A 55371-nucleotide genomic window follows, 5' to 3' on the forward strand; every position below is an offset into this window, starting at 1 on the left:
GAATACATCCCGGGCCAGCGGCGGCGTGATCTCTTCCGCCGATGTGCCCAGCTCCAGCGAAGTCTGATTGGCAGGCTCAGACGATCGCTTGCCGGGCCGCGTCGGCTCGGCGCGGTTGGTCGAGAATGTGGCCAATGCACTTTCGGTTTTCTTGGCGGTCTCGGCAATTTCGTCCAGTTTTTTGCCAACCGTCGGCTCATAGGTGCTGGCCGCGCGCTGTTGCTGCGTGACATAGCTGTTGCGGATGGCATCGATCGCAGTCTGAAGCCGGGCGCTTTCCTCGCGCATGATCCGGCTGGCACGCATCGCCAGCGCCGCGACCCAGATCATCGCGACCGGCAGGAACACGGCCAGAGCCGTAACGATAAATCCGCCCTGTCCGGCGCCGGGCAGCACCAGAAACACCACGGCCACGACCAGCCACAACAGGCTGAGCGCACCTGCCGCGATTTCGATCCCGGTCACCGAAGGGGAACCGGGTCGGTCATAGATGCCCAGAGAGGTCGGTTTCTTATCTTCCGGATCAGGGTCGGTGTCGGACATGACGTGACGCTCCGGATCAGGCGTATTCGATGCTCAGAATTTCGTATGAGCGCACACCGCCGGGGGTGCGGACCTCGACGCTGTCGCCTTCATCCTTGCCGATCAGGGCGCGGGCGATAGGGGATTTGATATTCAGAAGGCCCGCTTCGATATTGGCCTCATATTCACCCACGATTTGCCAGGTCTTTTCCTCGTCGGTGTCTTCATCGACCAAAGTGACCTTGGCCCCGAACTTCACCGCGCCGGACAGCTTGGTCGGATCGATCACATCAACCAGCGACAGCACGCCCTCAAGTTCTTTGATGCGACCTTCGATAAAGCCCTGCTTTTCACGGGCCGAATGGTATTCGGCGTTTTCCTTCAGGTCGCCGAGTTCGCGCGCCGAGGCAATCGCCTCGATGATCGCCGGTCGCTCGACCGATTTGAGGTTCTTCAACTCTGCCTCGAGCGCGGCATTGCCCGCAGGCGTCATGGGGATTTTTTCCATAGTCTTGTCGTCCACGCAGAAATTGTGACGCCCCGCCGCAGGGTGATAGCGTCGGGGCGAAAGATGGGTCAGCAATTACCTGACCCAAATGAGGCGTGAATTGCAAGAGGGCAGGCGCGCCTTCTGGCGCAACCTGCAACTTAGCGCCGTTTTGGCGGCGGCATAGCTCGCCTATGACGGTGTCTCAGAAGGTCACCGCGCCGCCAGCGATGGGCGTCGGTTCCGAGCCAGAGCAGCTCAATCATACTGGACCACTTCGAATTCGATGCCATTGTCGTCGCGGAAATAGAACCTGCGGCCTGGCTCGTAATCGGCGTGATTGTGCGGCTCGAACCCGGCCTTTTTGACCTTCGCCTCGGTGGCATCCAGATCTTCGACCAGCACCCCCACATGGTTCAGGCCACCAACGATGTCATAGCTGCTGTTGTTCAGTGGCTTTGGATTGCCCGGGTTATAAAGCGCAAGGTAGGTGTGGGGCCCGCCCACATGCACGGTATAGCCGCCGGCAATGGCCGGACCCTCCCACCGCGTTTTCCAGTCAAAGACGTCCTGCATCCACGCCGCCGACGCCTTGGGGTCGCGGACCGTGAAGTTGGTGTGTTCAAGCGTTGCAATCATGGGAGCTCCTTTACGATTTGGCTTGTCCCGACTCACCGTAATTTCTAAACCTAACTTTAGGTCAAGGATTATTTATGAGGATGAGATGGCGGTTTCCGAGGGGCTTGCAATTGGCGCATTGGCCCGGCGCACTGGGCTGGCTGTTTCAGCTATCCGGTACTATGAGGCGCAAGGTCTGATCGCGCCCTGGCGCAATGCCGGAGGGCAACGCCGATACCAGCGGGCTGATATCCGGCGGCTGAGCTTCATTATGATTGCGCAACAGTTCGGCCTGACCCTGCCTGAGATACGTGAAGTGCTATCAGGCCTGCCGGGCAATCGAACACCCACACCACAGGATTGGAAAGACATCAGTCAGGGATTGCGCGCTCATCTCGACGCGCGAATCGATATTTTGATAAGGTTGCGCGACAATCTGGACGGATGCATCGGCTGCGGGTGTCTCAGCTTGCCCAAATGCAGGCTTTACAACCCCGATGACCGGGCCAAAACCCATGGCAGCGGCCCCAGATACCTGATGGGTGATGCGCCAGAGGCGTGAAGTGTCGAATAGAGGCATTGTTACGCCGTGTTTCGATTGACCTATGTCTTTCTCAGCATGTAATCAGCCGTGAAACAATATTGCGCCGACCACGCAGTGAAAGCGCCAATTCGGAAAGTTAGCTAGGGAGCCCGCGATGGCCGAGATTGAACGCGAAGCGATGGAATATGACGTAGTGATCGTGGGTGCAGGCCCCGCGGGCCTGTCAGCGGCCATCCGTCTGAAACAGCTGGATGCCGACTTGAATGTCGTGGTGCTGGAAAAAGGCTCGGAAGTGGGGGCGCATATCCTGTCGGGTGCGGTGCTGGACCCTTGCGGTCTGGACGCGCTGATCCCGGATTGGAAGGAAAAGGGCGCGCCGCTGAACGTGCCGGTGCATGAAGATAACTTCTACATGCTGGGTGAGGCCGGTAAGCTGCGCATCCCCAATTTCCCGATGCCGCCGCTGATGAACAACCACGGTAACTACATCGTGTCGATGGGCAATGTCTGCCGCTGGATGGCTGAACAGGCCGAAGAGCTGGGTGTTGAGATTTTCCCCGGCATGGCTTGCTCTGAAATGGTGTATGGCGAAAACGGCGAAGTCAAAGGCGTCGTGGCTGGTGTGTTTGGTCTGGAGCCCGATGGCTCCTACGGTCCCAACACCGAGCCGGGCATGGAGTTGCACGGCAAATACGTTTTCCTGTCGGAGGGCGTCCGGGGCTCTCTATCCAAGGAGGTTATCGCCAAATACGACCTGTCTGCGGGCAAAGAGCCGCAGAAATACGGCGTCGGCATGAAAGAGATCTGGGAGATCGACCCGGCCAAGCACAAAGAAGGCAGCGTCACGCACACCATGGGTTGGCCGCTGGGCAGCAATGCAGGCGGCGGGTCGTTCATCTATCATCTTGAAAACAATCAGGTCTATGTCGGTTTCGTGGTTCACCTGAACTACAAAAATCCGCATCTGTACCCTTACATGGAATTCCAGCGCTTCAAGCATCACCCGATGGTGGCCGAGCTGTTGAAAGGCGGAAAGCGCGTGGCTTACGGAGCGCGCGCAATCACCGAGGGTGGCTATCAGTCGATGCCGAAACTGGTTGCGCCGGGCGTGGCGCTGCTGGGCTGTTCTGCGGGCATGGTCAACGTGCCGCGCATCAAGGGCAACCACAACGCCATGCTGTCGGGTAAAGCCGCGGCTGAGGCCGCCTATGACGCCATCAAGACCGAGCGTTCGGGTGATGAGCTGACCGCTTATGAAACTGACGTGCGCGATGGTGCCATCGGCAGCGATCTGAAGAAGGTGCGCAACGTTAAACCGCTTTGGTCGAAATACGGCCTGACCGCCTCGCTAATGCTGGGCGGCATGGACATGTGGACCAACACGCTGGGCTTCTCTCTGCTGGGCACTCTGGGCCATGGCAAGAACGACGCGGAATCGACCGAGGATGCCAGCAAGCACCAGCCTATCGACTACCCGAAACCCGACGGCGTGTTGTCCTTCGACCGGCTGACCAACGTATCTTTCGCGGCGACCAACCACGAGGAAAGCCAGCCCTGCCATCTGCGGCTGGCCGACCCGGAAATCCCGGTCAAAGTGAACCTGCCCAAGTTCGATGAACCGGCGCAGCGTTACTGCCCCGCAGGCGTGTACGAGATGGTCGAGGATGAGAACGGTCCGCGATTCGTCATCAACTTCCAAAACTGCGTCCACTGCAAAACCTGCGACATCAAGGATCCCAGCCAGAATATCACCTGGACCACGCCGCAGGGCGGGGATGGCCCGAACTATCCCAACATGTAAGCGAAAAGACGGGCTCTGGCAGGGTCGTGAAGGCTCTGCCATTGCCTCTTGCCTGCCGAAGCCCTAGCTTATCGTACATTCAATGATAGCAAGGCAGATATCGGTGGTTTCCCTGGTTCGACGCACGGCACTGGCCGTGATCCTCAGCTCCGCAATGACGCTTCCCGCGATGGCGGATACGGGTTCGTATCTGGCCGGTCGGCAGGCGATCTATCAGAGCGACTATCCTGCGGCAGAACGCTATTATTCTCAGGCGCTGAAGACCGACCCCCAAAACGCCAAGCTGCTTGAGAATGTCGTGGTGGCACGGCTTGCTCTTGGCCAGATCAAGCGCGCGCTGCCCGTGGCAGAAACCATTGAGGCCAACGGCCTGCCGAGCCAGGCGGCGCGGATGGTCATTTCCGCCAACCTGATTGCAGATGGCGCGCTCGAAGAGCTTCTGGCCCGTGATCCCGAGACGCAAGGCGTTGGCCCACTGGTTGACGGGCTGATGGCCGCCTGGGCCTATATGGACCAGGGTGCCATGACCAAAGCGATGGAGCAGTTTGATCTTGTTTCAACGCAGGAAGGTCTGAAGGATTTCGCGCTTTATCACAAAGCCGTGGCGCTGGCATCGATTGGCGATTTCGAAGGGGCCGAGGCGATCTTTGCGGCCAATGACGGAACCGTCGCCCGGCTGTCGCGCCGCGCCGCGCTGGCACGGGCCGAGGTTCTGTCACAGCTGGATCGGAACACGGATGCGCTGCAATTTCTTGACGATGTCTTTGCTGCGGGAAGCGACCCAACCATTGAAAACTATGTCGCGCAGCTGACCGACGGGCAAACTCTGCCCTTTACCCATGTGGGCTCGGCGCAGGATGGCATGGCCGAGGTGTTCTTCTCGGTTGGCGCCGCGCTCAGCGCCGAGGCGTCGCCGGATTATGTCCTGCTCTATGCCCGTATCGCGATGTTCCTGCGCCCCGACCATATTGACGCCATTCTGCTGAGCGCTGAACTGCTGGACGGGCTTGAGCAATATGATCAGGCTGTTGACGTCTATCGTCAGGTGCCGCCGGAAAGCAGTGACTATCACGCCGCTGAGCTTGGTCGCGCCGAAGTGCTCAGCCGGTCAGAGCGCAAAGACGCAGCTGCAGAGGTGCTGCAGAACCTGGCCGCGCAAAACCCCGATCTGCCCGGTGTACATGTAGCGCTGGCCGATTTGCGCCGTCAGCAGGAGGATTATGCTGCGGCGGTGACATCATATGACCGCGCGATTGACCTGACCGAGGATGGCATCAGCGGCAGCTGGTTCCTGCACTATGCCCGTGGAATCTCGCACGAGCGGCTCAAGAATTGGGACGAGGCCGAAACCGACTTCCGCCGCGCGCTGGAGCTGAACCCGGATCAGCCGCAGGTGCTGAATTATCTGGGTTACTCGCTGGTTGAGCGGCAGGAAAAGCTGGACGAAGCGCTTGAGATGATTGAACGCGCCGTCGCTGCACGCCCGGACAGCGGGTATATCGTCGACAGTTTGGGCTGGGTCCTGTTCCGTCTGGGGCGCTATGAAGAAGCGGTGGATCATATGGAGCGTGCGGTCGAACTGATGCCGGTCGATCCGGTGGTCAACGACCATCTGGGCGATGTCTATTGGGCCGTGGGCCGTGCCCGCGAAGCCGAATTCCAGTGGAAACGCGCCCTGTCCTTCATTGATCCCGCAGACACCGATGGCGAGGCCGATCCTGAACGCATCCGCCGCAAGATCGAGGCCGGGCTGGACGTGGTGTTGCAGGAAGAAGGTTCTGAGCCCCTGAAGGTTGCCAATGAAGGCTGAGGCGTTTGCGCCCGCCAAGATCAACCTGACCCTGCATGTGACCGGCCAGCGCGCGGATGGCTATCATCTGCTGGACTCGCTGGTTGTTTTCGCCGATGTCGGAGATCGTTTGACGCTGACCACCGGGCCGGATTTGACGTTGGATGTCAGCGGAGAGTTCGCCGATGGTGTGCCCTGTGACGCGCGCAATCTGGTGTGGCAGGCGGCTGACGCCGTCGGGTGGACAGGGCAAATCCAACTGGAGAAACACTTGCCCCATGGCGGCGGTATTGGCGGCGGGTCCTCGGATGCAGCGGCGGTCCTGCGCAGTTTGACCGCCCAAGGGGCAAAAATGGCCGACACCGTTCCGGTTTCACTGGGTGCCGATGTTCCGGTCTGTATCCAGGCCTCGGCGGCGCGAATGCGTGGGATCGGCGATCAGATCGAACCGATTACTTTGCCGCCCTTGCCCGCGCTTCTGGTCAATCCGGGTATCCCGGTTCCGACCGGGCCGGTCTTTTCCGCTCTGCAGAGGCGAGATAACGCGCCGATGCCTGCAATGATTCCCGCGTTTACAACACCGGAAGACTGCACTGAGTGGCTGTTGGGTCAGCGGAACGATCTGGAGGCACCTGCGGCATCCGTAGCACCGGACATCCCGGATGTCCTTGATGCACTAAGCGATACACGAGACGTGTTTCTGGCGCGCATGTCAGGCTCAGGCTCGACCTGTTTCGCGCTTTATCCAACGCTGAAAGCCGCTCATTTTGCGGCCTATGAAATCGGCGCGGCGCACCCTGAATGGTGGTGCCGTGCCGCGACGCTTAGTTGAGGCGCGAAACAACGTAGTCTGCGAGATCACCCAACAAGCTGCGGATTTCATGATCGGGCAGCGCCGCAAGTGCTGCCTTGGCCTTGGCGGCCCAGCCAAAGGCATCAGCGCGCGTCGCGTCCAGCGTGCCGTATTTCGCCATCAGCGACAGGGCATGGTCCAGATCGCCGTCTTCCTGACGTCCGCGACCAATCGTACGCTCCCAGAAGGCGTGCTCTTCGGCGGTGGCCTGCGCCACGGCCTTGATCACGGGCAGGGTCAGTTTACGTTCGCGGAAATCGTCGCCTACATTCTTACCCGTCGCCGCGCTATTGCCTTGATAATCCAGTAGATCATCAGCGATCTGGAACGCAATTCCCAGCGCATCTCCGTAGTCGTACAGCGCCTTGACCTGGGCTTCAGACGCGCCAGCGATGACGCCACCCACTTCGGTTGCAGCAGAAAACAACGCCGCCGTCTTGCCGCGCACCACCTGCAGATACACGCCCTCATCCGTGCCGAGATCAGTGGCTGCCGTCATCTGAAGCACCTCACCTTCGGCAATGGTCGCCGAGGCATTGGCCAGAATGTCCAGAACCCGCAAAGATCCGGTTTCGACCATCAGCTGGAAACTGCGGGAAAACAGATAATCGCCAACCAGTACGCTGGATTTGTTGTCCCACAGCAGGTTCGCGGTAGGACGCCCGCGCCGCTGCCTGCTTTCATCAACTACATCGTCATGCAGCAGGGTTGCGGTATGAATGAACTCGACCGTTGCAGCCAGTTTGACATGATGGTCGCCGGAATAGCCGAACAACTGCGCCGCAGCCAATGTCAGCATCGGGCGCAGGCGCTTACCGCCAGCTTCGACAAGATGGGCGGTCACTTCGGGGATGCGCGGGGCATGTTCCGACGCCATACGCGTCCGAATCAGCGTGTTGACCGCTGCCATTTCATCCGCCAGCATCTCTGCTAGACGTTCATGCGGTTTCGAGATTGTGCCGACGTCCATCACACTCCTGATACAAGGCTCGACTTCCGGCTCACCTTGCCCTTACATCCATCCCCATGAAAGAACTATTGCGCAGTACCGATCCGACAATCCTGGCTTTTGCAACGGCTCTCCTTGAAGGCGAGGATATAGACTGCTTTCAGATGGACGTAAATATGAGCATCCTCGAAGGTGGCATCGGAATCTTCCCTCGCCGCCTGATGGTGCGGGCCGACGATCTGAACCGTGCCGAGCGAGTCATGCGTGACAATGAGATCCCGCTGGGGCGATGAAGAGTTTTCCCGACAGCGATCTGACCTGCAATGATTTTTTGGGCGGCCGCGTACGGTTATGGCAACCGCGCTCGGGATATCGGGCGGGGGTTGATCCGGTCCTGCTGGCCGCGTCCGTCCCCGTGCATGCGGGCCAGACGGTGTTGGAGCTGGGCTGCGGGGCCGGTGCCGCCATTCAATGCCTGATGGCCCGCGTGCCGCAATTGCAGGCGACTGGGGTCGAGCTGCAGCAGGCATATGCGGAACTGGCGCGCCGGAATGCGGATGACAACGCTGCACTGACCGTGGTCGAGGCCGATCTGAATGCCTTGCCAGATGACCTGCGCCAGATGCAGTTCGATCACGTCATTGCCAATCCCCCGTATTATCGCGCCGGAGCGCACAGCCCGTCCACAGACCCGGGGCGTAGGGCCGCATTGGGCGAGGATACGCCGTTGCAGGATTGGATCGATGTTGCCGCCCGGCGGCTGGCTCCGCGCGGGTATCTGCACATGATTCAGAAAGCCGACCGTTTGCCCGATATTCTGGCAGGCTGTGCGGGTCGCTTGGGCTCGGTCGAGGTGCTGCCATTGTCGCCCCGCATAAATCGTGCGGCTGAGCTGGTGATCCTGCGCGCCAGAAAAGGTGGGCACGCTGCATTCCGGCTGCTTGCACCGCTGGTGCTGCATACGGGGGACCGGCATGTTCAGGATGGCGAAAGCTATACGCCTCAGGTCTCGGCTGTGTTGCGGGATGGGGCGGCTTTGACGGGGTTGTTCGACTGATCGGCAATGACCAGCCGAATTTGTCGGATTTATTACAGATTCTGTGCGACTGCAGCGTGACAGGCTGGAAATGATGTGATCAACTTCTTACGTGACACTTACAAACCAGAGAAGGAGGACCGCCATGAGCGTGAGCGCACATCTGACGGAGTTGAAGAAGAAACATGAAATTCTCGGTCTTGAAGTGGAAGAAGCGCAACGCTCACCTGGTATCGACGATCTCCATATCGCCCAGCTCAAGAAACAGAAGCTGAAGCTTAAAGAAGAGATCGAGCGCCTGTCGGCTTAAGCCTTCAGGCTGGCGCGGGCCGCGATGGCAGCGCCACCGGTGACAAACAAGGCCGCGATCGCCAGACCCCAGGACGGGGCGGCGATCCCGGCCAGAACCAAGACCAGCGTGGAAAGCAAAGGGGCCGCGTACGAGGCGGTGCCAAGGATTTGAATATCCCCGCGCTTGACCCCGATATCCCAGACATAGAACGCCAAGCCCACCGGCCCCAGCCCCAGTGCGAGGGTTGAGCCCCAGCTCAACGCGGTCTGTGGCCAGACCGTCTCTTCTACCGCGAAATGCAAGATCCATGAGGCAATAGCCGTCAATACGCAGAACACCGCAACCGAGCTTGTAGGGACATCGCCCAGACGACGCGACAGGACCGAGTAGCTTGACCATGTCAGTGCGCATAGCAAAGCCAACCCATAGCCGGGCAGGTGCTGTATCTGAAACCCCGCACTGCCCCCACCGGTGATGATGACGGCGGCCCCGGCAAAGCCAAGGCACGCCCCGATCAGATGACCAGGTTTCAGCTGCTCACCGGGCAGCAGACCAGACAGCAGTACAATCAATAGGGGCCAGAGATAGGCGATCAGCCCGGCCTCGGCTGCAGGGGCCATGCGCAAGGCCGAGAAATAGAGCGCATGGTAGCCGAAAAGTCCAATCGTTCCGAACAGATAGGTGGTCCACGTGATCTGGCGAAGCTGCCCGACGCCGCCACTCGCAACAGTCCAGATCAGGCCCAACATACCGCCGATCGAAAAGCAGATTGCGTTCAGCAACAGAGGCGGAGTCGGGGCCGAGCCCACCGTGAACAGGGCCAGCAAGGACCAGAGCAACACAGCGACAAAACCGATTGCAGTCGCAGCCATTTTACTCATTCAGTGGACACCTTCTCGACCGGGATGATTTCGAACTCATCCGATATATGCGCGGTCTTTTCAATCTCGGATATGAACCAGTCGCGGAACGCTGCGATCTGGGGTCGTTTTTCCGCTCCTTGCAGACACAGAAAGCGAAAGCGCCCGGCGGTTTCCAGCGCCACTTTGAACGGTGCAACCAGACGACCTTCGGTCAGGTCTTTCAGGATCATCGCGCGCCGTCCTAGCACCACGCCAACTCCGGCCACAGCGGCGTCGATGGCGTGATCCGCGTTCGAAAAATGCGCGCCGTGGGTCGGCGTGAAATCCAGCCCTACGGCACGGAACCATGCAGGCCAATCGCAGCGCGGTTTTAGAAAACTGATCGAATCGTCGTGGATCAGAGGGGCGTCTCGCAGAGACTCGGGTGTTGGGAATTGTTCCGCCAGTTCCGGCGTCATCACCGGCGTCAGCCATTCCCTGCGGACGGGAACGGAATACAGGCCCTCATCGGGTCCGTATCCAAAGCGGATCGCCACGTCCACGTCATCGCGTTCCAGATCCATGTTGCGTAATGTGGCTGAGAACTTCAGGTCAATCCCAGGATTGGCCCGGGCGAATTCGTACAGGCGTGGTGCTAGCCACTTAGCCGTCAGGGCGGGGCCAGCGGTGACTGTCAGGCTGGTTTCATCCTGCAGTCGCCGCGTTGCCTGCCACGCGGCCTGCAGCGCAGCAAAACCATCCGCAGTTCCCGGAGCAAGAGTTCGCCCGGCCTCAGTCAGTTCCACTGCGCGGTTGAGGCGACGAAACAGGGGGTGACCCAGATGCTCCTCTAACGATTTGATCTGAAAGGACAGCGCGGCCGGGGTCACGTTCAACTCATCCGCGGCTTTGGCGAATGACATATTTCGTGCTGCGGCATCGAAGGCGCGCAAAGCGGTGAGAGGGGGCAGGCGGTCGGACATCTCGGTTAAATATTTCTGAACTGAAGTGGCGAAAACTCTCGTTTGTGCAGTTTAAAATCAAAGGTCATGTTGAAGGCAAGACAAATCCACCTTGATAGAGAAGGGTTCAACATGATCGAGATGACGACAAACCCAGCCATCCAAAGCGCCATTCACCGCGCACATGAAGAGCGTGGCAAGGCGGTTGTAGGGTTCTGGTCCTGGCTATTCGGTTCCCGCTGACCGCAGCGCGCGCGGTCTTACGGGATAAAAGAAGGGCCGGTCCTTGGTGGACCGGCCCGTTTTCATTCCAATGCCTTCGCTTTAGACGAAGAACTGTGCCCCGTTGGCCGAGATGGTCGAACCGTTGATAAACTGCGAATCGTCTGACGCCAGGAACGCCACACAACGCGCGATTTCTTCCGGTTCACCCAGACGACCCGCCGGGATTTGACCGATGATCGACTCGCGTACCTTCTCGGGGACTGCCATCACCATCTCGGTCGCGATATAGCCGGGGCAGATCGCGTTGGCGGTAATACCGGCCCGCGCACCCTCCTGAGCCAGTGATTTCACGATACCCAGATCGCCCGCTTTGGTCGCCGCATAATTCACCTGAGCGAATTGGCCCTTCTGACCGTTGATCGAGCTGATTACGATGATACGGCCAAACTTGCGCTCACGCATACCCGGCCAAACCGGGTGAACGGTGTTGAATACCCCGGTCAGGTTTGTGTCGATCACCTGATGCCATTGCTCGGGCGTCATCTTGTGGAACGGCGCGTCGCGGGTGATGCCTGCGTTGGCGACCACAATGTCGATCGGACCAACCTCGGCTTCGACTTTTTCGATGCCTGCTTTGGATTCGTCGTAATCAGCAACATTCCACTTGTAGGTGGCGATGCCGGTTTCCTCGGTGAATTTTGCTGCGGCTTCGTCATTGCCCGCATAAGTGGCGGCAACATTGTATCCTTCGGCCTTGAGCGCCTTGGAAATTGCTGCGCCGATGCCGCGAGAACCGCCGGTTACGAGTGCTGTACGTGCCATTTAGGATTCCTCCAATTTCAATCGTCTTGGTAATGTTGTTACTGTGCTGATTTGTGTTGCGCAATATTGTTTCGTGCCGTGTTTTTGAATTCCGGGTGGCAATATCGTCGCATCTTCGAGGCCAGGCCCCAGTGGTACAAAAAAGGCGCCCGGAGGGGGCGCCTTTATTATCTGGATGTCAAAACGCTTAGTCGCGCTCCACGCAGAGGGCGACACCCATGCCGCCACCGATGCAGAGGGTCGCCAGGCCCTTCTTGGCGTCACGGCGTTTCATTTCGAACAGAAGCGTGTTCAGAACGCGGCAGCCCGACGCTCCGATCGGGTGACCGATGGCAATCGCGCCGCCGTTCACGTTCACGATCGACGGATCCCAGCCCATGTCCTTGTTCACCGCGCAGGCCTGTGCGGCAAAGGCTTCGTTGGCCTCGACCAGATCCAGATCGTCAACCGACCAGCCCGCCTTTTCCAGCGCCTTGCGCGAAGCGTAGATCGGGCCGACGCCCATGATCGACGGGTCCAGACCGGCGGTCGCGTAAGATGCAATGCGGGCCAGAGGCTCGATGCCGCGCTTTTCGGCATTCTCAGCCGACATCAGCAGAGTCGCCGCTGCGCCGTCGTTCAGGCCCGAGGCGTTGGCTGCAGTGACTGAGCCGTCTTTGGTGAAGGCTGGGCGCAGTTTGGCCATCGCCTCCATGGTCGCGCCGTGGCGGATGTACTCGTCCTTGTCCATCACGATGTCGCCCTTGCGGGTCTTGATGGTGAAGGGCACGATCTCGTCGGCGAACTTGCCAGCGTTCTGTGCCGCTTCGGCTTTGTTCTGCGATGCGACAGCGAATTCGTCCTGCATGTCGCGGCTGATCTGCCACTTCTCAGCGACGTTCTCAGCCGTCTGACCCATGTGATAGCCGTTGAAGGCATCCCACAGACCGTCGCGGATCATCGTGTCGATATACTTCATGTCGCCCATCTTGTGACCGGCGCGCAGGGCGGCGGCGTGGGGTGACAGGGTCATGTTCTCTTGCCCACCAGCGGCAACGATCTCGGCATCGCCCAATTGGATATGCTGCGCACCCAGTGCAACGGCACGCAGGCCCGAACCGCAAACCTGGTTGATGCCCCAAGCCGCGCTTTCCTGCGGCAGGCCCGCATTGATATGCGCCTGGCGTGCAGGGTTCTGACCCTGGGCGGCGGTCAGGACCTGGCCCATGATGGTTTCGCTTACTTCGCCTTTGTCGATCCCGGCGCGGTCCACCACCGCTTCGAGGACCGCAGCGCCGAGGTCATGTGCAGGGGTGTTCGCAAACGAACCACCAAAGCTGCCCACACCTGTGCGGGCGGCGGATGCGATTACTACGTTGGTCATATAGTCAATCCTTTACCGTCATGGTCCAGCGGGATGTCTGACGGCGCAGGTCGAGAGGAACCCCTCGAAAACAAGAGCGCCTCGTGATCCCCCGCTCCAGTCTCTTTGCAATACCTTAATGCTGCATGTGCAGCAACGGTCAGCTTGTCTCAGTGCCGGATTCGGTGCGAAAAGACGCACCTTCAACTATTCAACTACCTGTTTTTGCCTGACTATCTGATGCCCACGGTGGCGCAACCGATGGCGCGCCAAACAGAAAGCCCTGCAGACAGTCGACTCCGTTAGCGACCAGAAAGGCGGCATCTTCGGGGGTTTCGACCGATTCGGCTGTTACGAGAATCTCAAATTCCCGCGCCACGGCGATCAGGGCACGCACCAGAGCCTGGTTGTCCCGGTTTTGAGCAATTCCGCGGATGAACTGACCATCAATCTTGGCCGCGTCGAACATAAACTCGCGAAAGTAGCGAAAGCTGAAATTGCTGGCGCCGAAATCATCCAGCGCAAAGGCGATGCCGCGCGCCTGCTGTCGGTCCATGAAATCCACCACCAGCTCGGGCACCTGCATGGCCGACCTTTCCGAGATCTCCAGAATCAACCTTTCCCCCAGGCTGTTGTCTTTTTTCAGAAACCTGTCCAGCACGCGGGACCATCCGGCATAGCCGATGGATCGGGCGGACATGTTGATAGACAAGCGAATACCGGGATTTCGGATCAGGGTGCGCAATCCCATCTCAAGCGCAACGCAATCCAGATCGCGCCCGATAGGAGTGTTTTCGACCTGCGGCATGAATTCTCGCGCCGGTATCACCCGACCGGTTTCGTCCAAAACGCGGATGAACCCTTCGTAAAAGGCAACATTCTGCGGCGGCTGTGCCTGCATGACCGGTTGAAAGGCCAGTTTGCATTGTTTGTGTTTCACCGCTTCGGTCGCCATTTGCACGACCGAACCATCCCGGGATGACACAGCCGCATTCAGCGGATTGTCCGAGCCTTCGGGCACGTCTGCCAGTTTCTTGTCCCGCATATCCAAGCCTGTCCACGAAAGGAATGGCTCTGATTTCAGGTCAAACAAGTGAATCTGCGGTTAAGAAAACTCAGTTTTCTGCGCGCACGTCAGATCAGCGTACCGATTGCCACGCGTATCCGGCGGCACCAACCACCGCGCCGATCATGCCAAGCGCGGTCATTGCAAATCCAAGCGCCAAAGCAACCGGAGATACGCCCGCACCCAGAGCTGCCAACATTGCCACTACCAGCCCTGCAAGGCCAATAAACGTCGAGATAGTGATGATGCGGGTCATAATGGCCTCAGGCTGCACGGATACAAAACTTCTGTCTCATATGGAGCTCTGAGCCCGGAAATCAACCAAGCTCGCGCAAATCCGCTTATGCTCAGGCTTGTTCTGCCTGTCCTTTGGGCACTGGCGGGTCCAGATGCTCAAATCCGGGCGTTCCGCGATCTTCCGGATGGCGGAGCAGGTGTTTGGCTTTGATCTGCCCGGAATTGTCCCGGCTGCCATCGTGGCTGTAGCCCGGCGGTGCAAAGCAATAGGCCAGACGCTGGCGCGGGGTCAGTCCGGGCTGTGTGGCATCGCGCCAGATGCTGACCCATTCGTGAAAGGCCACACGCAGCGGGTTGAACGTGCCGATATTGTGGACCAACCCATAATCGACACGGTCATCTTCCTGCTCGGGTACAAACGTTCCGAACAGCTTGTCCCAGATGATGAAGACACCAGCATAGTTGCAATCCAAATACCGCGCGTTGCGCCCGTGATGGGCGCGATGGTGGCTTGGCGTGTTCATCACGGCCTCAAACCAGCGGGGCATCTTGCCGATGGCTTCGGTGTGAATCCAGAACTGATAGATCAGATTCAGCCCTCCGACGAACAGCACCATGGCCGGGTGGAAGCCCAGCAGGATCAGCGGTGCGCGCACAACCATCATGAAGGTGAACGTATAGGTCCAGGTCTGCCGCAGCGCCGTCGTCAGGTTGTAGTGTTGCGAGCTGTGGTGGTTCACATGGCTGGCCCAGACCCAGCGGATGCGATGCCCGAACCGATGCACCCAGTAATACCTCAGGTCGTCCAGCACGAAGCACAGGATGATCACCGGAATCGAAGTGCCCAGGTTCAGCGGCGTGATTTGCCATAGCCACATGAAGAACGCGTAGGCGATGAAGCCCAGCAGGAAACCGGACGCAATATTGCCTGCACCCATGATCAGAGATGTCACCGCATCGCGGGTCTCATAACGCCCGCCTCGGCCCTTGACGGCAATCCAGAGGAACTCGGCCAGAATGGCAGCAATGAAGAAGGGCACGGCCCATTGCACCGCGTCGGGAAAGCTCACTTGGTCGGTCATGTGGGGTCCATCAAATTCTGCCAATGCGGGCGTTCAAAATCATCGAGGTGAATGAGAACCTTGGGTGTACCGAATTCATGAAACTGAACCTCCAGCCCGTCCGAATGGTTGATCCAGTCGAAGTCCAACAGGTGCCGCGCCACGGTATCGGCACCAAAGGACCACAACAGCCCGTTTCCGGTTTCAGTGCGGATCAGGGCGGTGCGTTTGTCATGTGCGATGGTGATATCAATGATGAAATCATCTGGTGCATGGCGCAGCCATTCGGACGCGGCTGTTTCAGGCGTCAGATCGCGCACGCGCGATCGCCCTGTCAGGTGCAGCATCAGAGTGATCCCGGCGATACCTCCGACCACCAGAACCAGCAGTATTTCAAGCGGCATTGCGTCCTCCCACCCGGCAGAGTGCAGAGCGGCAAGGGTACTGTCAAAGGTGGCGTGGCGTCAGTCGACCTCGAGCGTTTCCGGAAGCTCGTGCTGCACGACCCGCTCAACAAACGGCACCAACCCTTCAGGGCCGGAAGCCCGGTCTTTGAGGTGGATGCAGATATCGGGCCTGCGCGCGGCGATGATACCCACCATTTCACCGCGAATCTTGTCGTCGAGGCCGGCGCCCATGATCGCACAGACGATGCGCGGTTCGGCATCGAGTTGCCGTTTTACCTCATCCTGATCATGCGCACCCAGCCATTGGATCGGCATGTGATCCAGCTGCCGCGCCACGTCGCCGATGACATTTGGCAAACGGCCAATCAATAAAACCACCGGTTTCATCGCCGTCTCCCTTCTCTCAGGTTACAAACGAAAACCGGCCCATCGGGGCCGGTTCCAGTCTAACACAAATTGACCGCAATGGCGTGTGCGTTAGCTTTCGGCACCCACCAGCGCCCCTACAATCGCCTTGGCGCTATCCGAGTTCCACTCGGCATCGCCAATCAGACGGGCGATTTCCTGACCTTCGGGATTCAGGATCACGGTGATCGGCAGGGCAATAACGCCAAATTCACGCGCAGTAGCAGAACTTGGGTCCTGATGGCGTGGCAGGTTCTCGATGCCGTTCTCATCGAAGAACTTCTTGATCCCGGCAGGCGTGTTGCGCCCGGTGGCCAGGGTGAGCACCTCAAACTTGTCGCCACCGAATTCTTCCTGAAGCTCGGCAATCTGAGGCATCTCTTTGCGGCAGGGGGCGCACCACGTGGCCCAGAAATTTATCAGCACGTATTTGCCGCGATAGTCCTCAAGCGTGCCAACGCCGCCATCATCTTCCAACTGGAATTCGATAGTCTTGGCCTCCTTAGGCTCCTTATGCAGGATCAACCGTTTCAGAGTTCCGTCACGCAACGGGCCGAGGGTCTCGGCATCAGCAGCCAAAGCCGCGTTTGCACCCAGCGCAAGGGCCATATAAAGGGGGATCAGACGAAATAGGCGCATATCAACTCCGGGTTTTCTTACATGACCGATCAATCCTCGAACCAGATGTGGGGCGGCCGCTTTGCCGCCGGTCCAGACGCGATCATGGAGGCAATCAACGCCTCGATCGGGTTCGATCAGCGGATGGCAGCCCAGGACATTGCAGGCTCGCGCGCCCATGCCGCCATGCTGGCGGCCACAGGCGTTATAACTGATAGTGATGCGCAGGCCATTCGGGAAGGGCTGCTCACCGTTTTGTCAGAAATCCAGAACGGAGAATTTCAGTTCTCGACCGCGCTGGAAGACATCCACATGAATGTCGAGGCGCGCCTGAAAGAGGTAATCGGTGAGCCCGCAGGCCGATTGCACACGGGCCGGTCGCGGAATGACCAGGTGGCAACCGATTTCAAACTCTGGGTCCGCGATCAGTTTGACGCAGCCGAAACCGGCCTTCTGGCCCTGATCCGCGCGCTTTTGGCGCAGGCAGAGGCCGGGGCGGATTGGGTCATGCCGGGCTTTACCCACCTTCAAACCGCGCAGCCGGTGACATGGGGTCATCACATGATGGCTTATGTGGAAATGTTCGGGCGTGATCTGTCCCGCGTCCGCGATGCACGTGCCCGGATGAACGAATCCCCTCTCGGCGCAGCCGCGCTGGCCGGGACCTCGTTTCCCATCGACCGGCAGATGACGGCTGAGGCGCTGGGTTTCGACCGCCCTGCCGCAAACTCTCTGGACGCCGTCAGCGACCGTGATTTTGCGTTGGAGTTCTTGTCCACTGCCTCGATCTGCGCCGTGCACCTGTCGCGCTTTGCCGAAGAACTGGTGATCTGGTCCTCGGCCCAGTTCCGCTTTGTGACACTCTCGGACAGGTTCTCGACCGGCTCATCGATTATGCCGCAAAAGAAAAACCCCGACGCCGCAGAACTGATCCGCGCCAAGGTGGGCCGCATATACGGAGCCAATACCGCGCTGATGATGGTGATGAAGGGTCTGCCGCTGGCCTATTCCAAGGACATGCAGGAAGACAAAGAACAGGTCTTTGATGCCGCCGACAACTGGATGCTCGCGCTGGCAGCCATGGAGGGCATGGTCAAGGACATGACCGCCAACCGCGAAAGCCTCGCCGCTGCTGCTGGGTCCGGTTTCTCAACTGCAACTGATCTGGCCGATTGGCTGGTCCGCGTGCTGGGCCTGCCGTTCCGCGATGCGCACCATGTCACCGGTTCGCTGGTTGCAATGGCCGAGAGCAAAGGATGCGATTTGCCCGACCTGACACTCGAAGACATGCAATCCGTCCATGCAAACATCACCGATAACGTCTATTCTGTTCTTACGGTCGAAAACTCGGTAAACTCGCGCCAATCCTATGGCGGCACCGCACCGGATCAGGTGCGGGCTCAGATCGAGCGATGGAAGGCGCTGGTGTAATGCAGATACGACGCGTGGTGCTCTTGATTGCGGTTGCAGCGGCTCTGGCTGGCTGCGGTGCAGATGGCGAACCCATTCAGCCAACGATGAGCGCAAGTGTCGGTGTGGGCAGCAGCGGCACCTATGGCGGTGTTGGCGTTGGTCTTAGACGCGGTGGGCTGGGCGTTTATCTCGGGCTCTGAAATCCGAATTTGTAATCTACGGATCGTACACCCATTTGCATCAGACACGTTCTGAATGACAAAGAGAAATAGCATGAGACCTGTCGGCCTGATCCTCTGCCTCGCCGTGCTAGCAGCTTGCGACCCGTCAGGTACACCCCGAACGGAGCCATCGGCCGCACCCAGCGGATCCGGAATCTCGGTTTCAGGATACGCACGGGTTGGCGCGTCAAAGACCTTCTGAACCGCGACGGGTGACCACAACCCCACTGGAATCATTTGATCCACATGCCTCTTTTGGTCTAAGCGCGCTTTCATGGATCATTTTCTCTACCGCGACGGCGCGCTTTTCGCCGAGGACGTCCCCGTTTCCGAAATCGCAGCCGCGGTCGGAACCCCGTTCTATGTCTATTCAACGGCGACTCTGCTGCGGCATTTCAAGCTGTTCGACGATGCGCTTGAGGGTACCGATCACCTTGTCTGTTACGCGATGAAGGCCGCCAGCAATCAGGCGATCCTGAAGACGCTGGCGCAGGCAGGCGCGGGGATGGATGTGGTCTCGGGCGGGGAATATCTGCGCGCTAAGGCTGCCGGAGTACCCGGAGACAAGATCGTGTTTTCGGGCGTCGGCAAGACTGCGGATGAGATTCGTACGGCCCTGACGGGCGGCATCCGCCAGTTCAACGTCGAATCCGAACCTGAGATGCAGGTGATCAACGCGGTCGCGCTGGAACTGGGCGTGGTTGCGCCGATCACTGTGCGGGTGAACCCGGATGTGGACGCAAAGACCCACGCCAAGATTGCCACCGGCAAATCCGAGAATAAGTTTGGCATCCCGATCTCGCGCGCCTCTGAGGTCTATGCGCTGGCCGCAAGCCTGCCGGGGCTCGAAGTGATCGGGATTGACGTCCATATCGGCTCTCAGCTGACCGAGCTTGAACCGTTTGAGCTGGCCTACAACAAGGTCGCGGACCTGACCGAGCGTTTGCGCGTCGAGGGTCACAATATCCGCCGTCTTGATCTGGGTGGCGGTTTGGGCATTCCCTATACGCGTTCCAATGACGCGCCTCCACTCCCGGTCGAATATGGCGCGATGATCAAGAGAACATTGGGTCATTTGGGCTGCGAGATCGAGATTGAGCCCGGCCGCCTGATCGCAGGCAATGCGGGCCTGATGGTGTCCAAGGTCATCTACGTCAAATCCGGCGAAGACCGCGATTTCCTGATCCTCGACGGCGCGATGAATGATCTGATCCGCCCTGCGATGTATGAGGCGCATCATGACATCGTGGCGGTCGAAGAACCCGCCGCGGGGGTCGAACAACGTCCTTATGATATCGTTGGCCCGGTCTGCGAATCTGGCGATACATTTGCCAAGCAACGCAACATGCCGCCTCTGAAATCGGGCGATCTGATCGCCTTCCGCAGTGCGGGGGCATATGGCGCGGTGATGTCCAGCGAGTACAATACAAGGCCCCTGATCCCCGAAGTTCTGGTGAATGGGGATCAATTTGCCGTAATTCGTGAACGGCCAAGCTTTGACGAAATCATAAACCGCGATACCATACCAGAGTGGCTCTGACGCGATAGGCGCGCGGGCCGATCAGGAGGCCCGCCTTGCGCGATAACCAGACCCCGCCGATTCCGAGATTGTCTCTGTGGCTGACGCATGGGGGCATGCTGGCCGAGCAGGTTTTGCGCGCTTTCTGGCCGTTTTTCTCGATCCTGATGGTTCTGCTGGCGGCCCTGATGCTTGGGCTTCAAGATCTTGTGCGCATCGAAACCGTCTGGATTTGCGCTGCTGTCGGCGTGCTGGGGCTGGTCGCGACTGCGATTCTCGGCATTCGACGCATCCACTTGCCGACCCGTGCCGAGGCGCTGGTTCGGCTGGATGAAACCCTGCCGGGGCGACCGATTCAGGCGTTGATGGATGATCAGGCGATCGGTGCAATGGATGCGGATTCGGTGGCCCTGTGGCAGGCGCATCAGTCGCGCATGGCTGCGCGTGCTGCGCAGGCCGATCCGGTAAAACCCGATCTGCGGCTGACCTCTCGCGATCCTTATGCCTTGCGCTATGCCGCCTTGCTGGCTTTGGTCGTAGCAGCACTGTTCGGGTCGTTCTGGCGGATCGGATCGGTGGCGGACATGACACCGGGCACGGCGCAGGCCGGGCAGGGGCCCAGCTGGGAAGGCTGGGTTGAACCGCCGCGTTACACTGGATTGCCGACGCTTTACCTGGCGGATCAGACCGATCCCACGCTGACGGTGCCCGAAGGCAGTCGGATCACATTGCGGTTTTACGGAGAGGTCGGAGCGCACAGCCTGACAGAAACCTCGACACCTCTTGGCACCGAAGCTGCGACAGAACCGGAGCAGGAATTTGTCGCCGAACGGTCCGGTCAGCTGCGGATCGACGGTCCGGCGGGGCGCGAATGGGCGTTGAACATTTTGCCTGACACCGCCCCTCAGATCGCTGCGGCGGGTACGGCAGAGGCCGAGGCCGGTGGTCAGATGAAACTGCCCTTCGCGGCAGCGGACGACTATGGCATCGTTTCGGGCACGGCGCGGATCGAGCTGGATCTGACGGCGGTCGACCGCCAATACGGGCTGGCCACCGAGCCGGAACCGCGTGAGACGATCGCGGTTGAGCTGCCGATGCCGATCACTGGTGACCGAACCGATTTCACCGAAGACCTGATCGAGGATTTCTCGCAGCATCCATGGGCGCATCTGCCGGTGAAGATCACCCTCATGGCCTCCGACGCATCGGATCAGGAGACGGTGGCAGAGCCCTATCTGACAGACCTGCCCGCACGGCGTTTCTTTGACCCGCTGGCCGCGGCTGTGATCGAACAGCGGCGCGATCTGCTCTGGTCGCGCGAAAATGCGCTGCGCGTATCGCAGCTGCTGCGCGCGGTTTCGCATTTGCCCGAGGACCTGTTCCGTTCGGATACGGCATATCTCCGTTTGCGGGTCATCCTGCGCCGGTTGGAGACCTTTGACCGGCACGGCGCACTGAACGCCAAACAGCAGGAAGAGATTGCTCAGGCCCTGTGGGATTTGGCGGTTCTGATCGAGGATGGAACGCTGGCCGATGCGCTGGAGCGGATGCGGCGCGCGCAGGAACGTCTGACCGAGGCGATGCAGAATGGTGCCAGCGACGAGGAAATCGCCGAGCTGATGCAGGAATTGCGCGAGGCGACGCAGGACTACATGCGGCAGCTGCAACGGCTGGCGCAGGAAAACGGTGAGACGCAGCAGGGTCAGCAAGGCCCCAACGGTGAAACTCTGCAGATGACGCAGGATGACCTGCAGCGGATGATGGACCGTATTCAGGAGCTGATGGAACAGGGCCGCATGGCCGAGGCGCAGCAGGCGTTGGAAGAGTTCCAGCAAATGATGGAAAACATGCGTGTCACCCAAGGGCAGGGCCAAGGTGGCCAATCCGAGGGTCAGCAGGCCATGGAAGGGTTGGCGGAAACTCTGCGCGAACAACAGGGCCTCAGTGATCAGGCATTCCGTGATCTGCAGGAACAGTTCAACCCAGGCGCTCAGGCAGGCGAAAGTCAGGGCAACGAGGGCCGCTCGGGAGGGCAGGGCCGGGGGCAGAGCCATGATGGTCAGGGCCAGGGCTCGGACGAGCCCGGCGATGGCGACTCTGGTCAGCCGTCACTGGCCGACCGGCAACAGGCGCTGCGTGACGAGTTGCAACGTCAGGAACAGGGTTTGCCCGGTGGTGGCACCCCCGAAGGCGAAGCCACGCGCGAGGCGCTGGGCCGTGCGGGCCGCGCCATGGACGAGGCGGAGGACGCCCTGCGCGGCAATGATCTGGCCGAGGCCATAGACCGCCAGTCCGAGGCGATGGAAGCATTGCGGGAAGGCATGCGCTCATTGGGTGAGGCGATGGCGCAGAACCAGCAGAACCAGCCGGGTCAAGGGACCGAAGCTGGTGACATGGAGGCCAACAACCGTGACCCGCTGGGTCGTACGCCGGGTTCAGCGGGATCGATCTCGACCGATGATAACCTGCTACAGGGCGAAGATGTCTATCGTCGCGCGCGGGAACTTCTGGACGAAATTCGCCGCCGCACCGGCGAAACGGATCGACCCCAGATCGAACTGGAATACCTCAAGCGTTTGCTAGAACGGTTCTGAGTGCCTCAGTTCTGAGCACCGCCCGTCTGTGTTTCAAGCCAGATACGGGCCTGATCGATCACAGAGACATAGGATTTCAGAACCGGATCGGCCTGCGGGATCGCTTCGCTGATCTGGTTGGCGTTGCCGTAGATCATCAGAAGAATAATTCCAATGACGACAATGATGGTAAAGCCACGCAGGAAGCCACCGGATTTACGCACCGGGGCGGCCGCTTCGGTGGCATCAGATGTCAAATCGCTGCGCAGGCCCGAATTGATCGCCTCGACATCCGGCAACGCCTCTTTCTGCCCTGAGTCAGAGGCTGTCTCGGTCGCAGCAGGCCGTTTGGGTTTGACCTTGGGCTCCTCTGGCGGATCAAGCGCCAGATCGGGCTGGCTTTCCAGATTGCTGCCTTCGCGTTCGCGCAGTTCGGCCTCGCGCGCAGCTTCTTCCTTGAGGATGTTGGCAACCGCCGGGTCCACGTTCCCGTTGTCCTCTGATGCCTCAGGCTCGCTATCGGCGGCCTCGGGCGCGGCGGTCTCCTCCACCTCTTCTGCAACCTCTTCAACCTCTGGCGCAGGGGGGGCTTTCGGCGCTCCGGCCTCTGGTGTCTTGGTCTGGAACCAGGTCTGCTCGCAATTCGAACACTGAACGTCGCGACCACCTTCCGGGATCACCTCGTCGGGAACCTCATATTGGGCACTGCAATTCGGACACGTTAAACGCATTCTGCCTCCTGCCCGGACAAGCGGGCCTGATAGTAGTTTTTTCAGGGATGATATTCCGTTAAGACCCAACAGCAAAGCGCGTTTTCGTCATCGCGGGCCAAGTGTCGCCAATTGGACCCGCCCGAGGCATTGAAACCGCGGCTGCGCTCGGGCAAGAGGTGAGCATAACAAAGGGGGCAGGCGTGATCGAGCTGGAAAATATCAGCTACAGCTATGGCGGCGGTGAATTGCTGAGCGACGTGTCGTTGCGATTGCAACCGGGGTCGTTCCATTTCCTGACCGGGCCGTCGGGCGCGGGCAAGACCACATTGCTCAAGCTTTGTTATGGCGCATTGTTGCCAACCTCGGGGCGGCTCAGCGCATTTGGTGAGGACATCGCACGGCTGGACCGCGATCAGATGGCTCTGTTGCGGCGCCGGATCGGTGTCGTGCATCAGGATTGCCGGTTTCTGGATCACATGACCGTTGCCGAAAACGTCGCGCTTCCGTTGATGGTATCGGGACGCGGAGATGCCGGCGAACAGGATGATCTGAACGAACTTCTGGGCTGGGTCGGGTTGGGCAACCGCCTTGGGGCGCTGCCGCCTGAGCTATCTGGCGGTGAGCGTCAGCGCGCCGCCTTGGCTCGCGCCGTCATTCTATCACCCGACGTTGTGCTGGCGGATGAGCCCACCGGCAATGTCGACTGGGAGATGTCGCAACGTCTGCTGCGTCTGCTGGTCGAGCTGAACCGGATGGGCAAGACCGTGCTGATCGCCACCCACGATCTGAGCCTGATCCGCGCCGCCAAAAGTCAGGTTCAGGCGCGAGTCTTGCGGATCTCGCAACGCCGGCTGCAGCTTGCGGGGGCAGACCTATGAGCAAGGGAGACATCCGCAACCTGCTGCGCCGCGACGCGCGTGCTGACCGGGTGGTGCCTCCTACCGGGTTTACCGCGCAGCTGACGCTGTTTGTCTCGGGTGCGATGGCGTTTCTTGCGGTGTTTGCGCTGGCCTTGTCGCTGGCCTCGGGCCGTCTGGCGGATCGCTGGGCCTCGGAACTGGCAGGGGCAGCCACGCTGCGGATCAATGCACCGGCTGACCAACGCGCGGCACAAACCGAGGCCGCGCTGACCGTGTTGCAACAAACCCCCGGTGTCGCATCGGCCCGCGCGCTGACAAGTGAAGAACAGGCGGCACTGCTGTCTCCCTGGTTTGGTCCCGATCTGCCGCTGGACACCCTACCCGTGCCGCAGCTGATCGAGATCATCGAAGGCCCGCCGGGTCTGGACGCCGCTGGCCTGCGTTTGCGGCTTGGTGCCGAGGTGCCGGGCGCGGTGCTGGACGATCACACGCGTTGGCGCGAACCTTTGGTGGATGCGGCCATGTCGCTGCGGCGGCTGGGCTGGATCTCGATTCTGCTGATCGGCGGCGCTACCGCCGCCATGATCACCCTCGCCGCAAACGCCTCGCTTGCCGCAAATGCGCAGATTATCGAGGTTCTGCGTCTGGTTGGCGCGCGTGATCGTTTCATCGCCGGAGCCTTCGTGCGAAGGTTTACCTTCCGCGCATTGTTTGGGGCCGTCGTCGGTACTTTGCTGGGAATGACGGGCGTTTTACTGTTGCCCGAGGCGTCTGATACGGGTGGATTTCTGACTGGGCTGGGATTTCAGGGTACCGGCTGGCTGTTGCCTGCGCTGATCCCGGTTCTGGGGGCTGCGGTCGCCTTCCTGGCCACATGGTCGGCAGCGCGGCGCAAGTTAAAGGAGCTTTCGTGATGTTCATGGCCTTTCAATGGGTTCGCTCACTGATCTTCATGATCACCATCTATGCCTGGATGCTGATCCTCGGGATTGTCTTTGCACCCTATGCCCTGTTCACCAAGCGCGGTGCCTTGCAGGCGTGTAAAACCTATGCCCGCAGCACCATGTGGCTGGCACGCTGGATGGTGGGCATTCGCTGCGAAGTGCGTGGGACGGTTCCGGATACCGAGGTGGTCGTGGGTGCCAAGCACCAGTCCTTTCTGGACATCATAATAATTTTCGCTGCGGTCCCCCACGGCAAGTTCATCATGAAACGCGAACTGCTGTTTACGCCCGTGATCGGCATGTATGCGCGTCGTCTGGGCTGTATCCCGGTCAATCGCGGCAAGCGCGGGGCTGCGGTGGCCAAAATGGTGAAAGATGTCGCGAAAGAGTTCAGCGAACCCGGTCAGTTGGTCATCTATCCACAAGGCACGCGCGTCGCACCGGGTGCGCAGAAACCCTACAAGGTGGGCACTGCGGTTCTTTACGAAGGGTTGGGCTTTCCCTGCGTACCGGTTGCCACAAATGCAGGTGTATTCTGGCCGCGGACGGGCATCCTGCGTAAGCCCGGTACCGCGATTGTCGATTTCCTTGATCCAATCGAGCCCGGAGTGACCCGCGATGCTTTTCTTGAGAGGCTGGAAGATGTCATCGAGACACGATCGAATGCGTTGATGCGGGAAGTAGGGTTTGATCCAGATGCAGTACATTGACGATATCGCCACGCTTGAAGGTCTCTATGGCACACCCGGGGCGCCGTCCTTGCGTAAGGTTGCCCACCAGCTGACGCCGCTTTATCGCAAATGGATCATGACCTCACGGCTCTGTATCCTCAGCACAGTTGGCCCTGAAGGCGTCGATGGCAGTCCGCGCGGCGATGACGGCCCCGTCGTGCTGGAACTCGATCCCGGCACATTGGCCTTGCCGGATTGGCGTGGCAACAACCGACTGGACAGCCTGAGAAACATCGTGCGTGACCCGCGGGTGGCGCTGTTGTTCATGGTTCCCGGCTCGAACACAGTGGTCCGGGTGAATGGCTCAGCGCGTCTGACAGCGGATGAACTATTGCGCGACCGCTTTGAGAAACGCGGCAAACGCCCCGCAACGGTTATCGTTATTGAAATTGCCGAGATCTACACCCAATGCGCCCGGGCGTTGATGCGCGCGCAGACGTGGAAGGGTGGTAGTGAAGCAGAGACCCTGCCAAGCGTCGGGAAAATTCTCGCAGAAATGACCGCTGGCGAAGAAGGCGGCGCACAATATGATCAGGAATGGGGCTCTCGCGCGGCCAAAACCATGTGGTAGAAAGGGGGCTCTGCCCCCGCCGCGGCAAGCCGCGACTCCCCCGGGATATTTTTGGCCAGATGAAGCAGGGGATCTGGTCTTCATCTGGCCAAAAATGCATGGGAGCGCGAGGCAGAGCCTCGCACCCTTAGCATGAGACGCGCGCAGGTTCAGGAATGAATCGGGCCGTCACCGCAAGCCAGAGCCGCCTCGCGAACCGCTTCCGAATAGGTCGGATGTGCGTGGCAGGTCAGCGCCAGATCCTCGGCTGAGGCACCAAATTCCATGGCGACGCAGACCTCGTGAATAAGATCTCCGGCTGCCGGGCCGATGATGTGGCAGCCCAGAATGCGGTCGGTTTCTTTATCCGCCAGGATTTTCACAAACCCATCCGCCGCGAAATTCGCCTTGGCGCGACCGTTGCCCATGAACATGAACTTGCCGACTTTGTAGGCGCGACCCTGTTCTTTCAGCGTCGCCTCGGTCTCGCCTACATTGGCGACCTCGGGCCATGTATAAATCACACCTGGAATGACGCCGTAATTCACGTGGCCGTGCTTGCCCGCGACCTGTTCGGCGGCGGCCATGCCTTCGTCCTCCGCCTTGTGGGCCAGCATGGGCCCTTCGATAACGTCACCGATAGCGTAAATGCCCGGCACGTTGGTCTGCCAGTCGGCACCCACCTTGATCTGGCCGCGCGGTGTCATCTCAACACCCAGGGCGTCCAGGCCCAGACCATCTGAGTAAGGCTTGCGCCCCGTGGCGACCAGAACAGTGTCGGCATCGATCACGTGCTCGCTGTCATCCTTGAGCAGTTTGTAAGTGACTTTGGCTTTGGTTTTGGTCGCCTCGGTCTTCTGCACCGCTGCGCCCATGACGAAATTCAGGCCTTGCTTCTTGAGTATGCGCTGGAAGGTCTTCTGAACCTCAGGGTCCATGCCCGGCGTGATCTCCTTGAGGAATTCGATCACCGTCACCTCGGCGCCCAGTCGGCTGTAGACCGAGCCCAGCTCCAGCCCGATCACGCCAGCACCGATCACCACCATCTTTTTCGGGATCTTGCCCAGCGACAGCGCGCCGGTCGAGGTCACGACGACTTTTTCGTCCACTTCGACACCCGGCAGCGCCGAAGGCTCGGACCCCGATGCAATGATGATGCTCTTGGCCTCATGCACGTCGTCCCCGACCTTGACCTTGCCAGCGGCGGGGATCGAACCCCAACCCTTCAGCCAGTCGATCTTGTTCTTCTTGAACAGGAACTCGATGCCCTTGGTGTTGCCCTCGATCACCTCGTCCTTGTAGGCCTGCATCTGCTTCCAATCGACCGAGGGGCTTTTGCCCTTCAGGCCCATCTTGGCAAAATTATGCTCGGCCTCGTGCAACTGGTGCGAGGCATGCAGCAACGCTTTCGACGGGATGCAACCCACGTTCAGGCAGGTGCCACCCAGCGTTTCACGCCCTTCGACAACGGCGGTCTTCAGCCCCAGTTGGGCGCAGCGGATAGCGCAGACATAGCCGCCGGGGCCGGCTCCGATTACGATGACGTCATAGCTGGACATTCGGGCACTCCTTGGTGTCTTGACCGCGTTCTGACGCAGCCTTTTTTGCTTATAGGGCTAGCAGATAAAGATAAACCGTCGCAACAAATCCTGCGACCCAGACGATGGTGCGCAGGAAAGGTATAGAGATGGCGAATGCATAGATGGGAACGAAAGCAATACGCGCAATCAGGAAGATCTGAGCTGCCAGCAATGATCCGGATGTGAATCCGTCCTTGGCGGACAGGATCAAAACGGCAGGTGCAAACAGCGCCATCGCGACGACCGAGTTGTTCAGGGTACGTTCAACCCGCGCGGCGACGCCGGTCAGCGGCGGCATATCATCCCGCGCACCCCCCAGCGTCATCAACCCGACCTGAGACATGGCAGTCAGGACGTTCAGCAGGATGATTACCACGACCAGCAGGCCATAGAGCGCCAAAATCGAAAGTTCCGAAGACATGTTCACATATCCTTTTCAGCGGGTGTGTGGACTTGGGTTTAATATCTCGCGGGCTCAGGGGCAGGCGGGTTTCACGCGCAATTGCTGTTATGTGTGCAGGGTCGACCCTGCACACCGGCTTTGTTAGCAGGCTAGACCGGTTCCAGCAGCTTGACTTGAATATGGGCCACGCCGCCACGCTCGTGATGCATGGCAAGCTCTTCCGAGTCGAAGAACTTACGCGCCCTTTCAAGATCCGCCACTTCGAACATCGCGACGGCGTGATCGCGCTGATCAGGGTCTTTCCAGACGTGAAGGTCACGGATACCCGAAGCCTCTCGCATCTTGCGATCTTCTCGGAAGACCTTCAGCCAGGCGTTGAAATCGGCCACATCGGCCTGCCAGAGTACATGCGTTGCCATGGTTACAGATCCATCAGCAGGCGGCGGGGGTCTTCGAGCGCCTCTTTCACGCGGACAAGGAAGGTCACCGCGCCTTTGCCGTCCACGATCCGGTGATCATAGGACAGGGCCAGATACATCATCGGGCGGATCTTGATCTCACCGTTGATGACCATCGGACGGTCCTGGATCTTGTGCATGCCCAAGATGCCCGATTGCGGCGGGTTCAGGATGGGTGAGGACATCAGCGAGCCATAGACACCACCGTTCGAGATGGTGAAGGTGCCGCCCTGCATCTCGGCCATCGACAGCTTGCCGTCACGGGCACGTTTGCCTTTCTCGGCGATGGCTTTCTCGATCGCTGCAAAAGACATCGAGTCTGCGTCCCGAATAACCGGAACCACAAGACCCTGAGGCGTACCGGCGGCGACACCCATATGCACGAAGTTCTTGTAGACGATGTCATTGCCATCGATCTCGGCATTCACTTCCGGAACCTCTTTAAGTGCGTGACAGCAGGCCTTGGTGAAGAAGGACATAAAGCCCAGTCGCACGCCGTGCTTCTTCTCGAACTGGTCCTTGTACTGGTTCCGCAAGGCCATCACCTCGGTCATGTCCACCTCGTTATAGGTGGTCAGGATGGCGGCCGTGTTCTGCGCATCCTTCAAACGCTTGGCGATGGTCTGGCGCAGACGGGTCATGCGCACGCGTTCCTCGCGGCTTGCATCTTCGGCGGCGACAGGCGCACGTGGAGCCTGGGCAGCGGGGGCGGGCACAGCCGCCGCAGGCGCTGGGGCCGTAGCCGCTGCGACCGCTTTCGCCACGTCTTCTTTCATGATGCGACCGTCACGGCCAGTGCCGGTGACCTGATCCGCTGACAGGCCGACTTCGGCCATCGCCTTTTCGGCTGATGGGGCGTTTGCCACGTCCTTGCCGGTGCTTGCTGCTGCAGCCGGGGCCGCCGCCGCAGCAGCCGGAGCGGGTGCAGCACCCGCAGCCGCGCCCGAAATCACCGCCAGTTTGGCGCTGGCATCGACCGTGCTGCCCTCGGGGGCAACGATCTCGGCCAGAACGCCTGCTGCCGGGGCCGGAACCTCGACCGAGACCTTGTCGGTCTCCAACTCGCACAGCATCTCGTCTTGCGCAACGCTGTCACCAACCTGTTTGAACCATGTCGAAACGGTCGCCTCGGTGACGGACTCGCCCAGCGTCGGCACCATCACGTCCACGCTGCCGCCGGATGCAGCCGGAGCCGCCGCCGCAGGCGCTGCAGCCGCAGCGGTCGGAGCAGGAGCGGCGCCTTCACCAGCTGCGATTGTGGCCAGCAGGGCGTCGACGCCCACGGTTTCACCTTCGGCTGCGACGATCTCGCCCATCACGCCAGCGGCGGGAGAGGGCACTTCAACGGTGACCTTGTCGGTCTCCAACTCACACAGCATTTCATCCACGGCTACGGCGTCACCGGGTTTCTTGAACCATGTCGCAACCGTGGCTTCGGTTACGGATTCGCCAAGCGTAGGTACACGAACTTCAATCGTCATCGCTTACTTTCCTTTGATGCTCAGCGCTTCGTTCACCAGCGCTTCTTGTTGGGCTTTGTGTTGGCTGGCCAGACCCGTCGCGGGCGAGGCCGATGTGGCGCGACCGGCATAAACCGGACGTGTGTGTTTTGCGCCGATGCGGGTCAGGACCCATTCGATATTGGGCTCGATAAAGGACCAGGCCCCCTGGTTCTTGGGCTCTTCCTGACACCAGACCATCTCGGCGCCTTTGAAGCGCTCAAGTTCATTGATCAGCGAATGCGCCGGGAAGGGATAATATTGTTCGATCCGCATCAGGTAGACGTCATCGATACCACGCGCGTCGCGCTCCTCCAGCAGGTCGAAATAGACCTTGCCCGAGCACATGACGACCCGCTTGATCTTGTCATCCGCCACCAGCTTGGTGTCGGAGTTCCCTTTCTGCGCGTCATCCCAAAGCACCCGGTGGAAGCTGGAGCCCGTGGTGAAGTCTTCGGTGCTGCTGACCGCCAGCTTGTGGCGCAGCAACGATTTCGGTGTCACCAGGATCAGCGGCTTACGGAAGGTACGGTGCAACTGACGGCGCAGGATGTGGAAGTAGTTCGCGGGCGTGGTGCAGTTCGCCACGATCCAGTTGTCCTGACCGCACATCTGCAGGAACCGCTCCAGTCGCGCGGATGAGTGTTCGGGGCCTTGCCCCTCGAACCCGTGCGGCAGCAGGGTGACCAGACCGGACATCCGCAGCCATTTGCTTTCGCCAGAGCTGATGAATTGGTCGAACATGATCTGCGCACCGTTGGCAAAGTCGCCAAACTGCGCCTCCCACAGAACCAGTGCGTTGGGTTCGGCCAGCGAATAGCCATATTCAAAACCCAACACCGCATATTCGGACAGCATTGAGTCGATCACTTCATACTGAGACTGCCCTTTGCGGATGTTGTTCAGCGGGTAATACCGCTCTTCGGTTTCCTGATGAACAAAACCCGAATGGCGCTGGCTGAAGGTTCCGCGCGTGGCGTCCTGACCGGACAGGCGCACCGGATAGCCCTCGGTCAGCAGGGACCCAAAGGCCAGCGCTTCACCCGTGGCCCAGTCAAAGCCTTGACCCGTTTCGAACATCTGCTTTTTGTGTTCAAGCAGACGGGCAACCGTTTTGTGAACCGCAATGTCGTCTGGCGCATGAGTCAATGCATTGCCGATTTCGCTCAGCGTTTCGGGCGTGATCGCCGTCTCGCCGCGCATATACTCTTCTTTGTTCTTGTCCAGATGTGACCAGCGCCCATCCAGCCAGTCGGCCTTGTTGGGTTTGTAGTCTTTCCCGGCATCGAACTCTTCGTTCAGATGCGCCTGGAAAGCCGCTTTCATATCCTCGATCTCGCCTTCGGGGATCAGGCCGTCCTTGACCAGACGCTCGGTGTACAGAGACAGCGTGGTCTTATGCGTCTTGATCTTCTTGTACATGATCGGGTTGGTGAACATGGGCTCATCGCCCTCGTTATGGCCAAACCGACGATAGCAGAAGATGTCCAGAACCACGTCCTTGTGGAACTTCTGACGGAACTCGGTCGCCACCTTGGCGGCGTGCACCACCGCTTCGGGGTCGTCGCCGTTGACGTGGAAGATCGGGGCTTCAACCATCAGTGCGATATCGGTCGGATACGGGCTGGAGCGTGAGAAGTGCGGCGCGGTGGTAAAGCCGATCTGGTTGTTCACCACGATATGCATGGTACCGCCGGTCTTGTGACCGCGCAGGCCCGACAGGCCAAAGCCTTCGGCCACGACGCCCTGACCGGCAAAGGCCGCGTCGCCGTGCAGCAGGATGCCCATGACCTTGGTGCGATCCGTGTCGTTCAGCTGATCCTGCTTGGCGCGGACCTTGCCCAGAACCACCGGGTTCACCGCCTCAAGGTGCGACGGGTTCGCGGTCAGCGACAGGTGTACGCTGTTGCCATCGAATTCGCGGTCGCTGGAGGCGCCGAGGTGATATTTCACGTCGCCCGAGCCATCCACATCTTCAGGTTTGAAGCTGCCGCCCTGGAATTCGTTGAAGATCGCGCGATAGGGTTTGCCCATAACATTGGCCAGAATGTTCAGACGCCCCCGGTGCGGCATGCCGATGACAATATCGCTCAGCCCCAGCGCACCACCGCGCTTGATGATCTGTTCCATCGCCGGGATCAGCGCCTCGCCACCGTCCAGACCGAACCGCTTGGTGCCCATGTATTTGACATGCAGGAACTTCTCGAAGCCCTCGGCCTCGACCATCTTGTTCAGGATCGCCTTGCGGCCTTCCTTGGTAAAGGCGATTTCCTTGCCATAGCCCTCGATCCGTTCCTTCAGCCACGCGGCCTCTTCCGGGTTCGAGATGTGCATGTATTGCAGCGCAAACGTGCCGCAATAGGTCCGCTTCACGATCTCGACGATCTGCCGCATGCTGGCCATCTGCAGGCCCAGCACGTTGTCGATGAAGATCGGTCGATCCATGTCGGCATCGGTGAAGCCGTAGGTCTTGGGGTCCAGCTCGGGATGCGTACTGGCTGCGCGCATTCCCAACGGATCAAGATCAGCGGCCAGATGGCCCCGGATGCGATAGGCCCGGATCAGCATCAGCGCCCGCAGGCTGTCCAACACCGCGCGCTTGATCTGGTCATCGCTGACCTCGACCCCTTTGGCCTCCGCCTTGTCCTTGATCTTCTTGCCCGCCGCCTTGGCGTCAATCTCGGCCCACTCTCCGGTCAGCGCGCCCGTCAGATCGTCCGCCGGCATCGGAGGCCAGTCGCTCCGCGCCCACGAAGGCCCCTCGGCCTCGCGCTGCACATCCGGCGCGTGATCGCCCATGGCCTTGAAAAACTCCACCCAGGCGGCATCAACCGCGCCTGGGTTCTTGGTGTACTGGGCATATAACTGCTCCAGATATTCGGCATTATGCCCCTGCATGAAGCTTGAGGCATGAAAGGCTGAGTTGGGCGAGTGTTCGGTCATGGGACTACCTCATATGGGTTGGGACCGTATTGGTTGGTGCCTGGCTGGCTGGGGCGGGAGAGCCACCACAGAACCAGGAGGGGCGACACAAACAGAACGATAAGTGTCGGAATGACGATAAGAAGTGTGGCGCGGGTGAACAGGATGTCGAGCGTGCCACCATGGAACTGACTGGCAAGGCCGATACCAAAGATCAGAACGGCGAGCGCACCAAGGATCAGCAGGATCGGCAGCAGAGCGTAAAGTCCGCTGCGCCCGGTGTCATGCATCCGCCGCCACGCGACGGCGAGGTGCGGGAAAAACACGATCAGGCTGACGATACTCTGTACCGGGCCCGTTGAGGTGGCCGCGACGGATTTGGACGTCTCGGTCTCGGTTACCGCGACCTGAGTGAAGAACTGCAGGTCAATGACCCCGGCGATGATGCTCCAGATCAAGATGAACAGGAAAAAGAACCAGTATTCAGGCCGCGAGGCACGACCCGAGAAGGTGAAGAATTTGGAGAAACAGGTGCGGATGGCGTCAGAGAAGGTCATGGCGCGAACTCCATAAAAGATCGCGAAACCTTAGGTAGACTAAAAAAGTACGAACTGGTCATAGCTTCAATTCTAACTCCAAGCCGACAAACTAATGAAGACGTTCGCTTTTTTCATACCGGTACAAAGCACCAATTTCAGCGAGCTCTAGTTGAGGTAATAGTTTGCCGGGAAAGCGTTCTCGCGCGAATTCAATTATGTACGGATCTCTACCACTTTTGGCGATCCGACCATATTGCGATCCCCCTTCGCCTCGGTCTTCCCATTTATGCTGAAGCCCGCGCCAATTTCCAACAGGGGTGAAAAAAGTTGAAGAGTTGCCATTGAATTTTTCCCGAAGACTTTCTGTTTCAATCAGCGTGACGTCTCTCGGAACAAATGCCCACACGCCAATCGAAAACCCAGACGAAGCCTTTTCTTCGCTGCAGGTTCGAGCCAAAACAACCTTTGCATCCGGCCAGTTGTCGTTGCGTAGCACATCCGTTCGAACCGCAAGAGAGCCATCTATGTGGCGCAGGAAACTTGGGCTACGAGTCCCCATTGGGATGCGCATATGACGATAAAAGTTGAAAATGCTTCGGAACCCCCTCGGGTCCAAAATTCCAAAACTCATGCCAAGTTGATTGAGCGTTACTCTCCGCCTCAAACGAACCAAATTGGTTGTTCCAACGCGGTACCAACCCGCTTCCGACAATGTTTCGGCAAGAAACTCGCCCCCTTGTTTTGGAAATTCTTCGAAACACGCGCAAAGACTGGCTTTGGCGTGTTCCGTGGTTACCGAATCCGGCAAGGAGGCGGGTAGGTTTTGCATCAGCCGTTCTGTATCGCTTCCAGCACAGCCTCACCCAGCTGCGCCGGGCTTTCGGCCACGACGATACCGGCTGAGCGCATGGCTTCGATCTTGTCCTCGGCACCGCCCTTGCCGCCGGCGACAATCGCGCCTGCATGGCCCATGCGGCGGCCCGGAGGGGCTGTGCGGCCTGCGATGAAACCGGCGGTCGGCTTCTTGCGGCCTTTCTTGGCCTCATCCGCCAGGAACTGCGCGGCTTCTTCCTCGGCCGAGCCACCGATCTCACCGATCATGATGATCGACTCGGTTTCGTCGTCGGCCAGGAACCATTCCAGCACGTCGATATGCTCGGTGCCCTTGATCGGGTCGCCGCCGATGCCAACGCAGGTGGACTGGCCCAGACCCACATCGGTGGTCTGCTTGACGGCCTCATAGGTCAGGGTGCCCGAACGCGACACAACGCCGACCGAGCCGCGCTTGTGGATGTGACCGGGCATGATACCGATCTTGCAGGCGTCGGGCGTGATGACACCGGGGCAGTTCGGGCCGATCAGTCGCGAGCTTGAACCTTCCAGCGCGCGCTTCACCTTCATCATGTCCAGAACCGGAATGCCTTCGGTGATGCAGACGATCACTTCCATCTCGGCATCAATCGCTTCGAGGATCGAGTCAGCCGCGAAGGGCGGCGGCACATAGATCACCGAGGCGTGGGCTTCGGTCACATGCTTGGCCTCGTGGACCGAATTGAACACGGGCAGGTCAAGATGGGTCATCCCGCCTTTGCCGGGGGTCACACCGCCGACCATCTTGGTACCATAGGCGATGGCCTGTTCAGAGTGGAATGTGCCCTGCGAGCCGGTAAAGCCCTGACAGATCACTTTGGTATTTTCGTCGATGAGGACTGCCATCTGGCGTTCTCCTTTATACGGCAGGCTTCTGCCCGCCAAAATCTTGGGAAAGGCGGGCAGAAGCCCACCCTACGGGATGACACTCAGCCTTTGACGGCCTTCACGATCTTCTCGGCACCGTCTTTCAGGTTGTCCGCCGCGATCACGTCCAGGCCAGAGGTGTTGATGATCTCTTTGCCTTTCTCGACGTTCGTGCCTTCCAGACGCACCACCAGCGGAACCTGCAGGCCGACCTCTTTCACCGCGGCGACAACGCCCTCGGCGATGACGTCACAGCGCATGATGCCGCCGAAGATGTTGACCAGAATGCCTTTGACCTGCGGGTCCGAGGTGATGATCTTGAACGCCTCGGTCACTTTCTCTTTGGTCGCGCCACCGCCCACGTCGAGGAAGTTGGCAGGCTCGGCACCGTAGAGCTTGATGATGTCCATCGTGGCCATCGCCAGACCGGCACCGTTGACCATGCAGCCGATCTCACCATCCAGCGCGATATAGTTCAGGTCGTATTTCGACGCTTCCAGTTCCTTGGGGTCTTCCTCGGTCGTGTCGCGCAGTTCGGCGATGTCGGGGTGGCGGTAGACCGCGTTGCCGTCAAAGCCGACCTTGGCGTCCAGCACTTTCAGGTCGCCGCTGTCGGAAACGATCAGCGGGTTGATTTCCAGCATCTCCATGTCCTTCTCGACGAAGGCGTTATAGAGCTGGTTCATCAGTTTGACGCATTGCTTGACTTGTGCGCCTTGCAGACCCAGCGAGAACGCGATGCGGCGGCCGTGATAAGCCTGATAGCCGGTCGCAGGATCAACCGAGAAGGACAGGATTTTTTCGGGCGTGGCGGCAGCCACTTCCTCGATATCCATGCCGCCTTCGGTCGAGCAGACAAACGAGATGCGGCTGGTCTGGCGATCCACCAGCAGGGCCAGGTACAGTTCGCGCTCGATGCCGGATCCGGCCTCGATATAGATGCGGTTGACCTGCTTGCCTGCGGGGCCGGTCTGATGGGTGACCAGCGTGCGGCCCAGCATCTTCTTGGCTTCTTCGGCGGCTTCTTCCACCGATTTGGTCAGACGGACACCGCCTTTTTCGCCCGCGTCGGTCTCTTTGAAGCTGCCCTTGCCACGTCCACCTGCGTGGATCTGAGCCTTGACGACCCACAGGGGGCCATCCAGTTCACCGGCTGCGGTTTTGGCTTCCTCGGCGCGCAACACGGCGCGACCATCGGAGACCGGAGCGCCATAGCTGCGAAGAAGCGCTTTGGCCTGATATTCGTGAATGTTCATCGAAATATGTCCCGTCTGACTACGATTGCCCTGTTATAGGGGTGTCTAAGGGTCAAATTTAAAGAGTTTTTTGACGTGTCACGGGAAATTGTCGAAGATTTTCGGTATTTGTGATCACAGGTTTTTGGGGTGTGATCACAAAATTTGTGAGCTATGGGATTTGATTCGATGATCCTGCAACATGCTTGCAAAACACATTCATAGATGAGTTTTGCGACGTTTGCGCGAACATCTTCAAACCCGTTAGGCATCGCGCAAAAGAAAACCGGCCCGCGAAGGGGGCCGGTTCATTGGTTCTAAGCTTTGTGATTTAGGCCAGCGAGCTGTCGATGCCCTTACATGCCTCGATCAGGCCCTTCACGGCGTTGACCGAGTTGTCGAAACCGGCCTGCTCTTCTTCGTTCAGCTTGATGTTGACCACACGTTCGACACCACCAGCACCGATTACGGTGGGCACGCCGACATACATGCCCTCGACGCCCAGCTCGCCATCGCAATAGGCGGCGCAGGGCAGCACGCGTTTTTGGTCTTTCAGATAGGCTTCGGCCATTTCGATCGCCGATGTGGCGGGTGCATAGAACGCCGAGCCGGTTTTCAGCAGACCGACGATCTCGGCACCACCGTCACGGGTACGCTGAACGATGGCGTCCAGTTTTTCTTGCGTGGTCCAGCCCATCTCAACCAGATCGGGCAGCGGGATACCGGCAACGGTCGAGTAACGAACCGACGGAACCATGGTGTCGCCATGACCGCCCAGAACGAACGCTGTCACATCGCGCATCGAAACGTTGAACTCTTCCGAGAGGAAGTGTGCGAAACGGCCTGAGTCCAGAACACCCGCCATGCCGCAGACTTTGTTGTGCGGCAGGCCCGAGAATTCGCGCAGGGCCCAGACCATCGCGTCCAGCGGGTTGGTGATGCAGATGACGAACGCGTCGGGCGCGTTGGCGGCGATGCCTTCACCGACCGATTTCATGACCTTCAGATTGATGCCCAGCAGGTCATCGCGGCTCATGCCCGGTTTGCGCGGGACACCGGCGGTGACGATGCAGACGTCAGCGCCTGCGATGTCCTCATAGGACTGGGTGCCTTTCAGCTTGGCGTCAAAGCCTTCCGAAGGGCCGGATTCGGCGATATCCAGCGCCTTGCCTTCCGGGGTGCCTTCGGCGATGTCGAACAGGACAACGTCACCCAGTTCTTTCATTGCTGCGAGGTGGGCGAGCGTGCCGCCGATCTGACCTGCGCCGATCAGCGCGATCTTGGGTCTGGCCATTTGGAATATCTCCGGTCGGTTTTGAAATCGCGGTTGTGCTAGTCGCAAAAGCGGCGTCACGCAAGCCTTCTGCGGCGCGGCATGCCACCGCATACCGTTTGCACACACCCCGCCGATTGCGCTAAACCGCCTGTGAATCATGCCTATTTCCGGGACGCCCCATGTTCGAGATGAACCTGATGTTTTTTGCCGTGGCGATCCCTGCGGTGATCTTTGCGGGCATCTCGAAGGGCGGGTTCGGCTCGGGCGTGGCTTTTGCGTCCTCGTCGATTCTGGCCCTGATCCTGACGCCCGGGCAGGCACTGGCGCTGATGCTTCCGATCCTGATGGTGATCGATTTGGCCACGCTGGGGCCCTATTGGAAACGCTGGAGCTGGTCGGATTCACGCCTGCTGATCCTTGGTGCCGTGCCGGGTGTCGCGCTGGGCGCGTGGCTCTATCGTGCCACCGACGACGATATGTTGCGCCTGTTGATCGGCGGGATATCGGTGGGGTTCGTGATCTGGCATGTTGCCCAGACTAAGGGCTGGGTGCGCGGCTTCGCCAACCGGCTGCCACCATCGGCGGGCCTGTTTGCCGGGCTGGTCGCCGGGTTCACCAGCTTCGTCAGCCACGCAGGCGGCCCGCCCGCCGCCGTTTATCTGCTGTCCCAACGCCTGACGAAGACCGAGTTTCAGGCCTCGACCGTGCTGGTCTTCTGGGTGATCAACGCGGTGAAATTCGTGCCCTTCGCCTATCTGGGCCTCTTCACCTGGCACACGGCGTTGGCCGATCTGTTGCTGACCCCATTCGCGATCCTTGGGGCCTGGCTGGGCGTCCGGGCACATTTCATGCTGTCCGAACGCGTGTTCTTTTGCATCTCTTATGTTCTGCTCAGTCTGACCGGCAGCAAACTGATCTGGGATGCGCTGGTTTAAGTATTGGGCGGCAAACTCTCGGCCAGCGGCTCAAACGACTGGCCCGAAGCGATCAGGCAGGTCACGCCTTCGGGCAAGGTCACAACAATCGTCCAGCTGCCGGTCTGGTCCGAGGCAAACATCTCCATCACCGCACCCTGACGCGCGATGCCGATACCCCGGCGGGTTTCACCGTAGGTTTTCGCCAATCGTTTGATCACATCTTCGCGCGGAGCGCAGTTCTGCGCGCTGACCTGCTGCGCTGCTAGCACCATGATGCCCAGACCTATCGTCATTTTCAGCAATATTGTCTTCATCGGTCACCCCTTTCGATTCCTTTCGGAAAACAGCGTGCTGCAGCCAGAAAGAGATCGCGTTAAGGCAACGCACGTTGCGTCGCTTGTTGTAAATGCTGCGCTGCGGCGTTTTTGTCCTTGAGCTTTCCGTCAAAAAATGCCCCATTCCGCGCAACATTATTTCAAAGGGAGAGTCCCGTGGACCCGCGTCAACGCCCCTATCGCTCTGTTCTCTATATCCCCGGCTCGCGCGAGCGGGCATTGGATAAGGCGCGCACGCTGCCAGTGGATGCGATCATCTTTGATCTGGAAGACGCGGTTTCAGCCGACGAAAAGAACAATGCACGCGAGACGCTCAAGGCGGCTTTGGCCACCGGGGGATATGGCGCGCGGGTCAAGATCGTGCGTATCAACGGGCTGGACACCGAATGGGGGCGCGCCGATGCCGAGGCCATGCGCGAGATGGATGCGGATGCAGTATTGCTGCCTAAGGTCAGCTCTGCGGCTGAAGTGGACGCGCTGGCGGCGATTACCGGAGACCTGCCGATCTGGGCGATGATGGAAACGCCGCGCGGAATGCTGAACGCCGCGGAAATTGCCGCACATCCGCTGATAGCAGGCTTTGTGATGGGCACCAATGATCTGGCGAAAGAACTGCAAACCCGCTTCCGCCCTGACCGCCTGCCGATGATGACCTCACTGGGCCTGTGCCTGTTGGCCGCAAAGGCCGAAGGTCTGATCATCGTCGACGGCGTCTACAACGCCTTCAAGGATGCCGACGGTCTTCAGTCCGAATGTGCTCAGGGCCGTGATATGGGTTTTGACGGTAAAACGCTGATCCACCCCGCTCAGGTTGACATCGCGAATACGGCCTTTGCGCCCTCGGAAGATGAGATTGATCTGGCCCGACGCCAAATCGCCGCCTTTGAAGAGACCGAGGCACAGGGGCAGGGCGTCGCTGTGGTCGATGGCAAGATTGTTGAGAACCTGCACGTTGTAACTGCCCGTGAAACTCTGGCAAAAGCAGAGGCGATAGTAGCTTTGCAAGCGGGGTAAGCCAGCAATGGGCTTTGTTCTTCTGATCCTTGGTGTGGCGCTTTGGTGGGCCGCACATCTCTTCAAGCGTGTGATGCCGGAACGCCGTGCCGCCATGGGCGATGCAGGCAAGGGCGCCGTGGCGCTCGCCTTGGTGGTCTCGATATTGCTGATGATCTTCGGCTATCGGATGACCGATTTCATCTATGTCTGGGCGCCGCCGACCTTCCTGATTCACGTCAACAACCTGCTGGTCTTGATCGCGATATATCTGCTGAGCCCAGCCGGAACCAAGGGTCGCCTGCTGAACAAGGTCCGCCACCCTATGCTGGGCGGCTTCAAGCTCTGGGCCTTTGCGCATTTGCTGGTGAATGGTGATCTGGCGTCGATCGTTTTGTTTGGCGGCTTACTGGCCTGGGCCATTGTCGAAGTGATTGTGATCAACAAGTCCGAACCCGAGTGGACCCCGGGCGAACCCGGAACTTACGGCAAGGATGCGATGTTCTTCGTTGGCTCCATCGTGCTGATGGGCATCATCGGTTATATTCACGGGCTGGTTGGCCCATCTCCGTTCGGCGGATAAGGGGCTGAAGCAATGGCGAAACTTTATCGTTTGTTGACAGAAGAAGACACGTCGGCCTTCTGCCACAAAGTCTCGGACGCATTGGCAAAAGGATGGGAGCTTTATGGCGACCCCTCCTATGCCTTTGACGCCGCCACCAATGTGATGCGCTGCGCGCAGGCTGTGACCAAAGAGGTCGACGCCGACTATTCCCCCGACATGAAACTGGGACAGCAATAATGGCAAAAACCAATCCGGGTAACTTTTTTGAGGATTATTCAGTCGGGCAGGTGCTGCACCACGCCGTGCCGCGCACCGTGACGGATGGCGAGCGCGCTTTGTATCACGCGCTCTATCCAGCGCGCCATGCGCTCTACTCCTCGGACGAATTCGCCCGGAATTGTGGCTTACCCCAAAGCCCGATTGACGATCTGGCAGCCTTTCATGTGGTGTTCGGAAAAACGGTTCCCGATATATCACTGAACGCGGTTGCCAATCTGGGTTATGCCGAGGGACTCTGGCTGCAACCTGTCTATCCCGGCGATACCCTGCGCGCCGAATCCGAAGTGATTGGTCTCAAGCAGAATTCAAACGGCAAAACCGGGGTGGTCTGGGTCCGCACACGCGGCCTAAACCAGCGCGACGAAGTGGTCATCGAATATGTGCGCTGGGTGATGGTGCGCAAATCGAACCTCGACGTGCCCGCGCCCGAGACAGTCGTGCCCGAGTTGAAGAAAGCGCTGGATGTCAGCGATCTGGCGGTGCCGAAAGGCCTCGATTTCTCCAATTACGATTTTGTACAATCCGGTGAAAACCATCGCTGGGATGCGTACAACACGGGAGAAACGATTGATCACGTCGATGGCGTGACCGTCGAAGAGGCCGAGCATATGCTGGCCACCCGTCTGTGGCAGAACACCGCCAAGGTGCATTTCGACCTGACCTTCCGTCCTGATGGTCGGCTGATCTATGGCGGGCATGTCATCTCGATGGCGCGGGCCTTGTCGTTCAACGGTCTGGCAAACGCACAGATGATCGTTGGCCTGAACGGTGGCGCCCATGCCAACCCTTGTTTTTCAGGCGATACGATCAAGGCTTGGTCCGAGGTTCTGGACAAGGCCGAGACCGGAACGCCGGGTGTCGGAGCACTGCGCCTGAGGCTGGTGGCCACCAAGGGTGGTGAGCCTTTTGCCTTGCGCAATGACGACGGGAAATACCTGCCAAACGTCCTTCTGGATCTCGACTACTGGGCCTTGATGCCCATGTAAGGCAAGCCCGCCCATTGACATTGAAGTGATCGCGGTCCGGGAATTCCGTGCTACGTTTGCCTTATGATGATGTTGCGCGCGATCACTGCCAGCCTGTGCCTGGCCTCACAGGCCCACGCCTGTGATCTGGCTCTGGCTTTGGCGGTGGATGTGTCGGGCTCGGTCGATTCCGAGGAATATCGGATACAAATGGATGGCCTTGCCGCCGGTCTACGTGATCCGATTGTGTCTGAGGCGTTGGTGCGCGGACAGGCTCAATTGATGCTGGTGCAGTGGACCGGCAGTTCGCGTCAGCGCGTTACGCTTCCATGGACCCGGATCGACAGTTTTGCCACCCTCGATAACTTCGCGGGGCAGGTCGCCGCAGACCCACGTGTCTGGCGCAACTTTTCAACCGCGATTGGCGAAGCTCTTGAAATGACAATTGCTCATTTCGACAAGGTGACCGATTGCAAGCGCCATCTTATAGACCTCTCGGGCGATGGAATTTCGAACGAGGGTATCGAGCCTGCAAAACTGCACCACAAACTGCGCGAGCGGGGTGTCACCGTAAACGCAATTGCCATTGAAGAGAGCGAACCTGATCTGACGGCATATTTCTTCGAAAACGTCATCGTGGGCGAGGGGGCCTTTGTCGTCTCGGCTGCGGGATTTGCCGACTACCCTGAACGCATTCGCAAAAAACTGCTGCGCGAAGTGACGCAGCAGACTGCGGGGTTGAAACAAGGCCAGGAATAGATTCGTGATCACATTGCTTTAGCGTTGAAAACGCTAACATTGGCGGCCTTGAGTTCGTTTTGTGATCACGCAAAATATGCTCGTGATCACAAAACAGTTTTATCATGCGATTTGCGGCGGATTTAACGCTTTTTGCACCTGCAGCGCGTGACAGTGTCGCAAAAAACAGTAAAACGTTCGGTAGCCAACCGAAAAGGAGCCGCCATGGCCGATGTAAATCGGGGCAACCGCCCGCTTTCGCCGCACCTGTCGATCTATCGTCCTCAGCTGACGTCGGTCACATCCATCCTGACCCGTATTACCGGAAACGCGATGATTGTCGCCGCGCTTTTGATCGTCTGGTGGTTCCTGGCCGCAGCGACGTCTCCCGAAGCGTTTGAACGCGCCAATTGGTGGCTGACCTCGGTACTGGGTGATCTGGTCATGGCATTCTCTCTGTGGGGGTTGTGGTATCACACACTGGCGGGCGTTCGGCACCTGATCTGGGACAACGCGGTTGGTCTGGACCTGCCCACAGCAACCAAGCTGGGTTGGGCCGTTGTCATTGGCTCGGTCGTTCTGACCCTGCTCACTCTTTTGATCGTAGCGTAAAGGAGTCTCACGATGCGTTATCTGACAGACCGCAAACGCGCGATCGGTCTTGGTTCGGCCAAATCGGGCACCGCCCATTTCTGGAGCATGAAGGTCAGTTCGGTGGCTCTGCTGATCCTTGTTCCTCTGTTTATCTTCACATTCGGCCCGGTTCTGGGTCAGCCCTATGATGTGGTGCTGGACTATTACGCGCGCCCCTTCCCGGCGATTGTCGCCGCGCTGACACTGGTGGTCGGGTTCAAACACTTTGCCGAAGGCGCGCAGGTGATGCTTGAGGATTATGTTCACGGCACCCTAGAAAAGGTGCTGATCATCCTCACCACCTGTCTGTCCTATGGCGCAGCTGCGGCTGGCGTTTTCGCCATCGCGCGCATTGCCCTCTAATTCCCGGAGCTGAAAGAAATGGCTGCATACGAATACGAAACGCATGAATATGACGTGGTCGTTGTCGGCGCTGGTGGGGCCGGCCTGCGGGCAACGCTGGGCATGGCGGAACAGGGTTTGCGCACGGCCTGCGTGACCAAGGTGTTCCCGACCCGCTCGCACACCGTTGCCGCGCAAGGCGGGATCGCCGCATCGCTGTCGAATATGGGACCCGACAACTGGCAGTGGCATATGTATGACACCGTCAAGGGGTCCGACTGGCTGGGTGACACCGATGCCATGGAATACCTCGCGCGTGAGGCACCCAAGGCGGTGTATGAACTGGAACATTATGGCGTGCCGTTCAGCCGCACCGAAGAAGGCAAGATTTATCAGCGTCCCTTTGGTGGCCACACCACCGAGTTCGGCGAAGGCCCTGCCGTGCAGCGTACCTGCGCCGCCGCCGACCGGACCGGCCACGCGATCCTGCACACGCTGTATGGCCAAAGCCTCAAGAACAACGCTGAGTTCTATATCGAATATTTCGCCATCGACCTGATCATGTCGGATGATGGACAATGTCAGGGTGTCGTCTGCTGGAAGCTGGACGACGGCACCATGCATGTATTCAACGCCAAGATGGTTGTGCTGGCGACCGGCGGTTATGGCCGTGCCTATTTCAGCGCCACTTCGGCCCATACCTGCACCGGCGACGGCGGTGGCATGGTGGCCCGTGCGGGTCTGGCGCTGGAAGATATGGAATTCGTGCAGTTCCATCCCACTGGTATCTACGGCTCGGGCTGCCTGATCACTGAAGGTGCGCGCGGTGAAGGCGGATACCTGACCAACTCAGAAGGCGAACGGTTCATGGAGCGTTATGCGCCCCAGTACAAGGATCTCGCGCCGCGCGATTATGTCAGCCGTTCAATGGCGATGGAAATCCGCGAAGGGCGCGGTGTCGGCGGTGAGGGGGATCACATCCACCTTAACCTCAGCCACCTGCCGCCCGAGGCGCTGGCAGAACGGCTGCCCGGCATCTCGGAATCGGCCAAGATCTTTGCCGGTGTCGACGTTACCAAGGAACCGATCCCGGTTCTGCCCACCGTGCATTACAACATGGGCGGTATCCCAACCAACTATTGGGGTGAGGTGATCAACCCCACCGCCGCCGATCCGAACGCAATCGTGCCCGGGCTGATGGCTGTGGGTGAGGCCGGTTGTGCCTCGGCCCATGGGGCGAACCGTCTGGGTTCGAACTCCTTGATCGACCTCGTGGTGTTTGGCCGTGCGGCGGCAATCCGCGCCGGTCAGGTGGTGGACGCAAACGCGCCGAACCCGGTGCTGAACCAAGCGTCGGTGGATCAGGCGTTCGACCGGTTCGACGGGTTGCGAAATGCCAATGGCAGCATCGCCACCGCCGATCTGCGGCTTGAGATGCAAAAGACCATGCAGGCTGATGCTGCCGTGTTCCGGACTGGCAAGACACTGGCCGAAGGGGTCGAGAAGATGACGGCCATCGCATCCAAGATGGACGATCTGAAGGTCACCGACCGCTCTTTGGTCTGGAATAGCGACCTGATGGAGACGCTGGAACTCACCAACCTGATGCCTAATGCGCTGGCCACCATCGTTGGTGCCGAGGCGCGCAAGGAATCCCGCGGCGCCCATGCGCATGAGGACTTCACCACCCGAGATGACGAGAACTGGCGGGTTCACACCATCAGCCGGGTCGAGGGCACGAATGTAGACCTCAGCTATCGCCCAGTGATCGTCGATCCGCTGACCACCGAGGACGAAGGCGGCATCAGCCTCAAGAAAATCGCGCCCAAGGCGCGGACGTTCTAAGGAGAGGAACTTATGGTACAACTGACCCTCCCCAAGAATTCCCGGATCACCACCGGCAAGACCTGGCCCAAGCCCGAAGGCGCAACCAACGTGCGCAAGTTCCAGATCTATCGCTGGAACCCGGATGATGGCCAGAACCCACGTGTGGACACTTATTTCGTCGACATGGACACCTGCGGCCCGATGGTTCTGGATGCGCTGATCAAGATCAAGAACGAGATTGATCCGACCCTGACGTTCCGCCGGTCCTGTCGTGAGGGCATCTGTGGCTCTTGCGCGATGAACATCGACGGGATCAACACGCTGGCCTGTATCTATGGCATGGATGAGATCAAAGGTGACGTGAAGATCTATCCACTGCCGCACATGCCGGTGGTCAAGGACCTGATCCCTGATCTGACGCACTTCTACGCCCAGCACGCCAGCATCATGCCGTGGCTGGAGACCAAGACCAACCGTCCTGCGAAGGAATGGAAGCAGTCGATCGAAGACCGAAAGAAATTGGATGGTCTGTACGAATGCGTGATGTGTGCCAGCTGCTCGACTTCGTGCCCCAGCTATTGGTGGAACGGTGACCGCTACCTCGGCCCCGCTGCGCTTCTGCATGCCTATCGCTGGATCATCGACAGCCGGGATGAGGCCACGGGCGAGCGTCTGGATGAGCTTGAAGATCCGTTCAAGCTGTACCGCTGCCACACGATCATGAACTGCGCGAAGACCTGCCCCAAAGGCTTGAACCCGGCCAAGGCGATTGCTGAGATCAAGAAGATGATGGTCGAACGCGCGGTGTGATGCGAAACATAGCACTTGCCGGTTTGCGGCAAGTGCAATCCCCATCTGCAAAAATGGACGATGCGCGCGCCTTTGGGCAGGCGTATGGTTTGGATGGGGAGGAGTGATAAGACGATTACGGGATCACTCCGATGAGCACAGATAAAAAGAAAACCGATGCAGCTAAGGCTCTTGAGCTTCTAGAACAAGCTTGGAGCTACTACGCACCCGAACCCAAGGTCCCAGCTTTTGAGGAAGCGCCGGAGCTGTTCGAATACGCTAATGCAGCGTAAAGCGCCTGCCTGACCTTGAAAATCTCTTAGCAATCAGCAAAGCAGAAGGATGCCTGTCCTTCTGCTTTTGCTTGCCGCTGGTGTTTTCGCTTATCTCTTTTGGCGTTCGCGAACCTCTTCGCTGACGCGCGAGTGCAGATGGCGGCAGCATCGGGACGAGGGGCAATGGCGTTGCAGTTTCTGCGGTGCGGTTTCTCAATCGGATGAAGAACCAATCCGCTGCCTGAAGGGGCAGGGGTGACGAGCTTCCGGTTTTTCGCGCTGATCGGGTTTTCGGGGAAGGGTCTGGTTTCTCAGCAATCAGGGGCCAGATTGCCTGGCGATGGTTCTTTCGCGCCCGATGATCAGAAGGCCGCCGCCAACGATTAGGAATACTCCGGGGATAAGATCATCAAAAGGAGTCTCGGCAAAAAAGACCCAACCCAGAATGAATGAGGACAGGATGCCGAAGTATTGAAAGGGTGACAGGCTGCTGGGGTCAGCCATTCGGTTTGCTGTTGTCATGCAAAGGGCGGCCAGTCCTCCGACCAGACCCATCGAGCCAAGCCATATCCAGATGACCGGTTCTTCGATCAGAGAGAATCCGGTAGTCTCCAGTACGAAGATGGTCGAGCTTATGAGCGCGGTTATGGTGTAGTAGAGGTTGATCAATGCGGTCGGTACGGAGCGATCGAAGAGCTTTGCGGTCACGCTGGAGCTTGCATAGCCAAGCGCGGCGCAGATCGGCAGCAGCGTGTGCCAACTCAAATGCGCTGTGTCCGGCTTTAGCACCATCATCACACCGACGAAGCCCAACCCAACCGCCAGCCACCGCCAGAGGCCGATTTTGTGCCGAAGGATCGGCACTGATAAGGCGGTGATGAATAAAGGGCCCGCAAAGACCAATGTCGTGGCAGTCGCAAGATCCATATAGATGAGCGACAGGTAAAAGCTCATCTGCGCCATGACGCCCAAGGCTCCGCGCGCGATGGCCAGCCGCCATTGTCTTACGGCAATTGGCCGACCCGCGTCGATCCAGTCGCGCGATGACAGCAGGATCGCCAACGCAGGGATGAGCCCGAATAGGTTGCGAAATACCGTAAGCTCTTGGGTCGAGAACTGAGCGCTGAGATGTTTCACAATCGCCCCCATGACATCGTACAGTACGATCGCGAGGATGATTACGAAGGCGGCCCTGAGGAAAGGGGCGGACGGTGTGTTGGTGTTCATGTCTGACGCTCCGATGGGATGTGTCGCCGCGCGGAGCGACTCACGATTTGCAACGGGTAACCTATTGACAAAAATAAATAAACACGCCTTATTCGTAACGCCGAGAGTCGAAGCTGAAGCTGGGATGGCCGCTATTAGCACGCGAATCCCGAAGCTTAGGCTGAGAAGTGTTTAGCGGTATCGCTCTTCGGTCGTCTCCAAACTGAGTCACCTAAAATTCGCCCCTGTTGGCCCGTGACCGTGCAGCTTTGGGCTTTTACGTCGACGCGAACTGCGCCAATCTCGAGCCATGATAGATTCTCAGAACTTCCCCCAACCGCCGAGCGACGCCGAAGACCGCCGCGCCATCGCGCCCGTTATTTGCTATCCCACCGACGGGTTGCCGAAGCCGCACTTGGCGCTGTACCAAGCAGCCCGCGAAACCGCGCAAAAAACCGATGAAGTGTTGGTGCCCGCGCGTGACGCACGTTGTTTTGAGGTGCCCGCCGGGCATTTCTTTCGCATCACCTCGGTCGAAGGTCCGCAGGTCGGGGACCTGAATATCTGGAACCTGAACGACCTGTCTGAACGGTTTTATTCCGGCAAAACCCGCGCGCTGCATGGCACCCACCTGACGACGGGTGAGCAGATGTGGTCAAGCTTCCCGCATATGCGCCCAATGGCGACCATCATTGCCGATACGCTAGGCTGGTATGGGATCGACGCGTTTGGCGGTTCGGTTCATGATGTGATCGGCACCCGCTGTGATCCCTATACGGGCAATCTGCTGTCAGGGACTCAGTACCATCATTGTTGTCATTCGAACCTGACCCGCGCATTGGCAGATCACCTGAGTATTCCCCTGGCTGAGGCTGAGCCTGCGGTGCACGATGTTCTGAACGTGTTCATGTGCACCGGGTTCACCCGCGATACCGGTCAGTATTTCATGAAAGCCTCACCCGTGCGGCCCGGTGATTACCTGGAGTTCTTTGCCGAGATCGACCTGTTGGGCAATCTCAGCGCCTGTCCTGGTGGTGACTGCTCATCCGAACATTCCTCGGACACGGCGTCGTGCCATCCATTGCTGGTCGAAGTCTTTGCCCCTGCTGACGGCGCGTTGGAAGGGTGGAGCAGCCCTGCGCGCAATGCATATGATCGCACGCATGGGCTTTAGCGTTTAGAGGTGCGTTAGGACGTTGTGAACGCCGCCTCAAGCGCGATCTCGACCATGTCGCCAAAGCTGCGCTCGCGCTCGGATGAGGGCAGCGCTTCGCCGGTCAGCAGGTGGTCCGAGACAGTCAGGACGGCCAGAGCACGGCATTTGTGGCGCGCCGCGAGGATGTAAAGCTCTGCGGCTTCCATCTCGACCCCCAGAACGCCGTGGCGCACCATCTGTTCATTCAGATCAGGGCGTTCGTCATAGAATACATCCGAGGAATAGATGCCACCCACATGGGTTGGTGTGCCTTTGGCCTTTGCCGCTTGCGCGGCGGCCTGCAGCAGGTCCCAATCGGCGCAAGGCGCAAAGTTCATCTCTTTCATGATCCCGCGCGACGGTGTGCTGAGCGTGGTGGACGTCATTGCCAGAATGACATCGCGTACATTGACGCTGTCCTGCATACCCCCGCAGGAGCCGATGCGGATCAGGGTTTTCGCCCCGTAATCACGGATCAGTTCGTTGACGTAGATCGACAGCGACGGCATCCCCATGCCGCTACCCTGAATGGTCACCGGATTTCCGTTCCACGTGCCGGTAAATCCAAGCATGCCACGAACGTCATTGACCAGTTTGACGTCTTTCAAAAATGTCTCTGCCGCCCATTTCGCGCGATAGGGGTCACCGGGCAAAAGAACGGTTTCGGCAATATCACCTGTTTCGGCTCCGATATGAATTGTCATCTCGGCAAATGCCCCCGCTCAGATTTCCAGATCAGATATGTCGGCCCCGGCTTTCAGGGCGTCATGCACCCATTGCGGCTTGCGACCCCGGCCCGTCCAGGTTTGGGCCTCATTGCTCGGATTGCGATATTTGGGTGCGGCCTTGGTGGATTTCGTGGCTTTTGCACCTTCGGGCGACAATTCGGACAAGGAGAACCCGAATTCCGCGGCCGCTTTTTCCGCCGCTTTCAAAGCTTCTTTACGTGCGCGTGCCTCGGCGCCTTTCAGCGCTTTTTCGACTTTATTGCGCAATTCAAGCAATTCTTTGTGCGACATTTTTTCAAGATCGATCGCCATTTTCTTTCTCCACACCGTTTGCTCCCAAAACACTGGAATTGGGAAATCGCAATTTCCGGTCCTGTCTATTCCTTTTTTATTGGAAATAGAAATGGAGATTTTATAGAGGTGGCGTTCTTATTCCGCCGCCATATTTTTTGGGTCAGCCAAAGTGATGATATCGCCCATGATCGTGTTCAGCTCAAAGTTCTTGGGCGTATAGATTTCAGCTACCCCCATGGCGCGCAGGCTCTCGGCATCTTCGTCGGGAATGATCCCGCCAACAACGACGGGGATATCGCTCAAACCTTCGTCTTTCAGGCGGGTCATCACATCTTGCACCAATGGCAGGTGGCTGCCGGACAAGATGGACAGACCAATGACATGAGCATTGTCCTCACGCGCGGCGGAGACAATCTCTTCGGGTGTCAGGCGAATGCCATCATAGCTGATATCCATGCCACAATCGCGGGCGCGGAAAGCGATTTGCTCGGCGCCGTTTGAATGTCCGTCCAAACCCGGTTTGCCAACAAGGAACTTCAATCGGCGACCGAGCTTGTCACTGACCGCATCAACGGCAGCCCGCAGATCATCCAGCCCTTCGGTCTTATTGGACACCGAGCCGGAAACGCCCGTCGGTCCACGATAGGTGCCGTAGGCTTTGCGCATTTCTTCGGCCCATTCGCCGGTGGTGACGCCCACTTTTGCCGCTGCAATCGAAGGTGCCATCACATTGGCCCCCGATTGCGCTGCCTCACGCAGGTCGTTCAACGCGGCTGCAACGGCCGCGTCGTTGCGATCTGCGCGCCAGTCATTCAGGCGCCCGATTTGATCCTGTTCGACCGCAGGATCGACGACCATGATGCCGCCATCCTCGGTCTGAAGGGGGGATGGTTCACCCTCGGTCCATTTGTTTACGCCGACCACGACGGTTTCATTACGCTCGATCCGGTTCAGCCGTTCAGCATTCGAATCCACCAGTCGGGATTTCATGTACTCGATTGAGGCAACCGCTCCGCCCATCGACTCGAGGTTCGCCAACTCAGCGCGCGCACCTTCTTTGAGCTCTTCGACCTTGGCATCAACCACCGGGTTGCCGTCAAACAGGTCGCCATACTCCAGCAGGTCGGTTTCATAGGCCAGGATTTGCTGCATCCGCATTGACCACTGCTGATCCCAGGGGCGCGGCAGGCCAAGTGCTTCGTTCCACGCGGGCAGCTGCACTGCGCGCGCGCGGGCATTCTTGGACAGTGTCACCGCCAGCATCTCGATCAGGATGCGATAGACGTTGTTTTCGGGTTGCTGCTCGGTCAGGCCCAGCGAATTGACCTGAACGCCATAGCGGAATCGGCGAAACTTGGGATCTTCGACGCCGTAGCGTTGTTGCAGAATTTCATCCCAAAGATCGACAAAGGCGCGCATTTTGCACATTTCGGTAACAAAGCGGATGCCGGCATTCACGAAGAATGAAATGCGACCGCAAAGTGCCGGGAAATCTTCAGCCGGAACACGGGGGCGCAACTCGTCCAACACCGCGATGGCTGTGGCCAGCGCATAGGCCAGCTCTTGCTCGGGCGTCGCGCCGGCCTCCTGCAGGTGATAGGAACACACATTCATCGGGTTCCATTTGGGCACGTTGGTGTAGCAATACTCGGCCACGTCCGCGATCATCTTCAGTGATGGTTTCGGCGGGCAGACATAGGTGCCGCGGCTCAGATATTCCTTGATCAGGTCGTTTTGAACCGTGCCCTGCAGCTTGGAGACATCCGCGCCCTGTTCCTCGGCCACCGCGATGTAAAGCGCCAGCAACCATGGTGCAGTGGCGTTGATTGTCATCGAGGTGTTCATCTGCTCCAGCGGAATCTGATCGAACAGCATGCGCATGTCGCCCAGATGGCAGATCGGCACGCCCACCTTGCCGACCTCACCGCGCGCCAGAACATGGTCGCTGTCGTACCCGGTCTGCGTCGGCAGATCGAAGGCGACGGACAAGCCGGTTTGCCCTTTTGCAAGGTTCGCACGATAGAGTGCGTTGGACGCCTTCGCCGTAGAGTGACCAGCATAGGTTCGGATCAGCCAGGGGCGGTCTTTCTGCGTCTGCGTCATGGATGGGCCTCGCGAGTCGATGAGCAATAAAATTACGTTACATGGTGATAAATCGTAATTTTCAGCATATGTCAATTCGCTGCGTCGCGGCATAACCTGCTTTCTTCAGATTGTGAGCGGTCGCGTTTGATGGCACTGTGCCCCCATGACTCAGACCGTGGAACTTCCGCTTTGGCTGTTTGTGCTGATCGTGCTGTTTGCCGCGGTCACTTTTGCATCGCATTTCCTGTTCCCGTCGGTGCGATGGTTCTTCCGCCGCAGGCTTGAACGCGCTGTTGCGCGTCTGAATGATCGCCTTCAGCGCCCGATCCAGCCGTTCAAGCTGGCGGGCCGGCACGATATGATTCAGCGTTTGATCTATGACCCTCAGGTCACCAAAGCAGTACAGCGGCATGCGAAAGAGGAAGGCGTTCCGGATGCGGTGGCGTCCGAGCAGGCCCGACGCTATGCGCGCGAGATCGCGCCTTCGTTTTCGACGGTCGCTTATTTCAGCATTGCGATCCGTCTGGCCCGCATGCTCAGCAATGCGTTCTATAACGTTCGGCTGAGCTATGAGAACAAGGCTGCCGTGGACAACATCGATCCTGATGCGACGGTCATCTATGTGATGAACCATCGCAGCAATATGGATTACGTTCTGGTCACCTATCTGGCGGCAGATCATTCCACCCTGTCATACGCAGTGGGGGAATGGGCGCGCGTCTGGCCGCTGAGCCGCCTGATCCGTGCAATGGGGGCCTACTTTATTCGCCGCAAATCGGGCAGTGATCTCTATCGCCAGGTGCTGGCCAGCTATGTGCGCCACGCGACCGAGGCGGGCGTCACTCAGGCCATGTTTCCTGAGGGAGGCTTGAGTTTGGCCGGTAAGCTGGGTCGGCCCAAGCTTGGTCTTCTTAAATACATAGTTGATGCATCAGACCCGCAGGGGCGCGATGTGGTTTTCGTACCGGTTGCGCTGAACTATGACCGGGTTCTGGAAGATACCGTTCTGACCGCCGCTGCGAAGGATACGGAACGTCGTTTCCGTGCTCGGATCGGGGTGATTACGCGATGGACCCTGAAACAGTTATGGCGGCGCGTGGTCGGGCGCTACAAGCGGTTCGGCGTAGCTTCGGTGCGCTACGCCACCCCAATCTCGCTACAGCAATTCCGCGCCACGCACGAGCGGGATCTGACCACTGATCTTGCGCGTGAACTGATGCAAAGGATTGGCGCGGCTATTCCTTTCGCCCCTCTCCCAGCGGCGTGTCGCCTGATCCAGCAAGAGGGTGAGATGACTGAGGATGACCTTAAGGCCCGTTTGCTGGGCGCTGAGGGTGGAGCACTCGAACCGGATGCGGGCGATGCCATCGACGATGCCATCAATCAGCTGACTGAACGCCGGATTCTGTCGCGCAAGAATGGCATCTTGCGCCCATCGGGTGAGCGCGCAGAGCTACTTGATTATTATGCCGCAGCATCAGAGCCTGCCCCTCGGGACGGTAATTTTGCAGTTGCAGAAACAGTTTCTGCAACTGCTGGGTCATAAAATTACAAAAGTAGCACCAAAAACTATTGCAATATTTCTTTGTCGCCAATATCCCAGTTGGTGAAAGCCGCGATTCTGCGGCGCGGCAATGGATGAGTTAAAGGAGGCCAGCATGGCTTTGGACGTCGACAGTGGCATCGCGTCGTACGATGCGCCCGAAAAAGACCTCTATGAAATGGGAGAGATCCCTCCGATGGGATATGTTCCCAAGCAGATGTATGCCTGGGCAATTCGCAAGGAACGCCATGGCGAACCGGACACGGCGATGCAGCTTGAGGTGGTCGATGTTCCGAAATTGGACAGCCACGAGGTACTGGTGCTGGTGATGGCTGCGGGGGTCAACTACAACGGTGTCTGGGCTTCGCTTGGTAAGCCCATCAGCCCGTTTGACGGTCATGGTCAGCCGTTCCACATCGCGGGATCTGATGCTTCGGGTATCGTTTGGGCTGTAGGCGACAAGGTGCGCCGCTGGAAGGTCGGTGATGAGGTTGTGATCCATTGCAACCAGGACGATGGCGATGACGAGCACTGTAACGGTGGCGATCCGATGTATTCGGACAGCCAGCGGATCTGGGGATATGAAACCCCCGATGGATCTTTTGCCCAGTTCACTAATGTGCAGGCGCAGCAGTTGATGCCACGGCCCAAGCACCTGACCTGGGAAGAAAGCGCCTGCTATACGCTGACGCTGGCCACGGCCTATCGGATGCTGTTCGGGCATGAACCGCATGACCTGAAGCCGGGCCAGAACGTTCTGGTTTGGGGTGCGTCGGGCGGCCTGGGGTCTTACGCGATCCAGCTGATCAATACAGCAGGTGCAAACGCGATCGGCGTGATCTCGGACGAAAGCAAGCGCGACTTTGTTATGGGTCTTGGTGCCAAGGGCGTTCTGAACCGGAAGGACTTCAACTGTTGGGGTCAGCTGCCCACCGTGAACACGCCGGAATATGCCGAGTGGTTCAAAGAGGCTCGTAAGTTCGGCAAGGCGATCTGGGATATCACCGGCAAGGGTGTGAATGTCGACATGGTCTTCGAACACCCGGGCGAAAGCACTTTCCCCGTCTCGACCTTCGTAGTGAAGAAGGGCGGAATGGTTGTTATCTGCGCCGGTACGACCGGTTACAACCTGACCTTCGATGTTCGTTATATGTGGATGCACCAAAAGCGTCTGCAGGGGTCTCACTTCGCTCATCTGAAACAGGCCGCGGCGGCAAACCAGCTGATGGTTGAGCGCCGTCTTGATCCCTGCATGTCCGAAGTGTTCACATGGCAGGATCTGCCGGAGGCGCATATGAAAATGATGCGGAACGAACATAAGCCCGGCAACATGTCCGTTCTGGTTCAGGCGCCACATACAGGCATGCGGACTTTGGAAGAAGTTCTCGCTGCAGGCGACTAACGTCCAGACTGTAACACAAGATCGAAGGACCCGCGCGGCACGCCCTTGCTGCGCGGGTGTTTTGCGTTTGAGGCAGTGGTGATTTTTATCAAAGGCTTAGCAGGAGAGGCCCCGCTATTTTTGGGGAGTAGAAAGCAGCGAGTAGGCCGAAATAGTCTGCACATGTTATGGTTGTGTTAACCCTTCGTTAACTATTTCGGGGACACCTT

The 55371-nt window shown here is 59.0% G+C and carries 59 protein-coding genes (1 of these 59 cut by a window edge); 29 read left to right on the top strand and 30 right to left on the bottom strand.

What is annotated here, in order from left to right; translation table 11 throughout:
• The 3 genes from ACR0NF_RS08090 to ACR0NF_RS08100 all read right to left on the bottom strand — a co-directional run.
• Positions 1–543, bottom strand: partial view of a hypothetical protein gene (locus tag ACR0NF_RS08090; protein WP_480470939.1) — the 5' portion only. It extends 450 nt beyond the left edge of the window; 543 of the gene's 993 nt are visible here — the first part of the coding sequence; it begins with the start codon at positions 541–543; its stop codon lies off the left edge, out of view.
• Positions 544–559: 16 nt separating this feature from the next.
• Entirely contained in the window at positions 560–1030 is a 471-nt protein-coding gene (gene greA, locus ACR0NF_RS08095) for a transcription elongation factor GreA (protein ID WP_480470938.1), read from the bottom strand.
• Between the two features lie 237 nt (positions 1031–1267).
• The gene (locus ACR0NF_RS08100; RefSeq protein ID WP_480470937.1) at positions 1268–1648 is read right to left on the bottom strand and encodes a VOC family protein; all 381 of its coding nucleotides are present in this window, start codon (positions 1646–1648) and stop codon (positions 1268–1270) included.
• A gap of 85 nt (positions 1649–1733) precedes the next feature.
• Here ACR0NF_RS08100 and soxR point away from each other — a divergent pair, with 85 nt between their 5' ends.
• The 4 genes from soxR to ACR0NF_RS08120 all read left to right on the top strand — a co-directional run bounded on the left by soxR (position 1734) and on the right by ACR0NF_RS08120 (position 6593).
• Positions 1734–2189 carry a redox-sensitive transcriptional activator SoxR gene (soxR, locus tag ACR0NF_RS08105; RefSeq protein ID WP_480470936.1) on the top strand — a complete coding sequence of 152 codons (456 nt, stop codon included), beginning with the start codon at positions 1734–1736 and terminating at the stop codon, positions 2187–2189.
• Between the two features lie 136 nt (positions 2190–2325).
• A complete protein-coding gene (locus tag ACR0NF_RS08110) occupies positions 2326–3972 on the top strand; it encodes an electron transfer flavoprotein-ubiquinone oxidoreductase (protein WP_480470935.1) in 1647 nt (548 codons plus the stop codon).
• A gap of 154 nt (positions 3973–4126) precedes the next feature.
• Positions 4127–5782, top strand: a complete 1656-nt coding sequence (locus ACR0NF_RS08115; RefSeq protein ID WP_480778113.1) for a tetratricopeptide repeat protein — start codon at positions 4127–4129, stop codon at positions 5780–5782.
• Entirely contained in the window at positions 5772–6593 is an 822-nt protein-coding gene (locus ACR0NF_RS08120; protein WP_480778049.1) for a 4-(cytidine 5'-diphospho)-2-C-methyl-D-erythritol kinase, read from the top strand. The genes ACR0NF_RS08115 and ACR0NF_RS08120 overlap by 11 nt, the downstream gene beginning before the upstream one ends.
• On the opposite strand, the gene ACR0NF_RS08125 is transcribed toward ACR0NF_RS08120, so the two are convergent.
• Complete coding sequence (locus ACR0NF_RS08125) at positions 6586–7584, bottom strand: polyprenyl synthetase family protein (RefSeq protein WP_480778050.1); 999 nt, start codon at positions 7582–7584, stop codon at positions 6586–6588. The two genes, ACR0NF_RS08120 and ACR0NF_RS08125, sit on opposite strands and share 8 nt — an antisense overlap.
• A gap of 56 nt (positions 7585–7640) precedes the next feature.
• Here ACR0NF_RS08125 and ACR0NF_RS08130 point away from each other — a divergent pair, with 56 nt between their 5' ends.
• The 3 genes from ACR0NF_RS08130 to ACR0NF_RS08140 all read left to right on the top strand — a co-directional run bounded on the left by ACR0NF_RS08130 (position 7641) and on the right by ACR0NF_RS08140 (position 8909).
• The gene (locus ACR0NF_RS08130; RefSeq protein WP_480470932.1) at positions 7641–7856 is read left to right on the top strand and encodes a putative signal transducing protein; all 216 of its coding nucleotides are present in this window, start codon (positions 7641–7643) and stop codon (positions 7854–7856) included.
• Positions 7853–8620, top strand: coding sequence for a tRNA1(Val) (adenine(37)-N6)-methyltransferase (locus tag ACR0NF_RS08135; protein ID WP_480667250.1), 768 nt, complete (start codon positions 7853–7855; stop codon positions 8618–8620). Before ACR0NF_RS08130 ends, ACR0NF_RS08135 begins: the two co-directional genes overlap by 4 nt.
• Positions 8621–8744: 124 nt before the next feature.
• Positions 8745–8909 (top strand): YdcH family protein, encoded by a 165-nt coding sequence (locus ACR0NF_RS08140; protein ID WP_010443648.1) that lies wholly within the window; start codon positions 8745–8747, stop codon positions 8907–8909.
• Here ACR0NF_RS08140 and yddG read toward each other — a convergent pair.
• The 10 genes from yddG to ACR0NF_RS08190 all read right to left on the bottom strand — a co-directional run bounded on the left by yddG (position 8906) and on the right by ACR0NF_RS08190 (position 16899).
• Positions 8906–9772 (bottom strand): aromatic amino acid exporter YddG, encoded by an 867-nt coding sequence (yddG, locus tag ACR0NF_RS08145; RefSeq protein WP_480778051.1) that lies wholly within the window; start codon positions 9770–9772, stop codon positions 8906–8908. The genes ACR0NF_RS08140 and yddG overlap by 4 nt on opposite strands.
• The gene (locus tag ACR0NF_RS08150; RefSeq protein WP_480667252.1) at positions 9769–10716 is read right to left on the bottom strand and encodes a transcriptional regulator GcvA; all 948 of its coding nucleotides are present in this window, start codon (positions 10714–10716) and stop codon (positions 9769–9771) included. The genes yddG and ACR0NF_RS08150 overlap by 4 nt, the downstream gene beginning before the upstream one ends.
• Positions 10717–11019: 303 nt before the next feature.
• Entirely contained in the window at positions 11020–11742 is a 723-nt protein-coding gene (phbB, locus tag ACR0NF_RS08155; RefSeq protein WP_170353550.1) for an acetoacetyl-CoA reductase, read from the bottom strand.
• 187 nt (positions 11743–11929) lie between these two features.
• Entirely contained in the window at positions 11930–13105 is a 1176-nt protein-coding gene (locus ACR0NF_RS08160; protein WP_480470928.1) for an acetyl-CoA C-acetyltransferase, read from the bottom strand.
• A gap of 190 nt (positions 13106–13295) precedes the next feature.
• Complete coding sequence (locus ACR0NF_RS08165; RefSeq protein WP_480470927.1) at positions 13296–14129, bottom strand: EAL domain-containing protein; 834 nt, start codon at positions 14127–14129, stop codon at positions 13296–13298.
• Positions 14130–14223: 94 nt separating this feature from the next.
• Positions 14224–14406 (bottom strand): hypothetical protein, encoded by a 183-nt coding sequence (locus ACR0NF_RS08170; RefSeq protein WP_480470926.1) that lies wholly within the window; start codon positions 14404–14406, stop codon positions 14224–14226.
• Positions 14407–14497: 91 nt separating this feature from the next.
• Positions 14498–15469: a sterol desaturase family protein gene (locus ACR0NF_RS08175; protein ID WP_480470925.1), complete on the bottom strand. Its 972-nt coding sequence runs from the start codon at positions 15467–15469 to the stop codon at positions 14498–14500.
• Positions 15466–15852 (bottom strand): hypothetical protein, encoded by a 387-nt coding sequence (locus ACR0NF_RS08180; protein WP_480470924.1) that lies wholly within the window; start codon positions 15850–15852, stop codon positions 15466–15468. The genes ACR0NF_RS08175 and ACR0NF_RS08180 overlap by 4 nt, the downstream gene beginning before the upstream one ends.
• 60 nt (positions 15853–15912) lie before the next feature.
• Positions 15913–16242 carry a hypothetical protein gene (locus ACR0NF_RS08185; RefSeq protein WP_480667253.1) on the bottom strand — a complete coding sequence of 110 codons (330 nt, stop codon included), beginning with the start codon at positions 16240–16242 and terminating at the stop codon, positions 15913–15915.
• A gap of 90 nt (positions 16243–16332) precedes the next feature.
• A complete protein-coding gene (locus ACR0NF_RS08190) occupies positions 16333–16899 on the bottom strand; it encodes a TlpA disulfide reductase family protein (protein WP_480470922.1) in 567 nt (188 codons plus the stop codon).
• 21 nt (positions 16900–16920) lie between these two features.
• On the opposite strand from ACR0NF_RS08190, the gene argH reads away from it, so the two are divergent.
• From argH to ACR0NF_RS08210, 4 genes are all read left to right on the top strand, one after another.
• A complete protein-coding gene (gene argH, locus ACR0NF_RS08195; protein WP_480778052.1) occupies positions 16921–18309 on the top strand; it encodes an argininosuccinate lyase in 1389 nt (462 codons plus the stop codon).
• The gene (locus tag ACR0NF_RS08200; protein WP_170395762.1) at positions 18309–18491 is read left to right on the top strand and encodes an argininosuccinate lyase; all 183 of its coding nucleotides are present in this window, start codon (positions 18309–18311) and stop codon (positions 18489–18491) included. The genes argH and ACR0NF_RS08200 overlap by 1 nt, the downstream gene beginning before the upstream one ends.
• 295 nt (positions 18492–18786) lie before the next feature.
• Positions 18787–20052: a diaminopimelate decarboxylase gene (gene lysA, locus ACR0NF_RS08205; RefSeq protein WP_480778053.1), complete on the top strand. Its 1266-nt coding sequence runs from the start codon at positions 18787–18789 to the stop codon at positions 20050–20052.
• Between the two features lie 35 nt (positions 20053–20087).
• Complete coding sequence (locus tag ACR0NF_RS08210; RefSeq protein ID WP_480778054.1) at positions 20088–22625, top strand: TIGR02302 family protein; 2538 nt, start codon at positions 20088–20090, stop codon at positions 22623–22625.
• A gap of 5 nt (positions 22626–22630) precedes the next feature.
• On the opposite strand, the gene ACR0NF_RS08215 is transcribed toward ACR0NF_RS08210, so the two are convergent.
• On the bottom strand, positions 22631–23335 hold the full coding sequence (locus ACR0NF_RS08215) for a zinc-ribbon domain-containing protein (RefSeq protein WP_480485020.1): 705 nt from the start codon (positions 23333–23335) through the stop codon (positions 22631–22633).
• Between the two features lie 182 nt (positions 23336–23517).
• Between ACR0NF_RS08215 and ACR0NF_RS08220 the strand changes: the two genes are divergently transcribed.
• From ACR0NF_RS08220 to ACR0NF_RS08235, 4 genes are read left to right on the top strand one after another with little or no spacing between them, the layout of a single operon-like run.
• Positions 23518–24195 carry a cell division ATP-binding protein FtsE gene (locus ACR0NF_RS08220; protein ID WP_480471921.1) on the top strand — a complete coding sequence of 226 codons (678 nt, stop codon included), beginning with the start codon at positions 23518–23520 and terminating at the stop codon, positions 24193–24195.
• Positions 24192–25091 carry a cell division protein FtsX gene (locus ACR0NF_RS08225; protein ID WP_480659269.1) on the top strand — a complete coding sequence of 300 codons (900 nt, stop codon included), beginning with the start codon at positions 24192–24194 and terminating at the stop codon, positions 25089–25091. The genes ACR0NF_RS08220 and ACR0NF_RS08225 overlap by 4 nt, the downstream gene beginning before the upstream one ends.
• Entirely contained in the window at positions 25091–25831 is a 741-nt protein-coding gene (locus tag ACR0NF_RS08230) for a lysophospholipid acyltransferase family protein (protein ID WP_480470916.1), read from the top strand. Before ACR0NF_RS08225 ends, ACR0NF_RS08230 begins: the two co-directional genes overlap by 1 nt.
• Positions 25818–26423: a pyridoxamine 5'-phosphate oxidase family protein gene (locus ACR0NF_RS08235; RefSeq protein WP_480778055.1), complete on the top strand. Its 606-nt coding sequence runs from the start codon at positions 25818–25820 to the stop codon at positions 26421–26423. The genes ACR0NF_RS08230 and ACR0NF_RS08235 overlap by 14 nt, the downstream gene beginning before the upstream one ends.
• Positions 26424–26572: 149 nt before the next feature.
• On the opposite strand, the gene lpdA is transcribed toward ACR0NF_RS08235, so the two are convergent.
• The 10 genes from lpdA to mdh form a co-directional block, all read right to left on the bottom strand.
• Positions 26573–27961 (bottom strand): dihydrolipoyl dehydrogenase, encoded by a 1389-nt coding sequence (gene lpdA / locus ACR0NF_RS08240; protein ID WP_480470914.1) that lies wholly within the window; start codon positions 27959–27961, stop codon positions 26573–26575.
• A 49-nt stretch (positions 27962–28010) separates the two neighbouring features.
• Positions 28011–28403, bottom strand: a complete 393-nt coding sequence (locus ACR0NF_RS08245) for an MAPEG family protein (RefSeq protein ID WP_480470913.1) — start codon at positions 28401–28403, stop codon at positions 28011–28013.
• Between the two features lie 131 nt (positions 28404–28534).
• Positions 28535–28804 carry a hypothetical protein gene (locus ACR0NF_RS08250; RefSeq protein ID WP_480470912.1) on the bottom strand — a complete coding sequence of 90 codons (270 nt, stop codon included), beginning with the start codon at positions 28802–28804 and terminating at the stop codon, positions 28535–28537.
• 2 nt (positions 28805–28806) lie between these two features.
• Positions 28807–30324, bottom strand: coding sequence for a 2-oxoglutarate dehydrogenase complex dihydrolipoyllysine-residue succinyltransferase (gene odhB / locus ACR0NF_RS08255; RefSeq protein ID WP_480470911.1), 1518 nt, complete (start codon positions 30322–30324; stop codon positions 28807–28809).
• Positions 30325–30327: 3 nt separating this feature from the next.
• Entirely contained in the window at positions 30328–33285 is a 2958-nt protein-coding gene (locus tag ACR0NF_RS08260) for a 2-oxoglutarate dehydrogenase E1 component (RefSeq protein WP_480470910.1), read from the bottom strand.
• Positions 33282–33821 (bottom strand): DUF805 domain-containing protein, encoded by a 540-nt coding sequence (locus tag ACR0NF_RS08265; RefSeq protein ID WP_480667259.1) that lies wholly within the window; start codon positions 33819–33821, stop codon positions 33282–33284. The genes ACR0NF_RS08260 and ACR0NF_RS08265 overlap by 4 nt, the downstream gene beginning before the upstream one ends.
• 91 nt (positions 33822–33912) lie before the next feature.
• Positions 33913–34632, bottom strand: a complete 720-nt coding sequence (locus ACR0NF_RS08270) for a hypothetical protein (RefSeq protein ID WP_480470908.1) — start codon at positions 34630–34632, stop codon at positions 33913–33915.
• Positions 34632–35519 carry a succinate--CoA ligase subunit alpha gene (gene sucD, locus ACR0NF_RS08275; RefSeq protein ID WP_480778056.1) on the bottom strand — a complete coding sequence of 296 codons (888 nt, stop codon included), beginning with the start codon at positions 35517–35519 and terminating at the stop codon, positions 34632–34634. Before sucD ends, ACR0NF_RS08270 begins: the two co-directional genes overlap by 1 nt.
• Positions 35520–35602: 83 nt before the next feature.
• A complete protein-coding gene (sucC, locus tag ACR0NF_RS08280; RefSeq protein WP_480533266.1) occupies positions 35603–36796 on the bottom strand; it encodes an ADP-forming succinate--CoA ligase subunit beta in 1194 nt (397 codons plus the stop codon).
• Between the two features lie 310 nt (positions 36797–37106).
• Entirely contained in the window at positions 37107–38069 is a 963-nt protein-coding gene (gene mdh / locus ACR0NF_RS08285; RefSeq protein WP_010442827.1) for a malate dehydrogenase, read from the bottom strand.
• Between the two features lie 161 nt (positions 38070–38230).
• Between mdh and ACR0NF_RS08290 the strand changes: the two genes are divergently transcribed.
• The gene (locus ACR0NF_RS08290) at positions 38231–38986 is read left to right on the top strand and encodes a sulfite exporter TauE/SafE family protein (protein WP_480778057.1); all 756 of its coding nucleotides are present in this window, start codon (positions 38231–38233) and stop codon (positions 38984–38986) included.
• On the opposite strand, the gene ACR0NF_RS08295 is transcribed toward ACR0NF_RS08290, so the two are convergent.
• Entirely contained in the window at positions 38983–39282 is a 300-nt protein-coding gene (locus ACR0NF_RS08295; RefSeq protein ID WP_480470904.1) for a hypothetical protein, read from the bottom strand. The two genes, ACR0NF_RS08290 and ACR0NF_RS08295, sit on opposite strands and share 4 nt — an antisense overlap.
• A gap of 177 nt (positions 39283–39459) precedes the next feature.
• Between ACR0NF_RS08295 and ACR0NF_RS08300 the strand changes: the two genes are divergently transcribed.
• The 10 genes from ACR0NF_RS08300 to ACR0NF_RS08345 all read left to right on the top strand — a co-directional run bounded on the left by ACR0NF_RS08300 (position 39460) and on the right by ACR0NF_RS08345 (position 46727).
• The gene (locus ACR0NF_RS08300) at positions 39460–40317 is read left to right on the top strand and encodes an HpcH/HpaI aldolase/citrate lyase family protein (RefSeq protein ID WP_480778058.1); all 858 of its coding nucleotides are present in this window, start codon (positions 39460–39462) and stop codon (positions 40315–40317) included.
• Positions 40318–40324: 7 nt separating this feature from the next.
• Positions 40325–40879 carry an NnrU family protein gene (locus tag ACR0NF_RS08305; RefSeq protein WP_480778059.1) on the top strand — a complete coding sequence of 185 codons (555 nt, stop codon included), beginning with the start codon at positions 40325–40327 and terminating at the stop codon, positions 40877–40879.
• A gap of 12 nt (positions 40880–40891) precedes the next feature.
• A complete protein-coding gene (locus ACR0NF_RS08310) occupies positions 40892–41098 on the top strand; it encodes a DUF1737 domain-containing protein (protein WP_480470901.1) in 207 nt (68 codons plus the stop codon).
• Positions 41098–42126 (top strand): MaoC family dehydratase, encoded by a 1029-nt coding sequence (locus ACR0NF_RS08315; RefSeq protein WP_480778060.1) that lies wholly within the window; start codon positions 41098–41100, stop codon positions 42124–42126. The genes ACR0NF_RS08310 and ACR0NF_RS08315 overlap by 1 nt, the downstream gene beginning before the upstream one ends.
• A 63-nt stretch (positions 42127–42189) precedes the next feature.
• On the top strand, positions 42190–42864 hold the full coding sequence (locus tag ACR0NF_RS08320; RefSeq protein ID WP_480778061.1) for a DUF1194 domain-containing protein: 675 nt from the start codon (positions 42190–42192) through the stop codon (positions 42862–42864).
• 204 nt (positions 42865–43068) lie between these two features.
• Positions 43069–43455, top strand: a complete 387-nt coding sequence (gene sdhC, locus ACR0NF_RS08325) for a succinate dehydrogenase, cytochrome b556 subunit (protein ID WP_480470898.1) — start codon at positions 43069–43071, stop codon at positions 43453–43455.
• A gap of 12 nt (positions 43456–43467) precedes the next feature.
• On the top strand, positions 43468–43839 hold the full coding sequence (gene sdhD, locus ACR0NF_RS08330; RefSeq protein WP_480470897.1) for a succinate dehydrogenase, hydrophobic membrane anchor protein: 372 nt from the start codon (positions 43468–43470) through the stop codon (positions 43837–43839).
• An 18-nt stretch (positions 43840–43857) separates the two neighbouring features.
• A complete protein-coding gene (gene sdhA / locus ACR0NF_RS08335) occupies positions 43858–45663 on the top strand; it encodes a succinate dehydrogenase flavoprotein subunit (protein WP_480667264.1) in 1806 nt (601 codons plus the stop codon).
• Positions 45664–45675: 12 nt separating this feature from the next.
• A complete protein-coding gene (locus tag ACR0NF_RS08340) occupies positions 45676–46455 on the top strand; it encodes a succinate dehydrogenase iron-sulfur subunit (RefSeq protein WP_480470895.1) in 780 nt (259 codons plus the stop codon).
• A 131-nt stretch (positions 46456–46586) separates the two neighbouring features.
• Positions 46587–46727 carry a hypothetical protein gene (locus ACR0NF_RS08345; RefSeq protein ID WP_480667265.1) on the top strand — a complete coding sequence of 47 codons (141 nt, stop codon included), beginning with the start codon at positions 46587–46589 and terminating at the stop codon, positions 46725–46727.
• Positions 46728–47027: 300 nt separating this feature from the next.
• Here the strand turns inward: ACR0NF_RS08345 and ACR0NF_RS08350 are convergent, their stop codons facing one another.
• The gene (locus ACR0NF_RS08350) at positions 47028–47936 is read right to left on the bottom strand and encodes a DMT family transporter (protein ID WP_480778062.1); all 909 of its coding nucleotides are present in this window, start codon (positions 47934–47936) and stop codon (positions 47028–47030) included.
• 289 nt (positions 47937–48225) lie between these two features.
• Between ACR0NF_RS08350 and ACR0NF_RS08355 the strand changes: the two genes are divergently transcribed.
• Positions 48226–49089, top strand: coding sequence for an urea carboxylase-associated family protein (locus ACR0NF_RS08355; RefSeq protein WP_480470892.1), 864 nt, complete (start codon positions 48226–48228; stop codon positions 49087–49089).
• Between the two features lie 14 nt (positions 49090–49103).
• Here ACR0NF_RS08355 and deoD read toward each other — a convergent pair whose 3' ends face one another.
• From deoD to ACR0NF_RS08370, 3 genes are all read right to left on the bottom strand, one after another.
• Complete coding sequence (gene deoD / locus ACR0NF_RS08360; RefSeq protein ID WP_480470891.1) at positions 49104–49814, bottom strand: purine-nucleoside phosphorylase; 711 nt, start codon at positions 49812–49814, stop codon at positions 49104–49106.
• 18 nt (positions 49815–49832) lie between these two features.
• Positions 49833–50150 (bottom strand): H-NS histone family protein, encoded by a 318-nt coding sequence (locus ACR0NF_RS08365; RefSeq protein ID WP_480470890.1) that lies wholly within the window; start codon positions 50148–50150, stop codon positions 49833–49835.
• Between the two features lie 117 nt (positions 50151–50267).
• Positions 50268–52235 (bottom strand): protein meaA, encoded by a 1968-nt coding sequence (locus ACR0NF_RS08370; RefSeq protein ID WP_480778063.1) that lies wholly within the window; start codon positions 52233–52235, stop codon positions 50268–50270.
• Between the two features lie 145 nt (positions 52236–52380).
• Between ACR0NF_RS08370 and ACR0NF_RS08375 the strand changes: the two genes are divergently transcribed.
• Positions 52381–53763: a 1-acyl-sn-glycerol-3-phosphate acyltransferase gene (locus tag ACR0NF_RS08375; protein WP_480659302.1), complete on the top strand. Its 1383-nt coding sequence runs from the start codon at positions 52381–52383 to the stop codon at positions 53761–53763.
• Between the two features lie 112 nt (positions 53764–53875).
• Positions 53876–55162, top strand: coding sequence for a crotonyl-CoA carboxylase/reductase (ccrA, locus tag ACR0NF_RS08380; protein ID WP_480470887.1), 1287 nt, complete (start codon positions 53876–53878; stop codon positions 55160–55162).
• Positions 55163–55371: the final 209 nt, after the last annotated feature.

This window comes from Ruegeria sp. CF4, from assembly GCF_056537345.1.

What these genes read in the sequence shown, in the direction of transcription:
- argH (WP_480778052.1), top strand. Translation starts at nt 16,921, where the DNA reads ATGACCGATCAATCCTCGAACCAGATGTGGGGCGGCCGCTTTGCCGCC.
- ccrA (WP_480470887.1), top strand. Translation starts at nt 53,876, where the DNA reads ATGGCTTTGGACGTCGACAGTGGCATCGCGTCGTACGATGCGCCCGAA.
- ACR0NF_RS08250 (WP_480470912.1), bottom strand. Translation starts at nt 28,804, where the DNA reads ATGGCAACGCATGTACTCTGGCAGGCCGATGTGGCCGATTTCAACGCC.
- ACR0NF_RS08180 (WP_480470924.1), bottom strand. Translation starts at nt 15,852, where the DNA reads ATGCCGCTTGAAATACTGCTGGTTCTGGTGGTCGGAGGTATCGCCGGG.
- yddG (WP_480778051.1), bottom strand. Translation starts at nt 9,772, where the DNA reads ATGAGTAAAATGGCTGCGACTGCAATCGGTTTTGTCGCTGTGTTGCTC.
- ACR0NF_RS08320 (WP_480778061.1), top strand. Translation starts at nt 42,190, where the DNA reads ATGATGATGTTGCGCGCGATCACTGCCAGCCTGTGCCTGGCCTCACAG.
- ACR0NF_RS08230 (WP_480470916.1), top strand. Translation starts at nt 25,091, where the DNA reads ATGTTCATGGCCTTTCAATGGGTTCGCTCACTGATCTTCATGATCACC.
- ACR0NF_RS08200 (WP_170395762.1), top strand. Translation starts at nt 18,309, where the DNA reads ATGCAGATACGACGCGTGGTGCTCTTGATTGCGGTTGCAGCGGCTCTG.
- sucD (WP_480778056.1), bottom strand. Translation starts at nt 35,519, where the DNA reads ATGGCAGTCCTCATCGACGAAAATACCAAAGTGATCTGTCAGGGCTTT.
- ACR0NF_RS08295 (WP_480470904.1), bottom strand. Translation starts at nt 39,282, where the DNA reads ATGAAGACAATATTGCTGAAAATGACGATAGGTCTGGGCATCATGGTG.
- ACR0NF_RS08370 (WP_480778063.1), bottom strand. Translation starts at nt 52,235, where the DNA reads ATGACGCAGACGCAGAAAGACCGCCCCTGGCTGATCCGAACCTATGCT.
- deoD (WP_480470891.1), bottom strand. Translation starts at nt 49,814, where the DNA reads ATGACAATTCATATCGGAGCCGAAACAGGTGATATTGCCGAAACCGTT.
- ACR0NF_RS08345 (WP_480667265.1), top strand. Translation starts at nt 46,587, where the DNA reads ATGAGCACAGATAAAAAGAAAACCGATGCAGCTAAGGCTCTTGAGCTT.
- greA (WP_480470938.1), bottom strand. Translation starts at nt 1,030, where the DNA reads ATGGAAAAAATCCCCATGACGCCTGCGGGCAATGCCGCGCTCGAGGCA.
- odhB (WP_480470911.1), bottom strand. Translation starts at nt 30,324, where the DNA reads ATGACGATTGAAGTTCGTGTACCTACGCTTGGCGAATCCGTAACCGAA.
- ACR0NF_RS08225 (WP_480659269.1), top strand. Translation starts at nt 24,192, where the DNA reads ATGAGCAAGGGAGACATCCGCAACCTGCTGCGCCGCGACGCGCGTGCT.
- ACR0NF_RS08340 (WP_480470895.1), top strand. Translation starts at nt 45,676, where the DNA reads ATGGTACAACTGACCCTCCCCAAGAATTCCCGGATCACCACCGGCAAG.
- ACR0NF_RS08305 (WP_480778059.1), top strand. Translation starts at nt 40,325, where the DNA reads ATGGGCTTTGTTCTTCTGATCCTTGGTGTGGCGCTTTGGTGGGCCGCA.
- sdhC (WP_480470898.1), top strand. Translation starts at nt 43,069, where the DNA reads ATGGCCGATGTAAATCGGGGCAACCGCCCGCTTTCGCCGCACCTGTCG.
- ACR0NF_RS08260 (WP_480470910.1), bottom strand. Translation starts at nt 33,285, where the DNA reads ATGACCGAACACTCGCCCAACTCAGCCTTTCATGCCTCAAGCTTCATG.
- ACR0NF_RS08175 (WP_480470925.1), bottom strand. Translation starts at nt 15,469, where the DNA reads ATGACCGACCAAGTGAGCTTTCCCGACGCGGTGCAATGGGCCGTGCCC.
- ACR0NF_RS08125 (WP_480778050.1), bottom strand. Translation starts at nt 7,584, where the DNA reads ATGGACGTCGGCACAATCTCGAAACCGCATGAACGTCTAGCAGAGATG.
- soxR (WP_480470936.1), top strand. Translation starts at nt 1,734, where the DNA reads ATGGCGGTTTCCGAGGGGCTTGCAATTGGCGCATTGGCCCGGCGCACT.
- ACR0NF_RS08245 (WP_480470913.1), bottom strand. Translation starts at nt 28,403, where the DNA reads ATGTCTTCGGAACTTTCGATTTTGGCGCTCTATGGCCTGCTGGTCGTG.
- ACR0NF_RS08135 (WP_480667250.1), top strand. Translation starts at nt 7,853, where the DNA reads ATGAAGAGTTTTCCCGACAGCGATCTGACCTGCAATGATTTTTTGGGC.
- phbB (WP_170353550.1), bottom strand. Translation starts at nt 11,742, where the DNA reads ATGGCACGTACAGCACTCGTAACCGGCGGTTCTCGCGGCATCGGCGCA.
- ACR0NF_RS08350 (WP_480778062.1), bottom strand. Translation starts at nt 47,936, where the DNA reads ATGAACACCAACACACCGTCCGCCCCTTTCCTCAGGGCCGCCTTCGTA.
- mdh (WP_010442827.1), bottom strand. Translation starts at nt 38,069, where the DNA reads ATGGCCAGACCCAAGATCGCGCTGATCGGCGCAGGTCAGATCGGCGGC.
- ACR0NF_RS08270 (WP_480470908.1), bottom strand. Translation starts at nt 34,632, where the DNA reads ATGCAAAACCTACCCGCCTCCTTGCCGGATTCGGTAACCACGGAACAC.
- ACR0NF_RS08375 (WP_480659302.1), top strand. Translation starts at nt 52,381, where the DNA reads ATGACTCAGACCGTGGAACTTCCGCTTTGGCTGTTTGTGCTGATCGTG.
- ACR0NF_RS08190 (WP_480470922.1), bottom strand. Translation starts at nt 16,899, where the DNA reads ATGCGCCTATTTCGTCTGATCCCCCTTTATATGGCCCTTGCGCTGGGT.
- ACR0NF_RS08140 (WP_010443648.1), top strand. Translation starts at nt 8,745, where the DNA reads ATGAGCGTGAGCGCACATCTGACGGAGTTGAAGAAGAAACATGAAATT.
- ACR0NF_RS08150 (WP_480667252.1), bottom strand. Translation starts at nt 10,716, where the DNA reads ATGTCCGACCGCCTGCCCCCTCTCACCGCTTTGCGCGCCTTCGATGCC.
- ACR0NF_RS08170 (WP_480470926.1), bottom strand. Translation starts at nt 14,406, where the DNA reads ATGACCCGCATCATCACTATCTCGACGTTTATTGGCCTTGCAGGGCTG.
- ACR0NF_RS08215 (WP_480485020.1), bottom strand. Translation starts at nt 23,335, where the DNA reads ATGCGTTTAACGTGTCCGAATTGCAGTGCCCAATATGAGGTTCCCGAC.
- ACR0NF_RS08290 (WP_480778057.1), top strand. Translation starts at nt 38,231, where the DNA reads ATGTTCGAGATGAACCTGATGTTTTTTGCCGTGGCGATCCCTGCGGTG.
- ACR0NF_RS08355 (WP_480470892.1), top strand. Translation starts at nt 48,226, where the DNA reads ATGATAGATTCTCAGAACTTCCCCCAACCGCCGAGCGACGCCGAAGAC.
- ACR0NF_RS08315 (WP_480778060.1), top strand. Translation starts at nt 41,098, where the DNA reads ATGGCAAAAACCAATCCGGGTAACTTTTTTGAGGATTATTCAGTCGGG.
- sdhD (WP_480470897.1), top strand. Translation starts at nt 43,468, where the DNA reads ATGCGTTATCTGACAGACCGCAAACGCGCGATCGGTCTTGGTTCGGCC.
- ACR0NF_RS08110 (WP_480470935.1), top strand. Translation starts at nt 2,326, where the DNA reads ATGGCCGAGATTGAACGCGAAGCGATGGAATATGACGTAGTGATCGTG.
- ACR0NF_RS08100 (WP_480470937.1), bottom strand. Translation starts at nt 1,648, where the DNA reads ATGATTGCAACGCTTGAACACACCAACTTCACGGTCCGCGACCCCAAG.
- ACR0NF_RS08235 (WP_480778055.1), top strand. Translation starts at nt 25,818, where the DNA reads ATGCAGTACATTGACGATATCGCCACGCTTGAAGGTCTCTATGGCACA.
- ACR0NF_RS08310 (WP_480470901.1), top strand. Translation starts at nt 40,892, where the DNA reads ATGGCGAAACTTTATCGTTTGTTGACAGAAGAAGACACGTCGGCCTTC.
- ACR0NF_RS08165 (WP_480470927.1), bottom strand. Translation starts at nt 14,129, where the DNA reads ATGCGGGACAAGAAACTGGCAGACGTGCCCGAAGGCTCGGACAATCCG.
- ACR0NF_RS08185 (WP_480667253.1), bottom strand. Translation starts at nt 16,242, where the DNA reads ATGAAACCGGTGGTTTTATTGATTGGCCGTTTGCCAAATGTCATCGGC.
- ACR0NF_RS08365 (WP_480470890.1), bottom strand. Translation starts at nt 50,150, where the DNA reads ATGGCGATCGATCTTGAAAAAATGTCGCACAAAGAATTGCTTGAATTG.
- ACR0NF_RS08160 (WP_480470928.1), bottom strand. Translation starts at nt 13,105, where the DNA reads ATGACCAACGTAGTAATCGCATCCGCCGCCCGCACAGGTGTGGGCAGC.
- lysA (WP_480778053.1), top strand. Translation starts at nt 18,787, where the DNA reads ATGGATCATTTTCTCTACCGCGACGGCGCGCTTTTCGCCGAGGACGTC.
- lpdA (WP_480470914.1), bottom strand. Translation starts at nt 27,961, where the DNA reads ATGTCCAGCTATGACGTCATCGTAATCGGAGCCGGCCCCGGCGGCTAT.
- ACR0NF_RS08115 (WP_480778113.1), top strand. Translation starts at nt 4,127, where the DNA reads ATGACGCTTCCCGCGATGGCGGATACGGGTTCGTATCTGGCCGGTCGG.
- ACR0NF_RS08130 (WP_480470932.1), top strand. Translation starts at nt 7,641, where the DNA reads ATGAAAGAACTATTGCGCAGTACCGATCCGACAATCCTGGCTTTTGCA.
- sdhA (WP_480667264.1), top strand. Translation starts at nt 43,858, where the DNA reads ATGGCTGCATACGAATACGAAACGCATGAATATGACGTGGTCGTTGTC.
- ACR0NF_RS08120 (WP_480778049.1), top strand. Translation starts at nt 5,772, where the DNA reads ATGAAGGCTGAGGCGTTTGCGCCCGCCAAGATCAACCTGACCCTGCAT.
- sucC (WP_480533266.1), bottom strand. Translation starts at nt 36,796, where the DNA reads ATGAACATTCACGAATATCAGGCCAAAGCGCTTCTTCGCAGCTATGGC.
- ACR0NF_RS08265 (WP_480667259.1), bottom strand. Translation starts at nt 33,821, where the DNA reads ATGACCTTCTCTGACGCCATCCGCACCTGTTTCTCCAAATTCTTCACC.